The sequence below is a fragment of the Pseudoalteromonas rubra genome, from assembly GCF_005887095.1.
Classification (GTDB): domain Bacteria; phylum Pseudomonadota; class Gammaproteobacteria; order Enterobacterales; family Alteromonadaceae; genus Pseudoalteromonas; species Pseudoalteromonas rubra_E.
The window spans coordinates 1-57,671 of the sequence record NZ_PNCI01000071.1; the positions used below are offsets into that span (position 1 = coordinate 1).

46 protein-coding genes and 1 pseudogene (1 of these 47 running past the window's edge) are annotated in these 57,671 nt (G+C 45.8%); 16 read left to right on the forward strand and 31 right to left on the reverse strand.

Annotated features, from left to right (window positions below):
• Positions 1 to 796: 796 nt before the first annotated feature.
• The 6 genes from CWB99_RS21850 to CWB99_RS21875 all read right to left on the reverse strand — a co-directional run bounded on the left by CWB99_RS21850 (position 797) and on the right by CWB99_RS21875 (position 8,559).
• Entirely contained in the window at positions 797 to 1,192 is a 396-nt protein-coding gene (locus CWB99_RS21850; protein ID WP_138551458.1) for a hypothetical protein, read from the reverse strand.
• 631 nt (positions 1,193 to 1,823) lie between these two features.
• Positions 1,824 to 2,690 (reverse strand): hypothetical protein, encoded by an 867-nt coding sequence (locus CWB99_RS21855; protein WP_138551457.1) that lies wholly within the window; start codon positions 2,688 to 2,690, stop codon positions 1,824 to 1,826.
• A gap of 342 nt (positions 2,691 to 3,032) precedes the next feature.
• Complete coding sequence (locus CWB99_RS21860; protein WP_138551456.1) at positions 3,033 to 5,843, reverse strand: bifunctional aconitate hydratase 2/2-methylisocitrate dehydratase; 2,811 nt, start codon at positions 5,841 to 5,843, stop codon at positions 3,033 to 3,035.
• Between the two features lie 320 nt (positions 5,844 to 6,163).
• Entirely contained in the window at positions 6,164 to 7,219 is a 1,056-nt protein-coding gene (locus CWB99_RS21865; protein WP_138551455.1) for a succinylglutamate desuccinylase/aspartoacylase family protein, read from the reverse strand.
• Positions 7,206 to 8,111: a 30S ribosomal protein S6--L-glutamate ligase gene (gene rimK, locus CWB99_RS21870; protein ID WP_046006974.1), complete on the reverse strand. Its 906-nt coding sequence runs from the start codon at positions 8,109 to 8,111 to the stop codon at positions 7,206 to 7,208. Before rimK ends, CWB99_RS21865 begins: the two co-directional genes overlap by 14 nt.
• Before the next feature lies 1 nt (position 8,112).
• Positions 8,113 to 8,559 (reverse strand): ATP-dependent zinc protease family protein, encoded by a 447-nt coding sequence (locus tag CWB99_RS21875; RefSeq protein WP_125717643.1) that lies wholly within the window; start codon positions 8,557 to 8,559, stop codon positions 8,113 to 8,115.
• A gap of 343 nt (positions 8,560 to 8,902) precedes the next feature.
• Between CWB99_RS21875 and CWB99_RS21880 the strand changes: the two genes are divergently transcribed.
• Positions 8,903 to 11,422, forward strand: coding sequence for a TonB-dependent receptor plug domain-containing protein (locus CWB99_RS21880; RefSeq protein WP_432760838.1), 2,520 nt, complete (start codon positions 8,903 to 8,905; stop codon positions 11,420 to 11,422).
• A 48-nt stretch (positions 11,423 to 11,470) separates the two neighbouring features.
• Here CWB99_RS21880 and CWB99_RS21885 read toward each other — a convergent pair whose 3' ends face one another.
• From CWB99_RS21885 to CWB99_RS21895, 3 genes are all read right to left on the reverse strand, one after another.
• Entirely contained in the window at positions 11,471 to 12,823 is a 1,353-nt protein-coding gene (locus tag CWB99_RS21885; RefSeq protein ID WP_138551453.1) for a M24 family metallopeptidase, read from the reverse strand.
• A 243-nt stretch (positions 12,824 to 13,066) separates the two neighbouring features.
• Entirely contained in the window at positions 13,067 to 13,774 is a 708-nt protein-coding gene (locus CWB99_RS21890) for a hypothetical protein (RefSeq protein ID WP_138551452.1), read from the reverse strand.
• A gap of 668 nt (positions 13,775 to 14,442) precedes the next feature.
• The gene (locus CWB99_RS21895) at positions 14,443 to 15,444 is read right to left on the reverse strand and encodes an FHA domain-containing protein (protein WP_171045429.1); all 1,002 of its coding nucleotides are present in this window, start codon (positions 15,442 to 15,444) and stop codon (positions 14,443 to 14,445) included.
• A gap of 301 nt (positions 15,445 to 15,745) precedes the next feature.
• Between CWB99_RS21895 and CWB99_RS21900 the strand changes: the two genes are divergently transcribed.
• Positions 15,746 to 18,367, forward strand: a complete 2,622-nt coding sequence (locus CWB99_RS21900) for a serine/threonine-protein kinase (protein WP_138551450.1) — start codon at positions 15,746 to 15,748, stop codon at positions 18,365 to 18,367.
• Between the two features lie 25 nt (positions 18,368 to 18,392).
• Here CWB99_RS21900 and CWB99_RS21905 read toward each other — a convergent pair whose 3' ends face one another.
• Complete coding sequence (locus tag CWB99_RS21905; RefSeq protein WP_138551449.1) at positions 18,393 to 18,923, reverse strand: hypothetical protein; 531 nt, start codon at positions 18,921 to 18,923, stop codon at positions 18,393 to 18,395.
• A 209-nt stretch (positions 18,924 to 19,132) separates the two neighbouring features.
• Between CWB99_RS21905 and CWB99_RS21910 the strand changes: the two genes are divergently transcribed.
• Entirely contained in the window at positions 19,133 to 19,849 is a 717-nt protein-coding gene (locus CWB99_RS21910) for a glycosyl hydrolase family 18 protein (protein WP_138551448.1), read from the forward strand.
• Between the two features lie 37 nt (positions 19,850 to 19,886).
• Here CWB99_RS21910 and CWB99_RS21915 read toward each other — a convergent pair whose 3' ends face one another.
• The 6 genes from CWB99_RS21915 to CWB99_RS21940 all read right to left on the reverse strand — a co-directional run bounded on the left by CWB99_RS21915 (position 19,887) and on the right by CWB99_RS21940 (position 24,206).
• Complete coding sequence (locus CWB99_RS21915; protein ID WP_138551447.1) at positions 19,887 to 20,288, reverse strand: ACT domain-containing protein; 402 nt, start codon at positions 20,286 to 20,288, stop codon at positions 19,887 to 19,889.
• Between the two features lie 37 nt (positions 20,289 to 20,325).
• Positions 20,326 to 21,129: a tetratricopeptide repeat protein gene (locus CWB99_RS21920; protein WP_138551446.1), complete on the reverse strand. Its 804-nt coding sequence runs from the start codon at positions 21,127 to 21,129 to the stop codon at positions 20,326 to 20,328.
• Positions 21,122 to 22,159, reverse strand: coding sequence for an MlaD family protein (locus CWB99_RS21925; RefSeq protein WP_138551445.1), 1,038 nt, complete (start codon positions 22,157 to 22,159; stop codon positions 21,122 to 21,124). The genes CWB99_RS21920 and CWB99_RS21925 overlap by 8 nt, the downstream gene beginning before the upstream one ends.
• A complete protein-coding gene (locus CWB99_RS21930) occupies positions 22,131 to 22,829 on the reverse strand; it encodes an ATP-binding cassette domain-containing protein (protein WP_138551444.1) in 699 nt (232 codons plus the stop codon). The genes CWB99_RS21925 and CWB99_RS21930 overlap by 29 nt, the downstream gene beginning before the upstream one ends.
• Complete coding sequence (locus CWB99_RS21935; RefSeq protein ID WP_138543662.1) at positions 22,829 to 23,581, reverse strand: ABC transporter permease; 753 nt, start codon at positions 23,579 to 23,581, stop codon at positions 22,829 to 22,831. The genes CWB99_RS21930 and CWB99_RS21935 overlap by 1 nt, the downstream gene beginning before the upstream one ends.
• 163 nt (positions 23,582 to 23,744) lie before the next feature.
• The gene (locus CWB99_RS21940; protein ID WP_138551443.1) at positions 23,745 to 24,206 is read right to left on the reverse strand and encodes a GNAT family N-acetyltransferase; all 462 of its coding nucleotides are present in this window, start codon (positions 24,204 to 24,206) and stop codon (positions 23,745 to 23,747) included.
• 197 nt (positions 24,207 to 24,403) lie between these two features.
• Between CWB99_RS21940 and CWB99_RS21945 the strand changes: the two genes are divergently transcribed.
• Positions 24,404 to 25,747, forward strand: a complete 1,344-nt coding sequence (locus tag CWB99_RS21945) for a dicarboxylate/amino acid:cation symporter (protein ID WP_138551442.1) — start codon at positions 24,404 to 24,406, stop codon at positions 25,745 to 25,747.
• 107 nt (positions 25,748 to 25,854) lie between these two features.
• Here the strand turns inward: CWB99_RS21945 and CWB99_RS21950 are convergent, their stop codons facing one another.
• A complete protein-coding gene (locus CWB99_RS21950) occupies positions 25,855 to 26,025 on the reverse strand; it encodes a DUF6435 family protein (RefSeq protein ID WP_138551441.1) in 171 nt (56 codons plus the stop codon).
• 249 nt (positions 26,026 to 26,274) lie between these two features.
• Here CWB99_RS21950 and CWB99_RS21955 point away from each other — a divergent pair, with 249 nt between their 5' ends.
• Positions 26,275 to 27,534: a phosphatidylserine decarboxylase gene (locus CWB99_RS21955; RefSeq protein ID WP_138551440.1), complete on the forward strand. Its 1,260-nt coding sequence runs from the start codon at positions 26,275 to 26,277 to the stop codon at positions 27,532 to 27,534.
• Between the two features lie 140 nt (positions 27,535 to 27,674).
• Here the strand turns inward: CWB99_RS21955 and CWB99_RS21960 are convergent, their stop codons facing one another.
• Complete coding sequence (locus CWB99_RS21960; RefSeq protein ID WP_212748536.1) at positions 27,675 to 27,998, reverse strand: hypothetical protein; 324 nt, start codon at positions 27,996 to 27,998, stop codon at positions 27,675 to 27,677.
• On the opposite strand from CWB99_RS21960, the gene CWB99_RS21965 reads away from it, so the two are divergent.
• The 3 genes from CWB99_RS21965 to CWB99_RS21975 all read left to right on the forward strand — a co-directional run bounded on the left by CWB99_RS21965 (position 27,979) and on the right by CWB99_RS21975 (position 31,412).
• The gene (locus CWB99_RS21965) at positions 27,979 to 28,548 is read left to right on the forward strand and encodes a LysR substrate-binding domain-containing protein (RefSeq protein WP_249332051.1); all 570 of its coding nucleotides are present in this window, start codon (positions 27,979 to 27,981) and stop codon (positions 28,546 to 28,548) included. The genes CWB99_RS21960 and CWB99_RS21965 overlap by 20 nt on opposite strands.
• 275 nt (positions 28,549 to 28,823) lie before the next feature.
• Positions 28,824 to 30,107: a peroxidase, FMP-type gene (locus CWB99_RS21970; protein WP_138551439.1), complete on the forward strand. Its 1,284-nt coding sequence runs from the start codon at positions 28,824 to 28,826 to the stop codon at positions 30,105 to 30,107.
• Positions 30,108 to 30,665: 558 nt separating this feature from the next.
• Entirely contained in the window at positions 30,666 to 31,412 is a 747-nt protein-coding gene (locus CWB99_RS21975; RefSeq protein ID WP_138551438.1) for a hypothetical protein, read from the forward strand.
• Between the two features lie 93 nt (positions 31,413 to 31,505).
• Here the strand turns inward: CWB99_RS21975 and CWB99_RS21980 are convergent, their stop codons facing one another.
• The 3 genes from CWB99_RS21980 to CWB99_RS21990 form a co-directional block, all read right to left on the reverse strand.
• A complete protein-coding gene (locus CWB99_RS21980) occupies positions 31,506 to 32,615 on the reverse strand; it encodes a nuclear transport factor 2 family protein (RefSeq protein WP_138551437.1) in 1,110 nt (369 codons plus the stop codon).
• An 82-nt stretch (positions 32,616 to 32,697) separates the two neighbouring features.
• Positions 32,698 to 33,723, reverse strand: a complete 1,026-nt coding sequence (locus tag CWB99_RS21985; RefSeq protein WP_138551436.1) for a helix-turn-helix domain-containing protein — start codon at positions 33,721 to 33,723, stop codon at positions 32,698 to 32,700.
• Positions 33,724 to 33,826: 103 nt separating this feature from the next.
• Positions 33,827 to 34,201 (reverse strand): hypothetical protein, encoded by a 375-nt coding sequence (locus tag CWB99_RS21990; RefSeq protein ID WP_138551435.1) that lies wholly within the window; start codon positions 34,199 to 34,201, stop codon positions 33,827 to 33,829.
• Between the two features lie 74 nt (positions 34,202 to 34,275).
• Between CWB99_RS21990 and CWB99_RS21995 the strand changes: the two genes are divergently transcribed.
• Positions 34,276 to 35,088: an alpha/beta hydrolase gene (locus CWB99_RS21995; RefSeq protein WP_138551434.1), complete on the forward strand. Its 813-nt coding sequence runs from the start codon at positions 34,276 to 34,278 to the stop codon at positions 35,086 to 35,088.
• 216 nt (positions 35,089 to 35,304) lie between these two features.
• On the opposite strand, the gene CWB99_RS22000 is transcribed toward CWB99_RS21995, so the two are convergent.
• Both CWB99_RS22000 and CWB99_RS22005 read right to left on the reverse strand, forming a co-directional pair.
• Positions 35,305 to 36,612 carry an ATP-binding protein gene (locus tag CWB99_RS22000; RefSeq protein WP_138551433.1) on the reverse strand — a complete coding sequence of 436 codons (1,308 nt, stop codon included), beginning with the start codon at positions 36,610 to 36,612 and terminating at the stop codon, positions 35,305 to 35,307.
• A 36-nt stretch (positions 36,613 to 36,648) separates the two neighbouring features.
• On the reverse strand, positions 36,649 to 37,332 hold the full coding sequence (locus CWB99_RS22005) for a response regulator (protein WP_283235361.1): 684 nt from the start codon (positions 37,330 to 37,332) through the stop codon (positions 36,649 to 36,651).
• Positions 37,333 to 37,496: 164 nt separating this feature from the next.
• On the opposite strand from CWB99_RS22005, the gene CWB99_RS22010 reads away from it, so the two are divergent.
• The 3 genes from CWB99_RS22010 to CWB99_RS22020 all read left to right on the forward strand — a co-directional run bounded on the left by CWB99_RS22010 (position 37,497) and on the right by CWB99_RS22020 (position 40,869).
• Complete coding sequence (locus CWB99_RS22010; RefSeq protein ID WP_138551431.1) at positions 37,497 to 38,624, forward strand: alpha/beta hydrolase; 1,128 nt, start codon at positions 37,497 to 37,499, stop codon at positions 38,622 to 38,624.
• Positions 38,625 to 38,980: 356 nt separating this feature from the next.
• Positions 38,981 to 40,060 (forward strand): esterase-like activity of phytase family protein, encoded by a 1,080-nt coding sequence (locus CWB99_RS22015; protein ID WP_138551430.1) that lies wholly within the window; start codon positions 38,981 to 38,983, stop codon positions 40,058 to 40,060.
• 353 nt (positions 40,061 to 40,413) lie between these two features.
• The gene (locus CWB99_RS22020) at positions 40,414 to 40,869 is read left to right on the forward strand and encodes a hypothetical protein (protein WP_138551429.1); all 456 of its coding nucleotides are present in this window, start codon (positions 40,414 to 40,416) and stop codon (positions 40,867 to 40,869) included.
• A gap of 138 nt (positions 40,870 to 41,007) precedes the next feature.
• Here the strand turns inward: CWB99_RS22020 and CWB99_RS22025 are convergent, their stop codons facing one another.
• A complete protein-coding gene (locus CWB99_RS22025) occupies positions 41,008 to 43,512 on the reverse strand; it encodes a GH92 family glycosyl hydrolase (protein ID WP_138551428.1) in 2,505 nt (834 codons plus the stop codon).
• Between the two features lie 485 nt (positions 43,513 to 43,997).
• On the opposite strand from CWB99_RS22025, the gene CWB99_RS22030 reads away from it, so the two are divergent.
• Both CWB99_RS22030 and CWB99_RS22035 read left to right on the forward strand, forming a co-directional pair.
• Complete coding sequence (locus CWB99_RS22030; RefSeq protein WP_138551427.1) at positions 43,998 to 45,083, forward strand: 5-methyltetrahydropteroyltriglutamate--homocysteine methyltransferase; 1,086 nt, start codon at positions 43,998 to 44,000, stop codon at positions 45,081 to 45,083.
• A gap of 30 nt (positions 45,084 to 45,113) precedes the next feature.
• A complete protein-coding gene (locus CWB99_RS22035; RefSeq protein WP_138551426.1) occupies positions 45,114 to 46,100 on the forward strand; it encodes a GGDEF domain-containing protein in 987 nt (328 codons plus the stop codon).
• Positions 46,101 to 46,173: 73 nt separating this feature from the next.
• Here CWB99_RS22035 and CWB99_RS22040 read toward each other — a convergent pair whose 3' ends face one another.
• The 3 genes from CWB99_RS22040 to CWB99_RS24255 form a co-directional block, all read right to left on the reverse strand.
• Positions 46,174 to 46,461, reverse strand: coding sequence for a hypothetical protein (locus CWB99_RS22040; protein ID WP_138551425.1), 288 nt, complete (start codon positions 46,459 to 46,461; stop codon positions 46,174 to 46,176).
• Positions 46,462 to 47,426: 965 nt separating this feature from the next.
• Positions 47,427 to 48,191, reverse strand: a complete 765-nt coding sequence (locus CWB99_RS22045) for a hypothetical protein (RefSeq protein WP_138551424.1) — start codon at positions 48,189 to 48,191, stop codon at positions 47,427 to 47,429.
• Between the two features lie 611 nt (positions 48,192 to 48,802).
• Positions 48,803 to 48,964: a hypothetical protein gene (locus CWB99_RS24255; RefSeq protein ID WP_171045430.1), complete on the reverse strand. Its 162-nt coding sequence runs from the start codon at positions 48,962 to 48,964 to the stop codon at positions 48,803 to 48,805.
• 346 nt (positions 48,965 to 49,310) lie between these two features.
• On the opposite strand from CWB99_RS24255, the gene CWB99_RS22050 reads away from it, so the two are divergent.
• Positions 49,311 to 51,893, forward strand: coding sequence for a M1 family metallopeptidase (locus tag CWB99_RS22050; protein ID WP_138551423.1), 2,583 nt, complete (start codon positions 49,311 to 49,313; stop codon positions 51,891 to 51,893).
• 669 nt (positions 51,894 to 52,562) lie between these two features.
• On the opposite strand, the gene CWB99_RS22055 is transcribed toward CWB99_RS22050, so the two are convergent.
• Positions 52,563 to 53,072 (reverse strand): demethoxyubiquinone hydroxylase family protein, encoded by a 510-nt coding sequence (locus CWB99_RS22055; protein ID WP_138551422.1) that lies wholly within the window; start codon positions 53,070 to 53,072, stop codon positions 52,563 to 52,565.
• A 301-nt stretch (positions 53,073 to 53,373) separates the two neighbouring features.
• On the opposite strand from CWB99_RS22055, the pseudogene CWB99_RS22060 reads away from it, so the two are divergent.
• Positions 53,374 to 54,329: pseudogene (locus CWB99_RS22060) on the forward strand (IS110 family transposase).
• 22 nt (positions 54,330 to 54,351) lie between these two features.
• Here CWB99_RS22060 and CWB99_RS22065 read toward each other — a convergent pair.
• The 3 genes from CWB99_RS22065 to CWB99_RS22075 form a co-directional block, all read right to left on the reverse strand.
• On the reverse strand, positions 54,352 to 54,708 hold the full coding sequence (locus CWB99_RS22065) for a hypothetical protein (RefSeq protein ID WP_138551421.1): 357 nt from the start codon (positions 54,706 to 54,708) through the stop codon (positions 54,352 to 54,354).
• A gap of 1,017 nt (positions 54,709 to 55,725) precedes the next feature.
• A complete protein-coding gene (locus tag CWB99_RS22070) occupies positions 55,726 to 57,102 on the reverse strand; it encodes a sensor histidine kinase (RefSeq protein ID WP_138551420.1) in 1,377 nt (458 codons plus the stop codon).
• Positions 57,099 to 57,671, reverse strand: the 3' portion of a protein-coding gene (locus CWB99_RS22075; protein WP_138551419.1) for a response regulator. It continues 93 nt past the right edge of the window; only the last 573 of its 666 coding nucleotides appear in the window; its start codon lies beyond the right edge, outside the window; its stop codon occupies positions 57,099 to 57,101. Before CWB99_RS22075 ends, CWB99_RS22070 begins: the two co-directional genes overlap by 4 nt.

Genomic DNA, 57,671 nt, shown 5'->3' on the forward strand with positions numbered 1-57,671 from the left:
GGTTGGACTTGACCAGTACAATCATCGCTATCTTTATTGTGCCCGGGGGAACTCGCAAACACCGATTCAAAATTTAGAATGGGTGGCTCCTTTAATTTCCCAGATTGTGGGGCTGTCACCCAAAATACTAGAAAAATTGCTCACTGAGCGCTGATGTTGAATGGATGTCTCAGTTAATTCAATCAGCAGCACACTGAAGCGATGATCAAAGTGAAAGTGCTCAATAGAATGACTGGGCTAGGTATGCTTGAATATCAGGGAAACAGCTGAAATCACAGTGTTGCTTGAGCTATCAGGATTTGATCAACAAGGCCAAATCAGCCCCCAAATGAAGGACAGTTTTTGGTTGGGTGTCTGTGTTATTTCTCCATATGCGTCTGCGTATTTTTCAGAACAAATCAGGCTGGGTGTCCGTGCTATTCTCGGCCATCAAATTTATAGGGGAGTTACTCAAACCCAACAGACCCAACTGTAGGACAGTTTTTGATTGGGCGTCCGTGGCATTCCCTCCTCGATATTCATTTGCCAGGCAACCATATCGGGTCGCTATCTCGTTCGCTCTACTTCTCGCCAGTTATCTTCGCGCCCCTTGCACCTCTCAACCAGCAACACCGACATCAAGTACGCATTGCACGATCAGCTTAATAAAAACTGGCAGGCTGCCATTTCCAAAAGCAGACCCCAAATTTAGGACAGTTTTTGATTGGGTGTCCGCGCTTCTGTTTGCTAAATCAGACCCCAAAGGACCGTTTTTGATTGGGTGTCCGCGCTATTCGGCGCTATTCGATGTTATTACTCATTTTTCCTGATGTACTTGCTTGTTATGTGCAGTTGCTTCTCGCGCTCGCTGCGCTTTTATCTCTTCGAATCTGCAATAGTATGATTCAATTCCGCTACCACATTTCCCATTAAATGGTTTGCCATGTTCGATCAAAATTTTCCGCTCAACGACATCCAAAGGGTCAACGGTTTCATCTGACCAATTAGCAAAATCATTGATAACCATGGCAGAGGTCAATTCAATATTTTCAGGCCAGTCGCTATTTAATTTATCGATATAGTAATCAGCTCTACGTAACTCTTGCCGATCTAACAAGACATAAAATTTGTGTCGCCAATATTCTTCATTCTCAGCACATATTAATTTATATGTTTCTGTTTGAATTAGTTCTTTTAATGCTAAGTATCTCATTATATGTCTAGCTGATGTAAGCCAGTTTAATCTACTTGCTTTAGGTGCTTCTTCGGGTCTCCCCTCTGTTAATGTTTCAAACCCCCACGTAAGTGAGTTAACAGCTTGATTGAGGATCTCTTTATCCTTTGCAACTTTATCATCTTCTTCTTTTTTAAGTTTGAAGCTCGATAGTTTAAGTAAGCAAGGAAGATTGATACTAGTGTCAAACCTGAGAATATCGTTTTACAAGTTCCATATTGATATCGATAACTGAACTCCTTTTGGCACATAACAGATAATTAGACTCCTTCTTTTCTACTACACTTATTATTAGCCAGCTTTTATGGTTGGAGTCATAAAGTTATGAACAATATTACAGTGACCGATGTTGATTTAGCAAAAGATGTTTTTCAGATTTGCACATTGGCAAACAACCAAGTGCGTTCACATGCAGAAATGATCCCGAGAGAATTTACACCTTGGATTACTAATCAGTCACCTTCAACCGTCGTATTTGAGGCCTGTGTACTTTCCAATTGTTGAAAGTAGTTATCAAAAACCATACATTAGTCGTAAGCCCTTAGCTTGTTTCCCATATTGGGTAGAACTAGAAAAAGATAAAAAATGATAGGTGTCCGTGTTTTTTAATTTATACAGGAGGTAATACTTTAATTTGGTACATAAGTACATCATCCAACTCCCCTCTGATCCTATGCCAATCTTCTTTTGATGTGATATAACAAGTTAGAGAAAATTGTTGACCTACGTGCCTATTTTCCAATTTAAGCGAAATCTTTTTCGAGTTTTTCATTTCTTCACTTACACCACGCCACTCAATAGTATAATCTGATTCGTCAAAGCTAGGGTCTACCTCTATTTCTATGGAGAGAATGTCACTTGGCCTAAGGTAATAGTTAGAATCATTCGAGTGATCGATCAATATCTCTCCTGAAGTAGCTTTAGCTATATTTTCTCGGTAGTAAGTATTTCCAAAGGAGTCTATAACTTTTATTATTAGTGGAACATTAAATTCGACCTGCATATTTTCTACTCGATAGAACTCTTTGATAGAGTCGATAACATCATTTGTGTAACAGACAACCTGTTCAGCTTGTCTAGTACTGATGGGGTTTGCGTGAGCTAACCTATTTCTAGGATCTGTTAAGCGTTTTAAAAAAGTTCTGGTTACATTCCTTCCATCAGGAAAAGCATTTTTAAAAGGAGCATTGAAATGATTTTTAAAAAGTTCTGGATTACAAATTATATCTATTGCATCGTCCAATAAAATAGCGTCTATCTTTCTTGAATATCTAGTTGGCTCTTTTTTTAATCGCTCTTCAACAGAGTTAGAAATTTTTGTTTTTATTAATCGATTACCCTTTTCATCTTCATATGTAAAAATGTCTCCGTAAACAGGAGTCAACGTTAAATCAATAAGTCGTCTAAGCCAGTGTTCTAGAGCTTCAAGCTTTTCCTTACAGATATTTCTTATTTCAGAGTCTGAATACTGATGCATAATTTCCTAAATACTATAGTTTTATATTAGCGTGAATACCGGTTCAACCCAGTTCCTAAAACCGTACAAACCACAACTAAATTAATTTATTCATAATATGAACAATAACCTACCACTATTGTACTAGCTACTCAAGCCTAAAAGCTCTGTTAAAGGTTAAAACCGAGCCTTGTTCATAGCGGGACTTAAAAGTCGGACGAAACAAGAAACATGACCAGATAAACAACTACATTCACTTATACCTGTACAAGCGAACAATACTTAGAAACGGCTCCACCAATCTCCACCCAACAAAAAAGCGCGTTAAAAACGCGCTTTTTTTAGTCTTTTAATCTGTGAAGATTAAAGTACTTTAACTGGTACCGCTTGCTCTGAACCGAACTTAGTTGTCAGTTCTTCTTCAAGTGGGGTGAACGCAGTCAGGTCGATGCCTTCAACAGCGGCCTGGTACTCGTCCATAGTTGGGAAACGACCCAGAACAGTGGCAAGTACTACCAGTGGCGTAGAGCCAAGTAGTGATTCACCTTTCTTCTCGGCTGAATCCGCTACAACACGGCCCTGGAACAGGCGCGTAGAAGTTGCGATTACTGTGTCACCTGGTTCTGCTTTTTCCTGGTTACCCATACACAGGTTACATCCAGGGCGCTCTAGGTACAGGATGTTTTCGTACTTAGTACGTGCCGCTGTCTTCGGATTTTCATCGTCAAACTCAAAGCCTGCGTACTTAGCCAGTACTTCCCAGTCGCCTTCTGCTTTTAGCTCATCAACAATGTTGTATGTTGGTGGCGCTACAACCAATGGTGCTTTGAACTCGATTGAACCGTTTTGCTTCTCAAGGTTGCGTAGCATCTGTGCGATGATCTGCATGTCGCCTTTGTGCACCATACAAGAACCAACAAAGCCCAGGTCTACTGGCTTACCGTCGTAGAAAGACACAGGACGGATCACGTCGTGCGTGTAACGTCTTGATACGTCTTCGTTGTTTACGTCCGGGTCGGCAATCATTGGCTCAACGATTTCGTCCAGGTTCACCACAACTTCAGCGTAGTACTTAGCGTTGTCATCTGGTGCCAGTGCTGGTTGCTCACCAGACTTGATACCCGCGATACGCTCGTCCGCAAGGTCAATCAGACCCTGAAGCGTTTTCGCTTCGTTGTCCATGCCCTTGTTGATCATGATCTGGATACGGCTCTTAGCCAGCTCGATTGACTTGATCAGCGTTTCGTCGTTAGAGATACAGATTGACGCTTTCGCTTTCATCTCTGCAGTCCAGTCAGTGAAAGTGAACGCCTGGTCAGCCATCAGTGTACCAATGTGTACTTCGATGATACGGCCCTGGAATACGTTTTCACCGCCGAATTGCTTCAGCATTTGTGCCTGAGTAGCGTGTACCACATCACGGAAGTCCATGTGCTTCGCCATTGCGCCTTTGAAGGTTACCTTCACAGACTCTGGAATTGGCATCGCAGATTCACCGGTCGCCAGCGCCAGCGCCACAGTACCTGAGTCGGCACCGAATGCGACACCTTTAGACATACGCGTGTGCGAGTCACCACCGATGATGATTGCGCGGTCATCCACAGTAATGTCGTTCAGTACTTTGTGGATTACGTCGGTCATTGAGTGGTAAATGCCTTTCGGATCACGTGCTGTGATCAGACCGAACTTGTTCATGAACGCCATCAGCTTAGGAATGTTTGCCTGTGCTTTTGCATCCCAAACAGACGCAGTGTGACAGCCAGACTGATACGCACCGTCAACCAGCGGAGAAATCGTAGAAGCAGCCATAGCTTCCAGTTCCTGCGCAGTCATAGGACCAGTCGTATCCTGAGAACCAACGATGTTTACTTTAACACGTACGTTTGAACCTGCGTGCAGCGACGTCTCAGACGCAACACCGATTGCGTTACGGTTAAAGATTTTCTCAACCGCAGTCAGGCCCTGGCCTTCATGCGATACTTCTTTAGAAGGTGCATATACTTCTGGTGCTTCAACACCTAAAGTTTCAGCCGCAAACGTCTGTAGTTTCTTACCGAATACTACCGCGTAAGAACCACCCGCCTTCATGAACTCCACTTTTTGTGGTGTGAATGAAGATGATACGTCAACCAGCTCTTTGTCGCCGTTGTATAGTTTCTTCGCTTTGGTGTCGATAGTCAGCAGTGTGCCAGTCGCAACAGAGTATGCTTCTTCCAGTACCGGGTCGCCATTTGCATCGGTAACCACTTTGCCGTTTTCGTCGGTTTTCTTCACCCAGTTTTTCAGGTCAAGACCAATACCACCAGTTACATCAACAGTCGTCAGGAAGATAGGCGCGATACCATTAGTACCCGCTACAACCGGAGCAATGTTGATGAATGGAACATAAGGGCTTGCCTGGGTACCAGCCCAAAGTGCCACGTTGTTCACACCAGACATACGAGATGAACCTACACCCATAGTGCCTTTTTCAGCAATCAGCATCACTTTTGCATTTGGGTGCTTCTTCTGTAGCTCAACAATTTCTTGCTGTGCTTCAGGGGTGATCATGCATTTACCGTGTAGTTCACGGTCGGCACGTGAGTGTGCCTGGTTACCCGGAGAAAGCAGGTCAGTTGAAATATCACCTTCACCGGCAATATAAGTTACAACTTCAATTTTTTCGTCAATATCAGGCAGCTTAGTAAAGAATTCCGCGTTCGCGTAGCTTTCTAAGATGTCTTTTGCAACGGCATTGCCCGCTTTGAATGCATCTTCTAAACGTGACGTGTCTTCATCGTACAGGAAAACCTGGGTTTTCAATACGTCTGCAGCTTGCTTAGCAATGGCTTCGTCGTTGCCCAGCGCAAGGTCAAGTAGTACCGCGATAGAAGGACCGCCTTTCATGTGCGAAAGCAGCTCGAATGCAAAGTCAGCCGTGATTTCAGCTACAGTCTCTTCGCCCAGGATAATTTCTTTTAGGAATTGTGCTTTCACACCAGCAGCGCTGGTTGTGCCTGGAAGCGTGTTGTAGATGAAGAAGTTCAGTGAATCTTCACGGTGCTCATGCCCTGTGTCTTTGATTTGGGCAATAATTTCAGATAGCAAGTCAGCGCTATCGATTGGTTTTGGACTCAATCCAAGTTCCGTTTTACGGGTTTGGATTTCTTCCATGTACTCATTATACAAACTCATATAAACCTCGTCAGGCAGTAATACGTGTAGATAGAACCGACCCATTCTACCCTACTTTGCTCTTGCACGTAATCTTTTAACGAAAAAAGCCTGTTTTCGCTCAATTTTTACGCCAATTTAACCACATAGAGCAACATCAGGAAGGATGAAAATTCCGGTGTCACTTAGCGTCATGGGTAAGGCTTTAAACTCAGGTTGAAAGTGTTAACTTTTGAGATAAAAAAGATGAAAAATACAGCCAGCTAGGCAGCCTGCTTGCTCCAGGAAGTACAAGCAGCTGGCCGGGCGCAATGAAAGCGCCCGAGACCAGCTGCGATGGATCAGTTGTTGAGTTCAGTGTCGACCGGCTGCTCTTCTAAATCCAGCTCGTCGATAAACTCACCCAGCTGTTGCTCTACTATGGTGTTGGCATGAGCAAAGTAGGCAATATGAAACACCGCATCGCCTTCATTGACCAAAGGCAAGGACTGCTGACCGATAATAATGCCGCTGCGTGGTGCCTGGATAGCCACTTCATTGCCACCCAGCGGATTACTGATATAGCCCAGCACCTGCTCTTTATTAACCCGCTCTCCCAGACCCACCATAGCGCGGATTATGCCGTCAGTATGGGCGCGCACCCAGCTGGTGGAATCGGCAATCACCGGCTCTGGCACCTTTTTAGCACGCCGACCTTTGAGCACCTTCAGCCGTCTGAGTACGTTTTCAACGCCCTTTAATCCGGCGGCAATGCCCAATGGATCAAAGCGCAGCGCCTCTCCCGCTTCGTAGGTGATCACCGGGATCCCCAGGTTGCTGGCCTCGCTGCGTAAAGAGCCGTTGCGCAGGGTTGCGTCAATCACCACAGGTGTACCAAAGGCTTTGGCAATGTCAGCGGTTGCTTCGCACTTCAGATTGGCCCGGATCTGCGGCAAATTTGAGCGATGGATAGCACCTGTATGTAAATCAATAATATGAGTACATTTGCTGGCAACCCGTTTAAAGAACACATTGGCAACACGCGCTGCCAGTGAGCCCCGCTCTGAACCCGGAAAGCAGCGGTTCAGATCTCGCCTGTCGGGCAAATAGCGTGACTTATGAATAAAACCAAATACATTCACTACCGGCACAGCAATCAGAGTTCCCCGCAGCGCTTTTGGGTCAACTTTTGCTAAAAGCTGGCGCACTATCTCTACGCCGTTAAGCTCATCGCCATGAATGGCGGCGCAAACCATCACCACAGGGCCCGCCTCTGCGCCATTGACCACTTCAATGGGAATGGTTAATGGAGAATGGGTATAGAGCTTGGCCACCTCCAGCGACAGAGTTTTGCGCTCAGCCACCTCAATGGGTGTATTAAGTAGTGTAAATACCTGGTTTTTTTTAGCCTTTGCCACGCGTTGCGGTCCTCTTACTGGCTGCATTCTTTTCCATAAACTCAATGATCATACCGGCAATGTCCTTTCCGGTTGCTTTTTCTATGCCTTCAAGGCCCGGCGACGAGTTTACTTCCATCACCAGTGGCCCACGTTCTGAGCGCAGCAGGTCAACACCGGCAACATTCAGACCCATTGCTTTAGCCGCTGCAACAGCGGTTTTGCGCTCTTCCGGAGTAATGCGGATCAGGCTGGCACTGCCGCCGCGGTGCAGGTTAGAGCGAAACTCACCTTCCTGCGCCTGACGTTTCATGGCGGCTATCACCTTATCCCCAATCACAAAGCAGCGAATATCCGCGCCGCCGGCTTCTTTAATGTATTCCTGCACCATGATGTTGGCTTTCAGGCCCATAAAGGCTTCAATGACACTTTCTGCTGCTTTACGGGTTTCTGCCAGCACCACGCCAATACCCTGAGTGCCTTCGAGCAATTTGATAACCACAGGCGCACCGCCGACCATTTCAAGTAAGTCTTTTACATCATCAGGCTTATTGGCAAACCCGGTGATGGGCATACCAACACCTTTACGGGATAACAGCTGTAATGAGCGCAGCTTATCGCGCGAGCGGGTAATGGCCACCGACTCGTTTAACGGGTAAATGCCCATCATTTCAAACTGGCGTAACACGGCACAGCCATAAAACGTGACCGAAGCACCAATGCGCGGTACCACAGCGTCTACATCTATTACCTTTTCGCCTTTGAAATGAATCTCAGGCTCATTGGAGTTAATGTTCATGTAGCAGCGCAGCACATCCAGCACCACTGGCTCATGGCCGCGCTCCTTTGCCGCTTCTATCAAACGACGGGTCGAGTAAAGGTTTTTATTCCGGGATAGAATGGCGATTTTCATTTTAATTCCTTGCTTCAATTCTTTTTTTAGTCAAATACGAGGCTGCGGGGTCTACACAGATCCGCCCCTCCATGGCTGTACGCCCCAGTAACATTCTAAATTTCATGTTATCCCGGTTAGTCAGCGTGATTTCAATGGGCCAGCTCTCGGTGCCAATGTGCAATGTCGATTGGATCACATAGCGAGATTCCTGATGGCCACCCGAGTCTGTTACCGTGCGCACGTCCAGTACCGGCGCTTCACAGACCACTTCATAGTCGGTGTCTTTTTGTTTCGGATGCATCCAAAAACGCACCCAGGATGCGCCTTCTTTTTCAAACTCTTCTACTTTGAAGGCATGCAAACAAGAGGTTCGGGCGCCGGTATCAACCTTAGCTTTGATCCTGTTTATACCCAGCTCAGGCAAAGACAGCCATTCGCGCCATCCAACCTGTATTAAAGTCGACATTTTTGTGCTCCTTAAAAAAGCGCTTTATACCTTGCTCTTAAACAATAGACTAACAAAATTTATTTATCCAAAGCAGCAAAGCAATTGATTGAACAATAAAATTTTGATCCACAGTAACAAAGGTGTGGTGACTAAGCCAGCAAGCCTGACTCTGATTGATACTTTGTAATCTTTTGACGGTCATTTAATACAATGTTACTAAATAAACATAAAAATTTGAGCTGTTATAATTTATAACGAATTCGAATTTCCCATAGAATTATCCACCTTTAGTATTGCCATCCTTTTCGTGGGCCAGACAAAAAAAGCCCGTACAGAAATCAACATATAATCAGGAATGACCATGTTAAGACCGAGTACTCTGGCAGCCAGCATCAGCTTGGTGCTGGGCGCCGCAGCTTCGTTTCACACCAGCGCAGAACAAAGCCAGGCACCTAAGGCCAGTAACACCACAGAAGTGATTGAAATCACAGGTACCCGACGCAGCCTGCGCAGCGTTGCTGAAAGCACGGTACCGGTCGATGTTATCAGCCTGGATGAAATCACCAGCTCAGGCCAGCTTGAACTCAGCCAGGTTTTGACAACGCTGGTACCAAGCTTCAATTTCCCGAACTCGCAGCTGGCCGACGGCACCGATCACGCACGCCCGGCAGTGTTGCGCGGACTGGCGCCCGATCATACTTTAGTGCTTATCAATGGTAAGCGCCGTCACGCCAGTGCCCTGCTGAACCTGAATGGCACGGTTGGTCGTGGCTCCACAGCGGTTGACTTGAACACCATACCGACAGCGGCTATCAAGCGCATCGAAGTATTGCGTGATGGCGCTGCGGCGCAATACGGCTCAGACGCCATTGCCGGTGTGATCAACATTGTGCTGAACGATGCCGATGAAGGCGGCAACCTGTCGGTCACTTATGGTGAGTACGACACGCAAATGGCCGGCTCTGCACAACTGTTGCGTACCTATGAAGATGCCGAGGGTAACCTGGCGTTTGACAAAGGCGCAGATCGCGAACTCAATGATGGCGGCACCACGACTGTTAGCGGCAATATCGGCTTTGAGCTTGGCGACAAAGGCTTTATCAACGTGGCTGCTGAGCTGCGTAACAAGCAACCGACCAACCGCTCAGGCATCGATGAGCGCGAGCAATATGCCCGTGATGAAAACGGCAAGCTGGATCCTCGCGAGTTTACCGCAGAGCGTTATAATCACAGATTTGGTAAAGCCGACATCGAAGACTTTGCGCTGTTTTACAACGCAGGCTACGCACTGGCGTCAGACTTAGATTTGTATTCATTCGGTAGCTTCTCAAGCCGCGACGGCAACTCAGGCGGTTTCTTCCGTCGTCCTCAGGATGGCCGTAATATCCCACAAGTTTACCCGGATGGCTTTTTACCGCAAATAGACACCGAAGTGCGCGACTACAGCTTTGCTGTGGGTGCCAAAGGGGATGCCGGTGACTGGCAGTACGATGTCAGCACAAATTATGGCCTGAACGACTTTGGCTTTGGCGTATCGAACAGCCTGAATACCTCTATGGGTGCAAGCAGCCCCACTGAGTTCGACAACGGCGCACTGGTTTATAGCCAGTTGCTGGTCAATGCAGAAGCCAAAACAGAACTGGACTTAGGCTTGTACGACAGCGTGTTTGTCACCCTGGGCAGTGAATACCGTCGCGAAACCTATGAGATCAAAGCCGGTGAATTAGCTTCTTACCAGACCGTTCTGAATGCTAACGGACAACCGGTTGCAGCAGGTGGCGCACAGGTTCTGGCCGGATTTTCACCAGAAAGTGCCGTGAATGAGTCGCGCCATAATATCGCGTTGTTTGCTGAGTTTGATACTTACCTGACCACCGACTGGAACCTGGTATTGGCGGCCCGCTATGAAGATTACAGCGATTTTGGTTCAACTTTGACCGGTAAGCTTGCTACCCGTTATGTAGTGAACGACCTGCTGTCGCTGCGTGGTGCGCTTAGCACAGGCTTCCGCGCGCCTTCACTGGCCCAGACTTCATATAAGTCAATTGCCACCGTATTTGAAGACGGCGTACCGAATGAAGTTGGCCTGTATCCGGTTGATACCCCTGCGGCTGCGGCGCTGGGTGCCAAGCCACTGGAAGCCGAAGAGTCTGTTAACCTGACAGCCGGATTTATTTATACACAAGACGCTTTCAGCCTGACACTGGATGCATACCGCATAGATATTGACGACCGCATTGTGATGTCTGAAAACCTCAGCGGCGACGCGGTTGAACAGATCCTGCAACAGGCAGGCGAATTTAATGTACAGCGTGTACGTTACTTTACCAATGCGATTGACTCACGCACCCAGGGTGTAGACATTGTTGCAACCTATCGCTTTGATTTGGCAGACTATGGCGACCTAAACCTCAGTGCTGCCCTGAACCTCAATGATACCGAAGTGACGAATGTCAAAGCCAACCCGGCCGAGCTGGCTGCGCTTGGCGAAAGCTACCAGTACTTTGCTCGTCGTGAAATTGAACGCTTTGATTCGGGTACACCGGATAACAAATGGAACCTGGTGGCAAACTGGCAACGTGAGCAGTGGCAGGTTATGGTTAAAGCAACCCGCTACGGTGAAGTAACCGATCCTTCCAGCACGGTAGAAAAAGACGAAGTACTGGCAGCCAAATGGATCACCGATCTGGAAGTGGCTTACAAGGTGAACGAGCAATGGCGCATTGCCCTTGGTGCAAACAACCTGTTTGATCAATATCCTCAGGATACCGTCAGCAACATTGGTTTCAGCAACTTTAACCAGATCTTCCCTTACTCAGCGTTCTCTGCTTACAGCACAGATGGCCGCTTTGTGTACGGTAAGGTGTCGTTTAACTTCTAAGCGAATAATAAAGCCCGCAAATGCGGGCTTTTTCAACTCATTAAAGTTCTACCTTATTACATGCCATTGTGTCTGACGGCCCGCTAAGTACCAGACCTGCTTGCCATCAAATACCGCATCTTGTTCCAGCTTGATTTGGATCCACTGGTTGTCCCACTCCGGTAGCTGCGTTTTTATGTTTCCTTCAATGGCATAAACCGTGTTTGGATGCAGTTTCCAGTCTCCCTGTACCGGTGTCGGCCCCTGATTGTCCCACATGCCAATGGTTGGGCCAGGCGCATGACCAACAAAGCCGAGCGGATGGGTATAAGTACTGCTGACAATCCCTGCTGCTTTACTTTGTTTAATGGTATTGGCCAGGATCTCATTGCCCGTTAACCCTGATTTGAAGTTACTGGTTAAGATATCCTGCCAGCGATTGCCAATGGCCATAGCCTGCTTCAAGCCTGCCGGTACATCGGTTTCATGTAGCTTTAGAACGTAGCCCATTTCCTGTGTGTCCGTGCACTGATTCAGATAACAAATACCTACATCGGTGTGGATAATGTCTCCGGGTAAAATAGTGCGATTGTATTCGCCGATAAAGACATCGTCTTTACTGGTTTTGTCGCCCTGACGTTGAATATTCACATACGGCTGGAACCAGGGTCTGAGCTGTAATTCTTCAAAGCGTTCACGTAAGTACCATTCAACGTCTTTGGTGGTGGTCACGCCAGGTGTGATCACCTTATTGGAGAATGCTTCTGCAATCACGCGTCGCGCCAGAGTTACAGCCTGCGGGTAAACATTAAGTTCTTTTTGGCTGCGCGTTTCCAGCCAACGGATCACCAGTTTCTCGGCACTCACCAGGCGCTCCTGATACTTGCCCGGCAATACATTCAAAAGTTGCTTGTGTAAACCAACACTGAGGCCATCGGCCAGTGCCCAGTCTTCGCTCACATTAATCCCAATACGCTTAGGATCGCGCTCGGCAATCACCTCAGCCAGACGCTGCCACTGCTGCGCCTTAGTGCCCCCTTCCCATACTGTCGGGTACAACTCGCCAATGGGGTAACGGCTCACACTAAAGCGCTCAACGCTGCCATCCGCTTGTTTTGAAAACACCAGTAAAGTGGTACGACGCGCTGCAAACGTGGGCTGCGGCACCAGAGTATAAAACAGCTTATCTTCGCCATATTCGCGGTTGATGACCAGCCACATATCCAGGTCCGCCTCACGCATCAGCTCCGGAAGTAAGTTATCTAACCGGTCTGTAACCATGTCATTGATGGGTTGCACGCGCTCCCGGAATGACAACACATCTGGCAACGCTGATATTTGACGGCCTTGTGCATATTCCTCAGCCAAAGAGGGAGTGCTTATCGTACACAAGCTCAAAAATAATCCAAAAATTCTCTGCATAATTGTCCTGCTTGTTATTCATGTTGTTGTAAGCCGCAGCCGGTTCAACCCGGCAACGGGCAAAGCTTTTTAAGTAAGCGGTTTTCAATCTTATTGCAGAGTTTGGGGGTCAGCAAACGATTCGGATGAATTACACAAGAGGTGGTCCGGCACTATGGCTGATATAGTGCCGGAGGAAAAGGGTTAGAAGAGCACAAGCCTGATCGCCTGTTAGACGATTAGCTGCTCTCCTACACTCTTAAATTACTTTGTTTCGCTTAATATTTGCAAATTATCAGTAACACTTTTGGCCATCGGGATCAGGAAAATTTGTGCCTCTTTGAGGCGCTTGGTTGGTACACCAAGAATGTATTGATCACCAAATGTGTACATAACATCCGACTCATAACGGCTTGTCTGACGCCAGAAAAGGTCGCCTTTCTCGTTATAACCATCAATTTGCAGGATAATTTCTGGTCTTAGTTCAATAAAGTTAGCGTTGAACTCTTGTGCACCAACCGTCAGGTCCGAGCGCTCGGTATAATAGATGGTCACAAACAAATTGAGGTAAGCGCCATCAACGAGCGGGTAGTCATATTCAACACTCACCAGCTCGTTATTGTCACCATACTGCATGCTCACGTCAGACTCTGTCACAGGATTCAGCGGCAGCTCTGCACGCTGGCGAATACCATCCACTAAGGTGCTCTCAAAGGTATGTAACTGCTCTGTTAGTTCATTTCTCTGAGCCGGGTCAAATACATCCAGTATTTCCTGAACGCCTTTAATCGCTTTGGTCAACTGAGCATAATCACCGGACAGATTTTGCTCCGGATCTCTGATGGGCGCAAATTCTACCTGTAAGGTGCGTATATTGATTTTGCCCTGATAGTCATGTGTTAACGGTTTGCTGGCGCAGCCCGCAACCAAAATCACGAAACCCAGTAAAAAGGCATGTGCTAATGCTTTCATATTACTCTCTGTATTTTTTGGCACCCAATTGCGGGCGCTTTAGCATGTTCGGCACCTCATCAATCAGAGGTCGCCTGCGTTTTTTCAAGATCTTGTTCGAACCTGAAAAACCCATTTTGAGCAATAATAACCTAATAGCAACAAGCAACACTAGCGTCTCATTTAATAACCTTAAGGGTAATGTATTCCGGAAACAGTAAACTATGAGTCATCAATTAGTTGACCTGCGTAGCTTGGACTAAAGGGAAACGATAGAACAAGTACCGAGTGAAATTGATATTATTGCCTCCGGGCAACAAAAATATCTCCGTAATCACTGTGCTCAACATGCATATATACCCTGCGATTGTCACCCATATGAATGATGATGTAGATATGGTGCTCTTTTTCCCCATTCTCTTGATGAAAGGTGTTTACGAGGAGTGAATTTTCACATGTCCAGGTCCCGGTTCTGCTCTCAACTTCACCGCCTCCCTCATACACCAGCTTGGTTGAAAAAGTGTTGTCAGCCTTGTACTGTGAATCCCAATAATAGCCATCTTCATCAATGACATCTTAGGAGGACTGCTTAGTCCACACGTGCTTGTTGCTCACATAAAAACAACAAAGCCCGCTTAAACGCGGGCCATGTGTCGTCACTCACAAAGCTGACTACTTTTTAGCTGTGTTTAACTGACCAGTAACTCATCATGCTGATTAAAAAGCGTTGAAGCCTCTAGTTGCTGCCCTTTCACGATGCTGAAATGTCTGCCACCAAAACGCACCCGGCCTCGCTTACGTTCAATAAGCGACTCTGCCATTGACTTGTCTTTCATTCTGTCGACAAACTGTTTTCGGGCGCGATGAATCTGGATATTAATGTGGCTCTCGGTCAGCCCCAAATCACGGGACAATTGTTTCACCGAGACCCAGCCTTGTGATGCATCATCGACCTGATGCTGCATATCTTTTATTTTATATCTGGCCAATAGTGCGGTCAGGTAATGGTGTGTCCGGGTTTCAAAATCGACTTTTTCCTGAGCCTGTTTTACCTGTAACTCAGCATATTCCTCATCCTGGCTCAATGTAAAATGGTATTCCAGATCGCCGGGATCTGTATCTGTGACTTCTGCTGTGCACTCCTGTTGACTTGCCCGCGTCTGGATCAGACTCCATACCTGCTGCGCAAAACGCAGTTGCTCACCATCAGTAATACTCACCGGGTGTTCGGAACCAACTTCCTCATAACACCAGGTTTGTTCAGCATTGTTAAAATACACTATCAGCTCAGGGTCTGATTCACTTGGCAACAGGTGGTAGTTTTCCAGCTGAATAACCGGCATTTGTCCGTCTACAAGCTCATCGTGGCTATAAGGCACCAATAAATCCTCGGGTGGCGCCAGATCCGTTACACTGAAGCTATGACTGCTTGAATCTGAAAAGCGAATTTCATCATTCACATTTAGAGCAACATCCTGGTTATAGGGAACTCGTGCGTCATTTAGCCAGGTGCCGTTACGACTCAAATCTCGTAAATACCAGTACCCTTGTTGCCATTCAATAACGGCATGAATACGGGAAATAGCCAGTTCGTCAAAGCAACTGTCCACTGAATGCTTTAGTCGCCCAAATCGGTGAAAGGACTTTAAATACAAATATTTAGATTGCTGTTTATGTTTTAACGTGGCCATGTTCGCTCCTCGATAACTGTTCCGGGCTACCGCCATAGCATATCAATCGACCGGCCCGGAAAACTGTTCCTCAATAAGCATATCACTGTTTCGCGAAAACACCGATTTCACCACATTACACCAAAATATTGCCATATTTAAAACAATCTCATCCGACCTACTCACCTGATAGACTGGCATTTGATTTGCTTAACCGTTACTATTGCTATTCGGTACATGTCGTTCTTTTTGCACGTCATTTTTCCGGCGATACATATGCCCTCCAGGCATTGCCACTCGTAAGGTACAAGATAAAAAGAAAATGGATAAATCGCAGCCATCAACTAACTCAGAGCAGCCCAAAGGGGAATCCTTCATTTCTCAGCAGGCGGGTTTGCCCGAACACTATCATGTTATAAAAGTGTTAGGCGAAGGCGGAATGGGCGAAGTTCTGTTGGCGCAAGATATCCGGCTTAACCGTAAAGTGGCAATAAAGCGCCTCAAAACACAGGCTGCGGGCACCGACGTCTCTCTCTCAGTCGCTGAGGCACAAATTCTTGCCAGGTTAAACCACACACACATAGTTCAGCTTTACGACATAATAACAACCTCAGAGCAGGTTTTTCTGGTCATGGAATATGTCGATGGCACCACGTTGTTTTATCACCAAAAAACTCAGATACTGAGCCTGGAGCAAAAGCTAACCTTGCTGACTCAGATTGCAAATGGTATTGCAGCTGCTCATCAGTGTGGCGTAATACATTGTGACCTAAAGCCCGCCAATATCTTGCTGGATAAGGATCAGCAGATAAAAATTACCGACTTCGGTATTGCCCGCATCACACACGCCCCCCAAGCTGTAACTCACGCTGACACAACACAAAGCCACGCCAGTATGACCGCCACTTCGCCCGAACAGCTCAAAGGCGAAGCACTTTCACCGCAGTCGGACCTATTTGCTTTTGGTGTTCTTGCTTATGAATTGATAAGCACCCGTCACCCTTTTGGTAAAACTCAGTTGCGTGAGCGTATATTACAAGGTAAGCATGACGATGCCGCGGAGATCTTGCCGGCTCTACCTGAACCACTGATTCACCTGTTAAACCAGCTGCTGTCGGTTGACCCTGAAAAACGTCCGACCAATGCCAGACAAGTGGCCAAACGACTTGAGCAAATTCTGATAGCAATCACACAAAACGCTATCATGGAACAAGAAACCGTGCCTTTTGAGCCTGATGTGCCAGCACCAGTTGTTCCTCAGCCACCTCAAACACAGCCAAAGAAGCGCGCTAAATTCCTCGCTATAATTGCTTGTTCCCTGGTGTTTGTAACCGTATTAGTCGCCTGGCTGTTTAGCCAGCCCCCGCAAGAAAAGAGATATGTGCTGGTACTTAAGCCTCAACTCACCCTGACAAAACAGCTCAGTGACGAGCGGACAAAAAGTACCCTTGCCAGCGTCGATCACGCGCTGCGCCAGCTCATCATTGACGGAAAGCATACTGAATTAATTGCGCACCGCCCGGAGGCGGAACACTCTTTGCTCCAGCTGGCAACAACGACAGGGGCAACAGACATAATCAGCACTGAGCTTACCTGCAGTGAACATAGCTGTGAAACAGTCGTAAAACGGCTGGGAGGCGAGAAGTGGACCGTTCAGCAGCAGATCAGCTGGCCAATGGCACTCACCAGTGAAATAGAAAACTTTTATTCCACCCAAGCACAGGCTGTCAAACTGTTTCCTGATCTAACGCCTAACAGCTTGCCTCTCGAAACCGTCAGACAGCAAGATTACCTGAGCTATCTGCAAATTTACCAGGATGTATCTAACCTGGGTGCTTATAACCAGAGTAATCTGGACAAGTTACGGCAGGTGCTGACGAATTCCCCCTACCTGTTTGCGGCCTATGGATTATATAGCGACATAAGCTTAACGGTATACGATCAGACCAAAAGAGAAGAACTACTAACACAACTGCGTGCTACTTTGCGAAATGCACCCGCACGTTACAAGCAAAAAGCCATTTTTAACAAAGAGATGATGCTACTTGCCCTGACCAGCAATGATGAGGCCTTGTTCGAAACGCACCTTGCGCTCGCCCGGGCACGACATTTTAGTGTTTACGACATCGAAGTGATCCTGTCAAAACGGGCCAAGCAGCAAGGCGATCTTAAAGCGGCAATTTCACACCTTCATGAGGCTATGGCACTCAGAAAAAATACGTCTATCATGTTCAACCTTGCAAATACCTACTATCAGAATGGTCAATTTGAGCAGGCATGGCATTATCTTGATGAAGTACTCAGATTGGACCCAGATGACTACTTAGCCAATCAGTTGCTCGCAGACATTCACCTTACTGAGGGTAGAGTTTCAGCGGCAATTGAGCGCTACAAGAAAGTGATCTCGGTAGATGCTCAACCTTTCGACATCAACGCACTGGTACTGTCTTATATGCTTGACGGACAATTCTCAGAAGCATTGTCCGCCGCTAAACCTCTCACGCAAATCGAGAACAATTCTTTGTTTTTACTCAATCTGGCTGACATTGAAAAGCTCAACGGCAACATGGAAAAAGCGGCGTATTTTTATGAGCAGGTAATAGAGAAAAACAAAGCATCTGATGATTTTTATGACCTACTTGATGTTGCTCAGGCTCATGCCCAACTCAGTAACCATGAACAGGCCGTGACAGTACTCAACCAGGCCATAAAACAGTCTCCCGACAATCGCGAGTACGCATTTACAGCAGCCCTTGTATACACTCAGGTGGGCGAGCTTACTTCCGCAATGGTGAACGTAAAATCAGCATTGGAACTTGGCTACGGTGCAGTCTGGTTTAATTTGCCGTGGTTTGAAGCGCTTTGCCAGCGAGATGAATTTAAGCAGATTGTATCAAGCTATCACAAAGCAACGCTTTGTCAGAAGCGTCAACCTAAAAGCTGACGCTCTGTCACCACACAACTGATGATTATGCTGGCTTATCGCGTCGCACGCCAAGACGTGGGTCTTGAGAATAGAAAATTTCGTTAAGCGCACCTGCTGAATTGTTTAGTCTGACAGCAACAAACCTGAAGTCGATTTCATCAAATTTGCCTGCTGCGGATGCCACGCCACTCAGTACATTATTGATAGTCAAAACCAGTGTCTTACCTTGATTCTGAATATCGGTGGTCAGTTTATAATCCTGCGCATCCTGCTCACACGATAGAGAAATACCACTTTGCCAGAAGCGCCAGTCACTATCTGCACAATCTTCCATCTCTACAATGAACACCGCCTGCTGCTTCGAGATCAAAGCACGACGCGCATTCTCTGAAATACCCGGTATGTCGCCCAGATTAAACACCACATCAAGCTGAGTACCTTGGGGAACCGGTTTATATTCGCCACTTTCGCTATCGTAATACTGCAACCCCCAATCTTCAGTAGTCGTTGTCGGGCTGAGTCGAAATAAATAGCTGTCGCTGTTTAGGTCAAAGCTTAAAATTTCATTTTGCATTTTAGTCACTCCTTATTGGTTTTTGCGCTCAACAAGCTTACGCTGAGTTTTTTAAAAACACCAATAAAATCCGATAATTATTAATGCATATAACACAACAAAGTAAACTTCCCCGTTCAACACGCTACATGTAATGTCGGTGTAATGGTTACCAGCAGCAAATCCCTTCATAGTATCAGGCAGTAAAGTTGAATGACTAAGTTGTGACAATGGCTTTTGAACATAAAAAATGCTCAGGTGTATCTGAAAAAGCAATCTATATTACGGGTGTTCAGGTCAGGCCTGACGGTTTGGACGGGGCCAAACTTATTGCTATAGGTGGTGAAAAAGCCTTTCAGGCGCATCTGGATACCACACGGAAAAATTACCCTGCAACAAAGCTGTTACTAAGCCTGTCGCCCGACGATAACGGCCTGCGCTATCTGAGTCAGGACATCAATGGTCGTCAGATATTTTGCCAAAGTGTGGTTGAATTTTTGCAACAATATCAATTGGACGGACTAAATCTGGATGCCGCGTTTTATCATGCCCAACTAGAGACGCAAGCAATCAGTGGGAGTGCCCATTTTCAGAATATTGCCGTCATCTCACCGCATGATTTTGATGCACTCTTCCTGGGTTTGAAATACCAATTTGATCAAGCCGCTGTACTTAACGGGCAAACCTATTTGCTCACACAGATCTCTAACAGTACAGCACCTTTACTAAATCATAGTTATCCGGGCGAACTGGCACCGAGCAGTGACATGGCTGGAGAGATGCTTGCTGCAACCGAAACTTCACCAGACCCAACCCGCCTGAGCAAGGAAGAAGCTGCATCCTTGAGTGGTGGCAGTGCCACAACCAACCTGCGCGGTGTCGTCAGGTATCATGACATACCACTTACCAGCGCGCAGGAACGTGATTACTTCAGGTACAGCCGCTAATTATAAGGTGGATAATTACCTGTGTCCTTGTAGGTTGTCAGCTTGACGCCGCGAGTTCGACCAACGCATTCAGAGCAGCCTGCGCATGTTCGGTTTTAACAAAGAGATGATCATGATAAAAAGCAGCGACCACATTGGCACTGATCCCGTGTTCGGTCAGGCACTGCGCCACAGCTGCAGTCAGCCCTACCGCATCCAGACTGGAGTGCACGCTTAAAGTTAACTGTCGAAAAGGCCCTTCAAACTCAAGCCCATAGGACAGTGCTGTGGCTTTTTCGACTATCAGGGTTAGTCCTTCTTGCTCCCTAAATGTTGCCAACGGATGAAGGGGTGCATACTCTTCAAGACTACCTGGTACACTACAAAAGACAAATTCTTCTGGGTTTAGAACCGGCTCCATCGTTTTAAGAAGCGCCGTCAAATTAACAATGCCTGACATTATTTTATTTCCTTTATTATTTGCTTAGCGAAAGGTACTAGTTCACAGAACCACGCAATTGCGTAAATCGCGCCTTATAATACAGAGCTCTGTCTATATCACCAGCGTCATTATAATATTTTGCGGCAATGTCGAAACACTCTATCAGTCGATTGGTTAACTCTAGTGAAGCAAAGTGCTTTATTGCAATATCAAGCGCAGCAGGCACCTTGTCCCGCGTTGTGGCGATACGCCAAACCAGATTGTGATAAATGACAAAAGACAGCACCTCTATGTTGTTCAGCGCTTTGTCGGCTTTGAGCTTGAACAGTGTCTGGATGTCTTTTTCAGCCTGTAACCAGTCAAGTCTGGATGGTGCATATTGCCAGCCGACCCAGCGATAATAAATGCGCCTTTGCGCATCGTCGGCGAACCGGGTTTGTAATTGTTCTACCAATGCCAGCGCCTGAGCTTGCTGCCCTCTGGCAAATGCCAGCTTACTGCGCATAAAATCAATTGCCGGTTTCAGCTCTGTATGCTCATTTTTATCAAACATCACCGCCTCAGCAATTTTATCTTCGGCTTGTGTTGTGTGTCCCTGGCTAATGTATACCGCAGCTTGCTTGAGCCGGGCCAACCCCATTTGTTGTGGATCATGCCTTCTGCTGGCATAGCGAAACGCATTATCGTAATAACGCAATGCCAGCTGATAATTCCCCTGCTGACGCTGACTGTCTCCTTGCGCCAGCCAGGCCGCCGCTTGGCGTTTGAATCGGGTGACCTGATAATCTCGCTCTGGTGCCGAAGAACATCCTGACAGCCAGAGCATGCAGATCAGAAATAGCCATACCACTTTAATCATGCATTTCTATCTCCCCATTTTTTACCGGGGTACTGATCCCGTCCCTGAACACCGGATGATTATTCAATGCCTCCAGAGTTTTTTCCATCTGTTCAAGCACCTGCTGCACACTATGAACAGTCAGCGCAAACTGTTCACGTTCACCGTGAACATCTTTAAGCATTTGCTGCATTACTGTCAGGTTGGCATTGAGGTTGTGAAGCACTAGGGGTAGCTGACTGTCGGTGATCTCTTTAACAAGCTCGGTGGGCTGACTATAAGTTGTTAACGTGCTTTGTGCCTGCGTTAGCATGCCATCTGTCTTCACCAGCGTTTGGTTTAACTGAGCGAGTAATTGTGGCATTTGGGCAAGCCATACCTGGCTTTGTTTTAGTGTTTTCTCAGCCTCGGGCAACAACTCACTTTCACGCAACTCTTCGCTGACAATCATGATATGGTCACTGATTTTGGCAACCCTATCGAGCGCTCTGAACAAAGAGCCGGCTTCCGGGTTATCCTCTTTTTGCAGGTTCTGTAACAGCTCCTGAATACTGGCCAAAATAGATTCCACATCGTCTTTAGAGCGAGACACGTAACCTGCTGTCAGATACTGCTGGCCCAGTGCACTGTTAATATGGGGTACCAGTGCCCCGGCAGGCAGAGCCACAAAGGGGCCGACTTTATCGGGCTCAGGTAAAATCAGGTCTAATGTCGTGACTTCATCAAAAATGGGGTGTTGCTCACCGGTCAGCAGTGCATACTTGACCACCTTAGTGCTGTATTCCTGAAATACCCAAAACTCCACGTCAATTTCGTTGCTTTGCAAATTTAGCCGGTAATCAACTATGCGGCCTATTTCCATGCCTTTGAAGTATATCGCTGGCAAGGCACTCAGTCCCCGGGCATTATCCAACACTGTTTTGTAGTAAACCTTGTCTGCAAAGGTGTGGTTATTCACTAAGATCATGGTACAAAATGCTGCCAACAACAGCACGCCGGTAAGGCTAAATGCAATCACTATCCTATTGGCATTTTTGGGCTTGTGCTGCATGCGCTCCCCCTGACGCTAATTCTTCCGGTAACCCAAGCTGAAGCTGCTGGTCCGCTAAGCTCACAATCAATTCCTGGCGATTAGAGCAGAGAATTAGGGTTGTTCCTTTTTCCTTAAGGTGCTTAAGTAAGGCCAGTTCATGACGGCACCAGTGTCTGTCGACCTGCGCCATAGGAGCGTCCCAGATCAACGCCTTTGGCTCCATAAGCAAGGCTCTCGCTAACCCAGCCAGAGACGCCAGCCCTGAGGAGAGTCGATCGGTGCGTTGATCCAGATACTGAGTCAGACCAAACTCTTCACAGATCCCGTGCACCTTTTGCAGCTTTTCATCGTGACTCAAACGACTATGGTGGCGATTCAATGGCAGTAGCAGGTTTTCTTCCAGAGTCAGATTAGATATCAATGCTGAGACCTGAAAAATAACCCCCAGGTCACGACGAAAACGCGCATATTGCAGCGCAGTCATTGCTGGCATTGCTATGTCATCAATCAATACAGTCCCTTGCTGAGGCCGGGTAATGTCACAAATGATACTGAATAACAGCGACTTGCCACTACCTGAGCGACCAGTGATCAGCAAGCATTGCCCGCTTTCAACAGTGATGCTGATATTGGCCAGTATGGGTTGTTCAGCCAGGCTGTGACTAATATTCCTAAGTTCTATTTTCATCACCAGTCACTCATCAGTGCAAAGTACAACAAAGTGAACAATACATGGATAATACACAGGGCAATTAATCCACGGCCAACGGCTTTTATGTTTCGTTGCGGCACTTCAGTGATCGCACTTTTGACGGTCAGGCCGTGATAGCTGGCTATCAGGCTAATCATCAACCCCGAGAACGCGACTTTGGCCAGCATAATCACCATATCCAGCCAGTGCAGTTGTGCCATCAGCTTAACAAAGAAAGTGCTCACTGGGATCGAGGCAAACGCGTTACTCACCAGGTAGCCGCCAAAAATGCCGCAGGCAACAAAGTAGCTCATCAACAAGATCAAAGATGCAACCATGCCCAACACCCGGGGCGCAACCAGATATGAAATTGGTGACACCCCCATTGCTATCAGTGCGTCTATTTCCTTACGCACCACCATGTTCCCCAGTTCTGTAGTAATTGCCGTGCCCGAACGAGCCAACACCACAAAACACACAATAAAAGGACCGAGATCTCTCACAATTGTTGATATTAAAATGGCGTAGATCCATTTGACCTGCCCGATAGAAGACAGCAAAGGATAGCCCTGGACAATGATCAATGCCCCGATTAACAAAGCAATCAACATGACCAGCCCAAGGGCTTCAACTCCGGTGAAGCGGATCTGTCGTAATAAGATTTCCAGGCTAATAGAACGGTGGCGGTGAAAGACTAGAAAGTCTGAAACCACATAAGCCGAAAAAGGCAAAAATCCATAATTAATCATTACTGCTCCCTATTGTATTGGTACAACAGACACAGCATGCTCTGGCCCTAATTGATTCAGTTAACTTTAAGCGTAGCAGTAATTTGATGTATTACAGTGAACAAAAAGTGATTACTTAGTGAACTGTGGTTGATGTTGATAATTGGCAGGCAAACTGGGTAACTCAGAGGGGTTTTTCCATCGTATAATTAATCAAAGTGACACCCTGTCTTGCAATTTCGTTGCGTTTTACCATTAAAAAGCCACGCGCTGCAAAAAAGCGACGTGCAGGTTTAGAGGCTTCGACATACAGACGCGTCAGCCCTCGCGTTTTAGCCTGCGCTTCTAACTTACGGTAGAGCGCGCTTGCAATGCCCTGCCCCTGAAACTCAGGGTGCGTATAAGCGCAGTCAATATGCCCATCGTCATCCAGCTCGATAAAACCTGCAATACGTCCGTTTAGCACGGCGACCCAGGGACGCTTTTCAGCCAACCGTTGTGACCAAAATGCATAGTCTGGCGGTGTTGGTGCCCATACGGCTTTTTGCTCCCGGGTACTATGCTCCTCGGCAATGGCGTGTACTGCACTGTGAAATAAGTCTGCAATTTCTCTGGCCCAGCTATCTTGATACCGCTTAATATCCATACAATACTCCGTACTAAAAGCGCCAGTGTACCTCAGGTTTGCACATGATTTAACAGTGATAACAGACCAAACCAGACGCCAGTCATTGCCTGCACTAACCGGGTGAATTCTTCTCGTTTGATGCGGGTCAATGTAACATCAAATGGCTATGCTAGGATAATCACTCTAATCGTGCTCATCTAGTCAGGGATATTGTTATGACAGACATTCACACTCCAGATGCACCAGCCAACCTGCTACAAAAAAAGCGGCTCTGGCTGCAAATAGTGGTTGCGTTGATACTTGGCATCACCATAGGTTTACTACTTTCTCCGCAGGGCATGGCGCTGGTCAGCCAATCGGCAGCAATGGACATTGCTCAATGGGTAGCGCTACCCGGGCGGGTGTTTCTCGCCCTGATCCAAATGGTTGTTATCCCGTTGGTACTTTCCTCGATCATTCTTGGTATCGCAGGTAATAAAGATACCGCGTTTTTAAAAAAAGTTGGGGTCCGCATCTTACCTTACTTTGTTACAACCACTTTCGTCGCGGTCATTCTGGGCCTCGCTGTGGTCTACCTCATTGAACCGGGTAACTATGTCGATAGCGCTCTGTTTAGCGCAATTGCCGATCAGCCTGCACAACTCGTGGCGACCCAAGTAACGCAGACCTCGCTGGCAGATAAAGTGGCGGCCATTATCCCTGCGAATCCAACTCAGTCCACACTGGACAAAGACATGTTCGCCATCGTCATTTATGCCAGCTTTATTGGTATGGCGTTGACGACATTGGCCGCGCAGCGCAAGGCACTGATGATAGATTTTATGGACGGGATCCAGTCTGTTTCATTACAAATTGTGAACTGGGCCATGTTACTGGCTCCCCTTGCAGTGTTTGGTCTGCTGTGTGATATAACGATCCGCATTGGCGTAGATGCGTTAATTGGCGTATCTGCTTATGTCGCCACAGTGTTATTGGGGCTCGCCGGGTTATTACTCATTTATACCCTGGTCGCTTCGTTTGTTGCCAAAGTACACCCCATGGCCTTTTTAAAAGCCATCCGTAGCGCGCAATTGCTCGCATTCTCAACCTCCAGTTCTGCTGCCGTTATGCCATTGTCAATGCGTACAGCCCAGGAGCAACTGGGTGTAAAAAAACCGATAGTGCAATTTATCATACCACTTGGTGCCACCATCAACATGGATGGAACGGCACTTTACCAGGTGGTTGCGGCAATTTTCCTCACTCAGGTGTTCGGTGTGGATTTATCGGTGAATCAGGTGATATTGCTAATTCTCACCACGGTGGGCGCATCCATAGGCTCGCCCAGCACACCTGGGGTCGGCATCGTGATCCTGGCATCTGTACTTGCGACATTTGGCATACCAGCAACTGGCATTGCGCTTATCCTGGGTGTCGACCGTATTCTGGATATGTGCCGTACGGTGATCAACGTTAGTGGTGATCTGACTGCCTGTGTGGTGATGAACCGCTGGTTGAGAAATGAAACATCTTTGGTTGAACGGGTGCAAATAGGCGACGATAAGGTTGTAACCAGTTAAGGTTCAGGGCGCGAGGCTCAAATTATTGCTTATGCGCCCATATTCTCTGCAAGTGAGGTACACATGCTTTGTCTTTACTTGTGACAAGTGCCTCACTTATCAACACATTACTTTCCTTGTAAACTTTCAATCTCCTGCCAGATTGATTCTGCCTCTGCAGTGAGCATCGCATAACCACGAATATCACCATTACGCTGTGCATGCATGGCTTGCTCTAGTTTGGCATCGTAGGCCTTACGCAGCTTTTTGACCGGATCACGTTTTAAGAACTGAAACATTGTTAGATTTTCCTAATGGCAAATTTAACCTGTTAAACGAGCCTCAAACCTCTGCGGATCATCGCATAGTCGGAACTATACCTGCTCAAAGTATTAATAAGCGCCGATAAAGGCCCACTTTTGTACACTGTAATCTGCTGTAATTGCCCTCATGAATGGCATGACCTATAAAGTTCCAGATAATACCGATTCGGACGATCACAACGGCCAACCCCTGATCACCATTCGCGAACCAAAAGGACCAATATCATGACTGAAATTTCGACCATGCCTTTACCAGCGCCTATAAATTGGGACGAAAAAAGTTCGGAAGCAGAACTACATATACTGGGCCTGGATGGCGTGTTTTTAGAAAATCAGCTCAATTTGCTGTGGTATCTCGAGGCTCTGGCAGAGGTATGTTCTGAGGTAAACCTTGCCAGACGCAAAGACATCGCAACTTTTTGGCAGCCCTATTTATACAGAGAGCCCGGATTTACCCTGCAAAATTTCTTTTCTCAATGGTTAACTTATACCCCAACACCGGACAACCCGGGTTTATACATCGAATACTGGGACTATCTGGTCAATACCGAGTCCGGTTTAAAGCTGGCTAATGACGGCTATTTCAGAGGCTGGTTTCGGCAGTTTCTGAACTTTCATGGTGACTGGATAAACAGCACATCCTCAACAGACACATTAAGTGCCTGGATGACATATACAGGCACAGAAGAGCACCCGTTTAATATTGCTCATTATGAGCGCCCGGATCCACATAGCCCACAAGGGGGGTTTCAGTCTTTTAATCAGTTTTTTTTACGTAACCTCAAGCCCGGACAGCGGCCTTTGTGCAACTGTGCAAGTGACAGTGGTGTCGTGATCTCTCCCTGTGACGGTGGCGTGTTTTTTTTAGAGCGCGGCAGCAATGAGCACAACGATAGCCTGGCAAGCAATCGCTACTTGCTACCGGGTAAATCGGGAGATCATTTTAATCTGATTGAAGCTATCCCCGGTTATGGCCGCTGCTTTGTCGGTGGTCCTCTACTTGACATTCTGCTCTGGTTTACCGATTACCACCATTTCCATGCCCCCGTATCCGGCACCGTCATAGAACAGGGTTTGTATGAGGGCTCTTATAATTATGACTTTGACAATTTTAACCCGAGACACCCCTATGATCCGCTGCCACCAAAAAACAGCGACAAAGTTGGTTGGTACCAGAAACTGGGTAAGCATCAGCGTTATGTCTGGGTGATTAAAACACCTGATCTGGGGTTAGTCGCCATGGTTGCGATTGGCTTTTGGGGTGTGGGCAGCATAGTCAACGCCATTAAAACCGGTGAAGACATTGAAAAAGGCCAGTTTATGGGCCACTTTGGCTATGGCGGCTCTTCTATCGTGCTGGCATTTGAGCCAGGCAGGAACTATCAATTTAAAGTAGGCGATCAGCCTGTGCGAGGACCGAATGAACCAACCCTAATGAAGGTAAGAGAATGCCTGGGTCGCGCTGTGCCGCCACTTGAGTGGTAATGGCCAGGGATCAAGATAGATACAAACCCGGGGACTGGATTTGCCTGTTAAGGTAAAACCAACAGTCCCCGACATCCATGCAACAGGTATTGTACTCCACTGGTGTCCTTGCGAGGGAGAGGCTCGCAATAGATGCAGTATTAACCTTGCTTGACCTCTAACATTGCGTCCATACCATAAGCGCCGTAGATATGTTGCATCGCCTTTTCTCTGGCTTCATTGACGGCTTCAATCACTGGATTCAGACCGGTGCCGTCTACCGTTGTTCTGAACGGACGTGCAGAAACTTGCGTCTGCAATAACTGTAATACAGCATCAGCAACCATTTGCGGGCTGGGTGCATTTTCAGCATCGTGACCCTGTTCTGTACCCGCCCACATTTGTTCTGGTGCATCAGCATGTTCACCATAACTTTCAGTTACAGCTTTATCACTGGATCCGGTTTTGATCCCACATCTAAGCAAAGTGGCCCCCAATATTCAGGTGGTATTTGCCAAGCTCGATAAACGGGGTTATGCAAGCCAAATTGAAAGTGGTGAGGTTGATTTTTCAATCAGTGTTATCGAGTCTAGCCACCCTGCTCTGATGGTCACCACCTTGTATAAAGACGACTATGTGTCCGTAGTAAGGCAAGATCACCCTTGTCTGGGTTCTGTACTCGACCTGGCCAGTTACTGCCGCTATCCGCATATTCTGGCGGGCACTGGTAAAGATATTCGGGGAACCGTGGACGACGCGCTGGACAAACTGGGACATACCCGCAAAGTTCAATATAAAGTGGCTAACTTCTCAAGTGCCCCATACATTGTCGAAACCAGTGATGCCATATTCACAGCACCACGCAAATTCATTGAGGCAGTGAGTGCCAAGTTCAACATTGCAGTGTTTGAGCCGCCGCTGTCAGTCCCGCCGTTTTCGATGAAAATGTACTGGGATATTCGCAACAAAGACGATCAGGCAAGTCGGTGGTTCAGACAGGAAATCATCTCCGTCGCGCGTCAAACACGCTCCTAGACGATGCAAGTATTTGCTCAGCTAAAAAGGTGCTAATCCGATTAATTTTATAGGCAAATACCTGGCTTGAAGCCAATATTCCCGTAATAGCTTGTAATGGTTTAGTGGGTATATTTGGTCCATTATTTTTGCATACCGTTATCACTCGCACTCCCCCGGCTCATACAGCAGGGAGTATGCGCGTGACCTTTGAATTAACCCGTCGAAATGACATCGACATATCACTCCCATCAGAGCCTGTTGTTAATGTTCGGCGCAAAAATAAGGACTGTGCAATGACTAGCAAGACCCAACAATCATCCGTTCGCCCCTACCCCGAACTGAAAGGCAACGAACCCACGGTACCCCAGTTCGGAATACTCGATAAACTTCATGGCACCTGGGTTAACTGGAAAGGCGGCCCTAAAGGCTTGCACACTACGCCTATGCCCTCTCCCGGTACTTCATCAGAAACCGTATTTGGGGTTTTTCATTTCAAATCGCAGCAATACCGGGAGCAGCTAACCTTTTCAAAGGTAAACGCACCGGTTCGCAACCGTGCAGGCTCTAATGAACAATTTAATGGCCCGGTCAAATACGAAACAGCCATCATAGATAACAACAACGATCTGCAACATTTTGAGAACGGCATGTACTTATGGTTGGGCGATAACACTATGCCATGGGAAGAAAATGGTCAGTATCAAAACCCGCGTACTATGTTCTCTCGCCCTTCAACCGCTGCAACCGTTGATGAAGACGGCGGCGTTCCGGTCATTGGCCCTGGCGAACAAGGTCCTCAATTTGTTCCACCTCACTCCATTTCTCGCTCAGGAGTGATCCCCCACGGCACCACCATTCACCTGACAGGCAACGTCACCCATTTTGATCAGAACCAGAAACCCAAGCCACCTGAAAGACCTGAAATAGCAAAGCTTTGGGAGCAACCCTACCTGTCTATCTCTCCGACTATGGGTATAGATCCCGAACGCGACCTGATCCCGGGCAGTCTGAAAAAGCCAGACTGGACGACCAAACCACGGGACGAGCAAATAGACTACCTTGGCCAACCTGAGGCGCATCAGGGGGTAAACAGTGCCCGCGCCTATTTCCTGAATATCTTTAACTACAATAAATATGGTGCCAAGTTCCCCTATACAGTTCAGCCAAATCTGTTGCTTTCAGAGTTCAATGAGGGATTAAACTTCAAAAGCTATGATCTGATCGAATTAGACAGCCAGCATGATACTGGGGTACAGGGTGCAACGGTCAATAATGTCATGATTGAGCGCTACTGTCGTGTGGTTCGCATGCGCCATCGCATGTGGCTGGAGCGCATCGAACTGGAAAATGGAAAAGAGATAGATCAGTTGCAGTACGAGCAAATCGTGGATTTTGAGTTTATGTTTGGTGCCAGTGGTGAAACCACTCAGTGGCCGCATATTCAGGTCAACACATTGCGACGTTTGGAAGATATCCCTGACGAGGATCAATATGAAGCTATCAAGCTGCCAGAAGAAGATGAACCCGTTGCCAAACCCAAAGCCCGGGTACATTGCATGAACCATAAAGCGAAATAAAGCAACCAGACTGAGTGCAACTTCTGTCAGAGCAAAAGCTTGCAGTAGTCGCACTTATCTAATCATGGTCGCTTTTTGGTGTCTCTCAAACATAATGCAGGCAGCACAATCTGCGATAAATGCTGATGTCCTGCCTCTCACAACAGAGGTTTTTTGCAAAAACGCGGGTATCAAGTCGCCGGCGCTGTGTTTTTCGAGACTTATTTGCTGATGCCGATCCAGTTGAAAAAATCCCTAGATGCGTTATCAATGCATCGCTGTTTCTTTTCTTCCCAGTCTTGGTTAATTATTTGCCTGGAGCGTTCAACAAGTGCTTTAGTTTTCATACCTATCATCTTACCGGGTTGAGCAGGGTAAGGTCCGTTACCCTTTTGGCACTTCCCCTCCCCACAATCAAGATTATTGGATGAGCACAACGAAAAATAATAAGCAAAAAGAACTAAATTGGCACACATACTGCTTATCCATGTCGGCTGTTCAACCTGACAGCACTAAACCAAGTCTGTGGTTTTCAACACAAACGCAGACAATTCATTTTTTCCTAAGGAGTAGAGTAAAATGAAACAACTTTTAATTTCCAGCGCCCTGTTGGTTTGTGGTACTTTTTGTTTTTCTTCTCATGCCAGCAATTTAGACCCTCAGCTTCAGGCTAAGCTGGACGAAGCTTACTATCTTTACGATTCCGGGCACTACCAGGAAGCACTGGACAATGTTCACTGGTTGGTCGCAAAAGGCGTGGCGCTCGATCACGATTTTTATGGCTACCGGCTGGGTATCGTTTTTCCACTTTGGCGTAACCTGGCGCAGGATTTTGAGCCAGCTCGCATCAGTTTTAATCAGCTACTTGAGTCCAGTGTCGAAGACGCCGTTAACTCGCCACAGAACTGTTCAGCTTTTGACGATGCTCGCTCGCTGCTGAGGCTTCAGCATCGAGTTACCGATATCATCTCTGTGCTGGAGGAAAAAGAAGCGACATATCCTCAGGTGTGGTCTCGTTGCTGGGATGATACGGCCACACTTGACGCTGTGGAGTTGACGTCTAAGCCGCTAATTGATGCCTATGTTGGCGATTTATCTGATCACTTTGCTGCACACTATATCCCTAGAATTGAGCAATATTACAGCCAATGTTCAAAAGATGAGGATTATCGCGAGGCATGTCAGGAAGGAGTAAAAGAACACCTAAATGCAGTCTCATATGCATTTCGACACGCGGCCATGACCCATTACGGCCTGAATGAGGCGGGTCAGGTCGGGACACTGACCCTTGCACTTCTATTGAAGTGGCAAGAACAAGGCAACTAAACCCGCTCTTCTTTCCTATAAGAGGCAATTAATTGCCTCTTTTTACAAGCATTTTTCGGGCTGTCAGATTTATCCTACTCTTGCATCGCCAACTCATCGCTTTTCTAACACCTCGATCATCGCCTCAGCCACTGCCACCGAGGATAAGTAGTTCTGTCCGGTGATCAGTCGTCCATCTATTTCTACAAAGGGTTTGTTGCGCTCACCATGGCGAAAATCTCCACCTCGCGCTTCAATACGCTCGCCAATCATAAATGGAAATTCTTTCAGGTACTCAGCCCCGGCACGTTCAAAAGATTCGGGGTAGCCACTGACACGTCTGTTGGCGACCAGATATTCTCCGTTGCTCAATTTCAGATTGACAATACCGGCTGTACCATGACAGACCGAAGAAACAATGCCGTTATTCTGCTCATAAACCGTCATCGCAATAGCCTGAACTTCGGGATGTTCTGCAACCTCATACATAGCATTGCTGCCACCAAGGTAATGGACCGCTTGATATTCAGAGGCATTCACTTCCTCTGGTGCAAAGCTGTTGCCTATCGCGTACATAAATTCGGGATCGTAAAGATACTGCTTATGAATTGGAATTGACGTATTCACATAAGCCAGGCTTAACGCTCCACCTCGGGTACTCATAAAATCTACTTCATACCCGGCTTTGATGAATGTGTCGTAGGCATAGACAAGCTCAGAAAAACTGGTCCCGGCTGGTAAGTCACTGTCACCATGAAAGCTGGCACTGGATGCAATGAAGAGAATTTTTTTATTTTTATACTGAGCACTTTGGTCCGTTGCTGTCTTACTCACAATCTGCCATTTCCCTGCAATCTGTTTAAGCAAGACATGATCTATATATGCCTGGTAAGGAGGTGCTACCGTAATTTTCAGCCGAGCCATGGCGATATCACCATCGATTTTCACAGAGAGTATCTTGCCCCGACGGTTGCGATTGTTCAGCGGCTTAAACCAGCTACTGTATTGCGCCATCGATACCGTCCAGAAGGGTTTGGTGTCATGAGATAACAGTAGCTGAGCCTGCGGATGAAAGGCATTTTTGATTTGGGCAGGCTGCCCCGTTTCAGTTCCCTTTAAATAGTCATTTAAAGCACGTAAAACGCCAGCCTCATCATCAGCCAGACTACTGCCACAAAATAGCAGGCATAGCAAGATTAGCAGGTGTCTTAAAAGAGTTTTCATGGTGTTTCTCCGGTTAACTTGATGTCACCTCACCATAAAACATAACCTTAAAAAACAAGCTCCTGAATTATAATCTAAGTGTTCAGAATGATAATTTGACAGACTTTGCACGAAACTGATTGGGAGTTTGACCACATTGCTTTTTAAACGCCGTATAAAATGTCGAGCTGGCGTTAAAGCCACACTGTTCAGCAACCTGCTCAACTGTCATGTTCTGCTCCTGTATTAACAGTTTCTGAGCGTGCTTTACTCGATAGCCATTAAGATATTGATTGAAGTTACAACCGTGTTGTTGATTCAAATGTTGAGACAATTTTGTATGGCTAACACCCAAACGTTTGGCTAACCTGGGTAAGGACATAGAAGGGTCCGTGAATAGCTGCTGCTCATTCATCAAGCTCTCTAGCATCGCGGAAATTTCCGCACTCTGTTGTGGTGAAATAACCTGTGCCGCGTATTTTTCTTTGCCTCTGCTCTGCCCAGAAAAAACCACAATGCTGAGATACAACACCATAGAGAATGACAAAGCGCCCACAATGTAAGACGTATAGGCTGAGGTAAAATAGGCAAACCAGATAAGTGCGCCGCCACTAAGCGCGATAAAAGGCAAGTCGCGCCATACAGGGAGGTCCGGATGCGATTTTAACTCGGCCAGTTTGTGCCGGTACACCCAAGCCGACACCAAAAGGTAACCAAGCCAGACATAACTTGAGCCGCGATACACCCAGGTTTGCCACAATTCAGGATAACTTTGATACGGGTATATCACGCAAACGAGGGCAACCAAAACAAGCCACAATGCAAAATGCCCGCGCAGTAGCCAGCGAGCTTTGTTTGGGTAAAGGCTACGAAAACAAAACGAAAAAAGGCTCGGTCCAATCAAACAGCAGGCACTCAGCCCCAGCTGCAAAAAGTCTTTGCTCAGCCCGGGACTAAAGTAAAACGCAACCGATTTGCCAATCCGAATACTCAGCATAATCAACAGCAAAGACAGCCAGGGAGCTGCGGCAATTTCCCTGCGTTTATGATAAACCCAGGCAGCCAGTAAAACGCCATTAAATGCCCCAAGTGAGGCGAAGAAAAACAGAAAGTAGCGCGAAAATTCCATTACGATATTGTTTTAATCACAGACCCCTGCACTATCGCATATCAACATGGCTGAGCCAAGCGCGAGAGGGCCTCAGCGTACCCGATATCGTCAGGCTCATCACTCACCCCCCCTTGTTCTCTTCCTGCTCTATCACCTGGATGGTTCTTTCTACAAACCTTTTATAAGCTGTGTCTGGTAAAAACGGAACCTTGCCTTGCACATTAAATCTGGCGACAATTTTCTTACTCTCATTCTCTGCCATAATTTTCTCAACACTGTAGCCTTTTTTTCTGAACACACGTACGGTCTCCACCCACAGGAGCGTATTGGCTCTGAATTCACGCAGTGACGCTTTATTTGACACAGCGCCATGCCCGGGAATGATCACACTCTTCTCGTCCCCGATTTGCAAAATGATCTCGATGGCATCTTTAAAGCCCTGCACCCCACCCGCATAAAAGGTGGGATGCCAGCTGGTATCAAACACATCCGACAAAAATCGTGTTACTATGATTAAGCATAAATTAGAGTTAACATCTAGCTTCTATTTGACCAAAGGAATGAAGCCTGATGAACAGCGTACTCTTGTTTTTAATTTGCGTACTGAGCTGCTCGCTCGCCTATGCAAAAAGTGAGGTTCACTCTGCACCATTAGAGTTTGCCCACACTCTGACATTTAACTCTCAGATACTGAAACAGAATCGCTCAGTAAACGTCTATTTACCAGCAGAATATCAAAAAAATACACAACAAACCTACCCGGTTATTTATCTGCTGGACGGTTCAAAAGATGAAGACTTTATTCACATTGCCGGATTGGTACAATTTGCCAACTTTCCCTGGCTAAACTTTCTTCCACCCAGCATTGTTGTGGGTATTAGTAACCAAGACAGAAAACGGGATTTCACCACCCAAAGTAACAATGCTCTGGATAAACGTGACCTGCCGACCCACGGTGGCGCTAAATCATTTATTGCATTTCTGGAGAATGAACTCCGACCAATGATAGATAAGCGTTACCGCACCAACCAATCAGATACCCTTATCGGTCAATCGTTGGGGGGCTTACTCGCCAGTGAAATTCTGTTTCATCACACGTCACTGTTTGATCACTATGTCATTGTCAGTCCCAGCTTGTGGTGGAACAACGAGTCTTTACTCGCCAGTAAATTCGCCCCCACTAGTCTGCCAAAGTCTGTTTACATTGCGGTAGGTAAAGAAGGTGACGTAATGGAACGTGTTGCGAAACAGCTACACGATAAAATAGCCACTCAACTTAAGGGCAAAAGCCAGTTACATTTTCGTTATTTTGAAGAACTGGATCACGGAGATACCCTACACCTGGCGGTGTACGACGCATTTAAACAAGTTGAGTATAAATAGATGAAACACAGGCCCATGTTCATTGAAATAATGCGGCAAACGAATATTGATGCGACTAATTCTATTTTGGCTCACTCAACTGGTATGCGGCATAAGTGTCTGGCCAAGTTTATAATAATCAGTTGTAAAGACAACGACCAAAACACCATTAAAAACCCCATATGAAGCAAGGAAACGCATAAAGAAGCGTGAAAGGGGTCGCCTCACGCGCAGTGCTCATTTGTCCGAATTTTCAGCGCTTGCGGGTAGCGCTAATATGAACATTGCACCGTTGAGTATCTCGCTGGTACCCACCTCTATCGTGCCAAAATGCTGGTCACATATTTTTCTGACTATTGATAACCCCAGTCCATGTCCGCTTTGCGCTTTGTTTCTTGCTTTATCGGCGACATAAAAGGGCTCAAAAATATGGGCCTGATGCGTGAGCGCAACACCAGGGCCATCATCATGTACTGTGATATATACTAATTGCGCCTGCGCATAACATACCAAACGCACTTCGTTATCAGCATATTTAAAAGCATTGCGTACGAGGTTGTCGAGCGCCCGCATGAGTAATCGTTTGTCAGCCACAACAATAAGGCTGCCAGGGGTAATTTGGATTGTCAGGTTCACAGCGCACGGCTTATCTTTTTGCCACCGTTTTTTACCGTCATTTAATAATGCAGCCAATTCAATGGGTTCCGGCGACAGTGCACCATGATCGCTTTCCATTCTGGTATAATGCAGTAACTCGTCGACCATCTGCTCCATTTCCTCCGAGTCTTCAATGATGCTGTCAACCGTCGCCGCTTGTGATTCATCCAGTTTCGTTTCCTGCAATAGTTCAGCCTGCCACTGGACCCGAAATATCGGTGTACGAAGCTCATGAGCAATCGCATTAGTCAGTGCTCGATTGCTTTCAATTAACTGTGCAATGCGGTCAGCCATGTCGTTAAATGACTGATTGAGCGAGCCTAACCTGTTGGAACTGGATAACTCTGCCCTGCACGACAAATCTCCCCGGGCAAAGCGTCGTGTTGTATTTTCCAACAGTCTGACACGACGTAAAATCAACCAAATATTCACCAGATTAAAGAGAACGAAACTGCCAAGCATAAAGATCCATGCCAGGTCCTCTTCCAAATCAATTTTCTGCCTGACAAGACTACTGTGGTCAGGCACATAACTGAATATGGCTGTATTTCCAGCCAGACGAAACCACAACGTACGGTCTTCATCAAAATAAATATACTGCGATGAATTCTCATTGAAGAACTCAGAGACAATTGCGGGTGGTCTCTCATGTGACTGTAAAAGCAAATGAGACTGCTGTGCATACTGCTTCATTGCTGCCAATGCAGACGCGCCCCCCTGATGATCGGCGATATTCTGTAGCAGCTGTTGATGTGCCAGCGCCTCGTCATCTTCCAGTACAAACTCATAGTCTACTGCCAGTTCGTAAACAAGAATTTCATAAGCAACCAGTGCCCCGATAAAGCAGGCAAACAGGATGGCCAGTGATTCTACAAAGATGCGTTTCATTATTTCCCTGCTTGTCTCGGGTTAATCAGATATTTACTACGACCACGCAGTACTGGCAAACAAGTAGCCTTTGCCTCTTATAGTCAGGATCCGCTTTGATGCCTCCTGACTGTCATTGAGCAGCTTGCGTAAGCGCACGACTTTATTGTCTACCGTCCGATCGATGCCATCATACTCAATACCACGTAGTGCTCTGGTCAGCTCATCCCTTGACATCACTTGGTCTGGATGACTGGCTAAAATCCACAGTAGATCAAATTCGCTGTCGGTTAGTTGAATAACCTCGCCGTCCAGTTCGCAACGCTTGTACTTATTTTCAAGCCTGAGCAATCCCAGCTGCATAATCTCCGGGTCCGCCTCCATTTCGTGGCATGGTCGGCGAAGCAAGGAACGAACACGTGCAAGCAGTACTCTTGGTTTAATTGGTTTCATCACATAGTCATCAGCGCCAATCTCCAAACCAGCAACATGGTCAAAGTCATCATTACTTGCTGTCAGGATTAAAATCTTACCCCGAAACTGATTACGGCTTTGTCTGCATATTGTCAGCCCGTCGGTGACAGGCAACATTAAGTCGAGTAGTACTATGTCCGGTTGTGTATCACACATAGTGCTGACTGCATGGCTGCCGTCTTCTAAAGTCGTGACGTCAAACCCCTGATTGATAAAATATTCACTAAGTAGTCTTCGAAGTTTCTCGTCATCTTCGATGATTAACATATGTTGCCGGGTCATGGTCACCAATTTTTATATTCTACTAATGGCAATAGTATACCCGCGCTTTGTCAGAGCCCGAAATACATTCCTGTACATCTTGATGACTGAAGCCGCCTTCACACTCGGTTACCATGCACTCAACAAAACTTTTGCGTGGAGATATCACTATGAAAACCTTTAAACTATTGCTCGTTGCAGCCTGTGTAGCCTCTGTATCAGGGTGTAATTCGGGTTCATCAAAATCGACCGGTCAAAAGACTACACCAACCAAATCTGTCACACCTACAAAAGTAGAACGACCAGCAGCAGATCATACCTTTTCAAATACTGAGCTGGAGGCTCTGCTCACTGAACGTAACCAGATACTGACTTCTGTTAAAATGAGCTTCGAAGGTAAGTCTTACAATCAGGTTCAGTACGCTGAAGAGTTAGATGAAGGACAATGGGTGATCAAGCTTCAGAGTTCAGATGCTAGTACAGTAGACTTGTGGTTAAGTAATGCTGACGACGGTGACTGTTTGATTTACCGGCCATCTGTCATTACGGATATTTTTAAATGTGGCGAATCTACTCGTACAAGCTCTGATGACAGCACGGTGATTCAATCGACAACTCAAAACAGAAAATCTAACATTCAAGTCGAATTCCAGACTGACGCACTCAAACACATAAGCAGCATTGGTAACACCGAGCTGACAGCTAGCAATAAAGACAACAAAGTCACAATCAACACCACTTTTGCATTCAACGAGTTCTTTCGTGAAATACTTAACAATGATGGCAGTAAAGAGCGTATTAACGCAACACTCGGCGTGACAACATACTTGCAAATGAAAGACATTACGAGCCGCTTTGAAGGTTCCGAAATGATCCTGTCATTTTCAACCCACATTGGCGGCAGTGCAGACGACGACATTAATATGTATACAGGGCTGCTTATCAAAGATAATAAAATGGCAACCCATGTAACCCGAACAGGTTCCGTTTTTTCAGGTGGCACCGACCTTTTTGCGGCGGGTAATCCGCGTATTTTACAAAAAGCGAGTGACACAATAGCAATCGAAAGCAACAAACAAATTGGCGTACACAGTTGGGGAAACGGTGAAAAAACGGCTTTAGACATTCCCTTTACTGATGTAAGTCACCGTAAGCAAGCGACCTATTTTAACAAGGTGCTGGGCCAGCAGGGTATCGACTTTTATATTTTTACTCTCAAGTCAGCGCCATTTAACGGCGGGCACTGGATAACCCAGGCTGATTCTGACAAATATAACTTTATTACCGTTATTGAGTAAGCCTCAAGTAAATACCCTATCACTTGCTTGATTCATCGAGTACCTGTGCCATGTGAGTATCATTACTCTTATGGCACACAACTGGCCTGACAAAGGTATGCAACTACCGTTTTAGTTACCATCTATGTCTGAGTTGCAAAGTCATGTGCTTTACAAAATCCCCCATCAGCGCCGCTTCATGCTGTGTAAAAGCACACAGTAAAGCTTCAACACTCTCAGAGCTAACTTACATACACAATTTGGCCGGCAGATGAGCAGAACAATCACACCTTCCTACTTTTTTATCCCTTTTGTGATGCAAAGTTCATATTAGCCGCGTATATTGCTTGGTTCTGTTTTTTTGTAGTAATGACATTATGCGCAGTTATGTATTTCTGGCCATGCTGGCCCCAGCTTTTGCTCACTCAGCTGATATGCAGCTCAAGTATCTCGACGAGGCGATTGTTCCTGCCGATTTGCAGATCGATGGCGATAAGGTCGGTGGCTTATCCAGCATTGAGTACACCAACGGCAAATATTTGCTGATAGCAGATGACTCTAAAAAACCGCGGTATTTTCAGGCAAATATCGGTATTAGCGGCAAGAAGATTGAGCAGGTTCAATTCGAAAAGTCTTTACCTCTGGTAGATAAAAAAAACCATTCAGGGGTTGTTGATCCTGAAAGTTTACGCGTTGCTCCTGGCAGCGGCGATATTATCTGGACCAGCGAAGGAAGTGTAAAATACAAACACGCCCCCGCAATTTTTATGCAAACACGGCAAGGTCAGGTAAATTTCGAGCTGCCCACAATGTTCGATATAACCAAAAGTTCCGGGCCAAGGCACAACGCGGTATTTGAAGGCCTAACGGTTGCACATTCAGGTCAGGGAATATGGGTGTCTGCAGAAGGTGCATTGAAACAAGACGGTGAAGAATCCAGCATTGAGCAAGGCAGCATGGTTCGTATCTCCTACTTTGATTTTGCCTCGAAAAAAATGCAAAAGCAGTTTGCTTATTATCTTGAGCCCATGGTCAACCGCCCCGAAGCAAAACCCGATGCATTTCGCACCACGGGTTTGGTTGAGATATTACAGGTTAATGAGCACCAGTTTTTAACAATGGAACGTTCATATACTTCAGGCATAGCGGACGGTGGCAATGATGTCAGCATCTACCTTATAGATATAAAAGGCATAACTGACACAAGCCGAATGACATCATTAAAAAACCAACCTTTGCGCCCTGCCAGCAAGACTTTGTTGCTGGATATGGCCACCATTAAACATCAACTGCACTCCAAACACATTGATAACCTTGAAGGCATGACCTTTGGGCCAGTGCTAGACAATGGCAACCGAAGCTTACTCATGGTATCTGATGATAATTTTAACGTGCATGGGAAGCAGCTAAGTCAGATTTTATTATTTGAGGTTGATACCGCACAACCGCTACGCTAAGTCCATTAGGTGAGCGTCGTGTTATTTGGCGAGCCTTGATCGAACTTTATACACACCAGTGCTGAGCGCTACGGCAGATACGATAAATGAATTTGGCCTGAGCTCAGCTTCACTGGCTGATGTACGGCTCCTATCTGAAGAAAGAAAATGTGACTCAGCCCAAAAAGCTAAGCATAGTCTGACGGCTGGGTTGCTCAAACGTCATGAAACACTGAATCTGGCCATTCGGTTTGCAGCTTAGATCACTTTGCAGTCGCTTCTCAGGGTGTACCCATAGGCTTGACTTACCCCTACTTTTGTGTAACTTATATGTGAACCATGTAAATAAACAAAACACATAAAAGGAAATTGTTATGAAAGCTTATCTATTACTCGCCGCTATGGGTCTGGGTGTCACAAGTCTGTCAAGCCAGGCCGCGACCGTAGAATGTGTTATTAGCGGAACACCAACGCCTCAGGAATGGAGCAGCCCGGTATGTGCCAGTCCCACTACCTCAACGGCTTCTTCCGTTGTTTTTCGACTCAATACCAGTAAACCCGTGGCCGAAGTAAGCTGGACTTACCAGAGCCAGCATAGCGGCCGTTGGGATTGCAGAAATGGGCAATATTGCCGCTTTAGTAACTACTCTTCATCGCCCAGTGGCAGTGCAGAAGCTTGCGCAACCAGAGTCTTATATAAGGACGGAACATGGGAAAACCTGAACAGCTGTGCTTATGGTTCTTACTGGCATGGCTCAGGCCCAATCTTGAAGCCATTCAACGTCGATGTACCTGAAGCGGCTTTTTCATCCGAGCAATTAATCGACTAATACTCTGAATAACAACATTGTTATAAATATTGATTTTAAAAACAAAAAGCCCCGCAGCTAACTGCGGGGCTTTTTTAACACTATATTACACATCCTGAAAGGATTAGCCTTGCGTCGCTATTCCCTTCCATTGCGTCCTTATCGAATAGAAGGCGCATAACTTGGTGGTCTGTTGTCAGGTGCCTGTCCAAATGCTTTGTTTGGCGTATCACTCAAAGTAAAGTCCAGTGTCACAGGCGTGTTGATATAGGACTCATCAATCCAGCTATTCAACGTCGCTTTTCCGTTTACTTTCAAAGTATCAATGTAAATATGCTCGCCCGAAGCCTGCGGAGCATTCAATGTTAAATTGCCTATTTTCGCCTTTTTAAACTGTGGGCTAGACAATACCAGATCCGCACGGCCCGGATATTTAGGATATAACCCCAGGCTGCTGAATACGTACCAGGAAGACATCTGGCCCAGATCATCCTGCCCGGGAATACCATCAGGTGTATCCAACCATAGATCCTTCATTGTTTGACGCACAGTCTGCTGTGTTTTGTATGCCTCGCCAGTATGCAGATACATCCAGGGAGACAAAATCGATGGTTGGTTAGATACATCGGAGAACTCAGCTGAATCGCGATACAGGACCCAGGTACCGTCAGGCTTGCGGAAGTGACTATCAAGCCGCTGGCTCATCGCCTGTTCACCGCCCAAGACTTTCGCAAGCCCTGCACCATCATGCGGGATCATCCACAGGTATTGAGCCGGACTGCCCTCTACAAACAAGTGGCCCGAGAAAGGATCAAAGTCTCCTTTCCAGCTACCGTCTTTATTGCGCCCCTGAATATAGCCCAGTGACTCAGTTGCAGCCGGGTTGTAAATATTGCGCCAAAATCCTGCTTCGTTTGCAAAACGAGACGCATCCTGGTGCTTACCCAGACGTGCAGCTAATTGCGACAAAGAAAAGTAGCTAGATGCTTGCTCTAGCGTTTCCGAAGCGCCTTCCCAGCTGTTTGATTGATCCGATATATAGCCCAACTGTTGCCACTGATCTAGAGAAGGCTTTTGACCACGACAAAATACCGGGCAGCCAACATCAGACAAGTCAAACTCAGTCGGCTCAGTCGCGGCTTTGTATAACGAGTCATATGCGCCGGCGACATCAAAATCATTCGCACCAAATGCCACAAAATTGGCAATCGCGATGGTTGATGGATCGCCGCTCATCACCCCCGTTGGTCCGGCGTTGTGGGTCCAGCGATCCCATACACCGTTAAACTGATTTGCCTGATTAAATAGCGACTGAGCGATATCACTGCCACGCTTTTTGTCTAACAAAGTCACTAGCTGTAATTGAGAGCGATAGACGTCCCACCCTGAAAAATTGGCGTATTGCTGAGCCTGGTTCCCCTGGACGGAGTGCACCTGCTGATCAAACCCCATGTACTGGCCGTTTACGTCTGAAAAAACATTGGGATGATATAAACTGTGATACAAGGCCGTGTAAAATACGCTCAGCTTGCTGGTGTCGTCAGACTCAACTCTCACTTTGGAAAGCTCCTCTTCCCAAGCGTTTTGCGCATTTTGACGCACTTGAGCAAAACTCTGTTCTGACTGCTCTTTTTGCAGGTTTTCTCGTGCATTGTCCAGGCTCACGTATGAAATGCCGACACGCATCTGTACCGTTTCTCCCGAGTTTATATCGAGATCGACCCAGACCCCCGACCCTTTTCCTATATCTGGCCAGCCATTGTCACCGTACCCCATTCCTCCTTGTGAGGAACTCTGCCCAGCAAAAACCTCCGCGTCTTTCCACGCGCCAGAGCCTGAAATAGGTTTATCCAGCTTGGCAACAAAGTGCAGGGTGTAATAATCTCTGCGATTATACTCCCCCAAATAACCACAAAAGTTGCCAGAAGTGACATACCCGGTAATTTCGCCTTTACTGGCGTTAACCTTTACATAAGCATCGCCACTACCGAGCTGAGAGTAAGCCGTTCTGAATAGCAGTTTGGCGTTGTCAGCCTGCTTAAATGTGAAATTCGCGATACCTGTACGGGTTGTCGCTGCAAGCTCTACGTTCACCCCATTATCCAGCCCAACCTGATAGTAACCTGGCGTCGCCGTTTCATTTTCATGACTAAAGCCAGCACTATAGTACGCGTTAATCGGATCAGTCGCGGGAGAAAAAGTCATATCTTTGGTGAAAGGCATAACGGGAATATCGCCGGATGCACCCAGACACCCGGTACCAGATAAACGGGTAAACGAGAACCCTTTTACACGACTTGCCTGATAGTTATAGCCACCGGGAGAAACGGGCACACGCTTCTTTTCTTCCAGAATTTTTTTCGAGATCCCTTCCGACTCCGCCAACAAATCTTCCGTATAGGCATGCTCAGGGCCAAAGTTAAACATACCGAATGGGACCAAAGCGCCTGGAGAGACATTGCCGGCCTGTCTGTGATTAAACGGGCCCTTAGTTCCTATCAAAGGATCGACATATGACACAACATCGGACACGTAATTTGATTGCATGTTTATGCTCTGTTTTGCATTTTTGTTTGCTGCATTGGGCGCTTGACCACACGCCACCAGAACAGCCGACGCGAGAGCTGCCAGGGCCAGATGCCTGACCGGTTTATTTTGATTCATAACTGATTCCCACTAAAATGGATCGTTCCAATTTCTTGTTTTTAGTATTGCTCACATGGCGGATACACTGCCACCATTTTAGGTATTTGTACAAATTTAATGCGCTGGTTTGAAGGTTATTAGCGATAACCCGCACTTTGCAAGCAACCTAGTTAGAATAGAAAAATACATTTTGAATATGTGCCCCACTTTCAATGCATAAGATTTGATGACCTGTGAACTGCATATTGAGAGCGTATTTCTGATTTGGATCACAACACCCTAACATTACCAGCTTACTCAGAAGCCTAACTTTAAAATGCATCTCAGCTATTTATTAACTCACTTTCCTTGCAATTACAGTGCCCTTAAATTCATATCGACCTATACTCAGTTAAGTGCTTATCATTTAGCCAATATTAACACGCGATAAGCACGAGCCTTAACGACGCGCGTTCGATCAGTTTGTATAACTGAAAACTAACAACACAATAAGGTAGATTACTATGTCAGGGATCCGCATTCCTAGTGAACAAATAGGCTCTATTCCCAGAAACCCGTGCCTAATAGACGCCTATAAAAACTACAAACTTGGAAACATTAGCTACGCGCACCTTAACGACATTGCAGAGCGAGAAACGTACCAGGTGATCCGTGAATTAGAAAGTCTGGGCTGTGAGGTAGTGAGTGATGGCGAGCAACGAAAATTTGATGGCTTCGCGCATTATTGCCTGCATAACTCTCTCAGCTATTCAGATCAGGGCTTATTGGTGGATTTTAATGACGGTCACACCCGAGTGTTTGCACCACACCTTAAGGTAGCACCATTTCGCTATGAGCACACCGCTGACGAATTTCTTGCTTTTGCGCTCAAACATGCAAATGTCCCTGTCAAACAAGCTGTTATCTCTCCTTCAATGCTGAGCTTAGTGTATCCACCTCAGGGAATTGACGGTTACGATCATGAGCGGTTTGTTACCGACCTAGTCAACGAGCACGTCGGCGAAGTAAGGCGTTGCCTTGACCTGGGTGCACATAAGGTGCAGCTCGACTTCACCGAGGCACGACTTTCGTTAAAGCTAGATCCGTCTGGCCAGACGCTCAAGTCTTTTGTCGAGCTTATCAACAAATGCCTGTCTCACTTTAGTGACGAAGAAAGGCAACGTATCGGTATCCATACCTGCCCTGGTGCCGACATTGACTCAACACACAGTGCCGACATCGACTATAAATATCTATTACCGACTCTGTTTGAAATTAATGCTGGTAATTTTTACGTCGCACTCAGAGGTGAAACAAACCCCAAAAAAACGCTTAAGCTCATTAGTCGTATCCTTAAGCCCTTCCAGCGCGTTTTTATCGGCGTGATCAACCCAAATAGTACTGAGCTAGAAAGCCCAGAATCGGTCAGAGACTTGGTATTACTGGCCACTGAGTTTATTCCCATTTCGCAGCTTGGTACCTGCGACGATTGTGGCTTTTCGCCATTTGCAGATGACAGCTCCACCACCAGAGAGTTAGTCTACAATAAAATTAGGTCCCGCCTTGTTGGGACAAAGCTGGCCGAAGATCAGCTCAATGTAATTACTTAGCAATCACCTGGCTTAATCGATGGTTCGGATATGAGCTCAGTACCACCACCCTCATCGGATGATGAAGAACGCATCTCCAGACTGGAAGATGAATTATTGGCGTTGGAATTAGAAAACAACCGTCTGCAACAAATTCTGCGCGACAGCGAATACGACAAAAAAGCGCTGGTCGATATTCAAAAGATCGCAAACGTAGGCACTTGGCGTCTGAACCACTTAACTTATCACGTAAAGCTGAGTGAAAAACTCAGCACCATGTTAGACATACCCATTAGAAAAAGCATGCCGTGGAGTGCGTTTATCACTGCATTAGACCCACATAACGAACTGGGACTGAAACAGTCATTACAGGATGTGTTTATGGGCGGCAGTGCAATGAATTTTGAACACACTATCACTCGCTTAGACGGCTCGCTTATTCATGTACGTCACCACTGTGAAACACACCTAAATGGCATTGGTCAACCTCTGGATTCAATTGGCCTAGTGCAGGACATCACACAGGATAAAGAAAGAGCTGCACAGTTAGAGATGCTGTCAAATAAAGATGATCTTACCTGCCTGTACAACAGAAGAAAAATGAATCAGGCACTCACTGAAGAGGCCGCCATCTGTATGGATAACGGCCTTCCTCTTAGCGGCATCCTGCTGGATTTAGACAACTTTAAACAAGTCAATGATCGGTTTGGCCACCATGTTGGAGACGAAGTGCTGGTACGTGTATCTGAGGCAATTCAAAACAGCCTGAGATTAAGTGATATCGCATCTCGCTGGGGCGGAGAAGAATTTCTTATTCTGTGTCCTAATACAGCCCTTGATGACGCAGAGGTGGTTGCCGAGCGAATTCGTCAGGCAATCGAGCACATTCAGTTATCTTGTGAGCACTCAATTACAGCAAGTTTTGGCGTAGGTAGTTTGCACAGCGCTCAGGATCTGCCAGAGATGCTAAAGCGCATCGATATGGCACTCTATGAGGCCAAAAAAGCAGGCCGCAATTGTGTGCGAGTGATATGTTGAATCGCTGAGCAAGCGAGTGTCATTCCCTTACACCAAGACGCCCCTGGCCCTATTTTGGCGCAAACTGATGATGTCAAAAGAGTTGGTCATACAACATAACAGTGCCCATTATTACATAGACAATTACGAAAATGATAATGCCCAGTCGATAAGGCACAAAGTAAATAATGGCCTCTTTTTTATTCGATGTATTGAACAGGCTGTCAAAAAAGCAATGGTATATCACCATGCCTAAGCAACATACCGTAAAAGACAGATAAACAAATGCGACTGGAAAAAAGCCAGCTCCCTTTGCAGTCATTAGGCTAAATACCAAAACGGCAAAATTAGTCCAACCCATAACCCGAACTAGTGCTAACATGCTACTTCCTTAATTACTCACTCCTAAAGCCACTTATTACCGCCCAATATACATATTTGGAAAAGTCTATATAGTTTAGTTGTGATCATTATGGTTACTCATAGTATCAGCACTTACATCAGGTGATCTCGATTACTCAAAAAAACGGCTTTAAATTATTACACAAATTAGGTAGGGTGAAGCCAAGCACTGATTTTTATTAAGCACATGTTAACGCGTGAGCTGTGATCAGAGCTCTATCTATAGATTACCAATAATGTATACAGAATAAGGAAATATAAAATGAAAGTACAACTGAAAAAGAAAAAGCTAAAAACACTGAATAAAAGCAATCAACTTGCAAACTAGGCAACGCCGCAAGTTGCAGGTGGTGCAGAAGTCTCTATTTACCCAAAATGCATGCCAACAAACCCAGCTATTTGCTGGACAGATGGCACCTGGCACGGTTGTGTTCCTAGATAATAATCACCGATTATCAATAACGCTTAGGTTTTTAGCCTAATCACCTGCGCCTTTGGGAGTAAGCTTTCATTGCCCTTTAAAGGTGCAGTTTTGAATGTACACTGCTAATTATCGATAGCCCAAACATGAATACAACGCAAGTGAATAGAGTTTATTCTTCCTCCTAAAAAATAAAGGTGCTCCAATAATTTTGTATAAAAAAGTTAGCTTAATAAAACACACTATAAAGAAAGTAGAATGATTAAAGCTATCGTGAAAGTAGACGGTAACTTTCTCAGAAAAGAAATACACTGCAAAATATAAAACACATAAAACACATAAAACTGTAGCCTTGCTGATCACGAGTGCGGCTTTATGCTCTTCATTTTCAGGCTCCATTCATCCCCTACACTTACTTGAACACATTTACAGAATACCACTTACCAGCCAATGTGAAATGTGAATATTTTACAAGGCAATATGGACACACCAGCGAAGCCGAGTCGACTGTTACGAATCCGACTTTAAGGCTTTACTAGGGCTTGTAAATCCGAGATAGTCGTTAAGTTTTCAGTATCACTGAATTTAGGAGTAAAAACACTTTTACCATCTTTGTCAGAGTAGCTCCCCCAAATACATACAAGCCATCCATCTAGTGACTCTTCTGCATCTACAGGTATAGGGTGTGGTTTGTTATCCCATTTACCTTTTAGATATAAACTTGATTTCTTGCCATTTTTCCCTTTGTATTCATGGAAAACTCTGTATTTAATAGCCTCATCATTTAATACCATCCCTTCTAGCTTCCATGGTCCTCCGATGACCATATGATCGCCTGGATTTATTTGAACTCTTGTATCCTCATTGCTTGAGATTTCAATTATTTTTTCTTTCCCAAGCTGTTTAGGACCAAGCTTGGTCCCAAAACCGAGAAAAAATAAAGGCCTAACGGCATAACTTTCAATAATTGCATGCGTATCTTTAACTATAGCTCGGCATTCCTTTGTGCTCTTTATACCTGTTTCACCCATACCCTTCCAAAGAGTTGCTACTTTAGGAATTGTGTAGATATGGGCTCGTCCATTTTTTGTCTCAAAGGTCATTAAAGATTCATCGTTGTCAATAAAGTATTCGAAGGTAGTCCCCGTTTCTTCTTTGGTTCTTGAATAAGTCACTTCAAACTTTGAAAACTGTGACCACATAGAAGTGTAATTACAACTATTAATTCCAGAGCAGTCCTCTGCTAAAACAATAGTTGGTAATAGCAGTAAAGTCAGTAAATATTTCATGAGCCCCCTAAAGTCCTAACACTATTATCTGAGCCCCCGTTTAGAGGCAAATAATAGTTTGGCTAAAACAAGTGAATAATGAGCAAAAATCAAAATTTATTTGCCCTGTTTGAGTGGTTTTTTATAAGCACATACACCAGTGTAGTGATACGCTAGTTCATTGTTTCCTAATACCTGAAAAGTTACCGTACTTATCCGTTTTGTATTTATCGGCTTTTGCATATGAATGTGGAGACTGTTCAGAGAAGTCTCGGGTTGATAGATTTTCAACCACCACATTTTCTAAGGGCTTGCCATTTAAAGTAACAACTCCCTCTATGGACGGAAAATAATGTAAGGTTGAATAAGTACAACTACTTAAAAATAGTAAAAAGATAAATGAAAGGCATGATTGTTTCACTGAATCTCCCTTTGCATATAGCGCCCCTATCTGAGTCTCCAGATATTCATAATTAAAAACAATGTGATGGATACGTACAGCATTGTTTGATCTAATTTATTTCGCCAAAAACCAAAGCGATAACAACACCATGCGTAATATCACTATCCTACACGATATGCTCAGAAAAAACTGCCCCCAAACTCATGCCCGGCGTATTGACTCATTAACGCTAGCAACCAAAGCTTTGCTCGACAGCAAGCAACTTTCCCTTACTGAGCTTAGCCGAAATAGGAAGGACTCTGTCACTGCAAAGCACCACATTAAGCGTATAGGCTGACAGCTTGGCAAAACCTCTATGCATCATGATCGGCTTGCTGTTTACCGCTTCCATGCGCGCCTGATTTGTGGCGCCAAAGCAATACCTATCTTGCTGGTCGACACTGAGCCGAGGTGCGCGAATAACTGCGGCTGATGACTTTGCGTGCTTCCGTTAGCATCCAAGGACGCTCAATATGTGCACTCAAATTAAATATTTTGAAAAGCTCTGTTACAGAATAATTATGTCTTCGCCATATCTCCCGCTTACAGCAAGCGAAAAAACCAATACAAAACAACAAGATAAAAAGAAAGCAAACGCTTGGCATGTGGCTCTACTTTAAATCTTCAGAAAATTTGACTTTTAACTTCGTTCAGCTTGTGTAGATAATTGGGTATAATAAAAATAAAAAGGACAATTTATGTTTAAGCGCACTCTTTTATCTACTGCTATTTTTCTTTCTCTTACTGCTTCAGCCAATATGAGTGAAGACTACCGATTGGCCAAGGTTGCCAAACCAATACAACAACATGTGAGTTTAGATGTAGACCCCGCTAAAGAGCGTTTTTCAGGGCAAACCGTCATTGATATTCAAGTTGTCGAAGATACTCAATTTATTGAATTAAATGGGCTCGATTACGCCATTGAATTTGCCAAACTACTCGGCGACAAGCAATGTGATCTAAAAGATACGATGTTGAAGACTGGCAAAGTTAAACTCGCTTGCGACACACTGATCCCAAAAGGGGAATACAGCCTAAAAATTGCATTCGATGCACCTTATAATCGCCAAAGCGTTGGTCTTTATAAGTCAATAGATAGAGGCGTACCCTACCTCTTTACACAATTCCAAATGAGTGACGCAAGACGTGCTTTCCCCGTATTTGATGAGCCTGAATTTAAGATCCCTTTTCAGCTCACCATTACCGCTCCTTCTTCACAAAAAGTTTATGCTAATACCCCTGTGATTAAGACCAGTTCAAATGATGGGAAAACAACACACTACTTTGATAAAACTCCTCCCCTGTCATCTTATTTAGTTGCGCTGGCTGTAGGACCTTTTGAGGAAATACCCGTTGAAAAAATGTCGGTTCCGGGCAATATTGTGACGCCACACGGAAAAATTGGCATTGCTGACTCTGCGGTTAAAGAAACGCCCAAAATCCTTCAAGCACTAGAGCAGTACTTTGACATTCCTTATGCGTATAAAAAGCTAGATCAAGTCGCTTTACCAGAATTTCCTTATGGTGCAATGGAAAACGCAGGGTTAATCACCTACCGCGAAGAAATTCTACTTGTTGATCCCATTACACAATCTCGCGATGAGTTCGATACACATTTATACGTTATTGCACATGAACTAGCGCACCAATGGTACGGTAACCTGGTGACCTTGAAATGGTGGAATGACATGTGGCTGAATGAAGCATTCGCAACTTGGATTGGTGGGAAAATGGTCACTAAATTGTACCCTGAGCTAGAACGTGATTTACGGCTTCCGCAACATAATGCCATGCTCAGAGATGCCATGGTCACCACAAAGCCTATTCGTAAGCCTATAAACAACTCAGATGATATTATGGATGGGCTAGGTCTTGCTTACTCTAAAGGCAGTGCCGTACTCACTATGGTTGAAGAATGGATAGGCCATGAAGTCTTCCAGCAAGGCATGCGCAATTACGTAAAAAAATATGCCTATAAAAATGCAGAAGCAAAAAATTTATGGTCTGAACTTGAGGCTGTCTCTAAAAAGGATGTCCCGGGTGTCTTAGACTCTTTTGTCTCTCAATCTTCCTTTCCTTTAATCGATTTTACTCAATCTGGCAAAACTATCACTCTGAGTCAGACTCGATTTTTACCTACAGGTCAACAAGCTAAAGAGCAGCTTTGGAAAGTTCCGGTCTCTATCAAGTATGGTGACAATAACGGGAATGTAGCCACCAAAAAACTGCTGTTAACTAAGCAAACTCAATCGGTTACACTCGATTTTGAACCTACCTGGGTGTACCCCAATGACAATGCAATTGGCTACTACTTATGGTCCATGCCAGAAACACAGTATCAAGCTGTATTGACACATGCAGATAAAGCATTGAATACACGTGAGAAGCTTTCTTTGATAGAAACAACCAAGCAACTTATGGATGCAGATAAAATTAATGCCTTTACCCTACTTGCTTCTCTCAACACATTCACTAATGATGACCATCCGAAAGTTGCCGCTAATGCGTTGAAAGAGATTGTAAATAATATGCACACCTTCGAGACAGAGAAAAATCAATCTCTGTGGCGGTCTTTAATTTCTCAAAAAGTATCTGATGCAATCGAGCGATATGGCTTTGAAAAACAAGTTGGGGAGTCCGACACTGTTTCCGAGTTAAGAGCAATAGTATTCAAATTGGCTGCTTTTGAAGTACAAGATACTAACATCATCGCTGAAGCACAAAAGCAAACAGCTCAGTTCTTCAAAGATCCCAGCAAAGTAGATCCTTTTTTAATAGACACTTACCTTGAAGTTGCGGCTTACTATGGCGATCAGGCACTACTCGACCAATTTAAATCAAAGATTGAACAAACAGCCACTCCCAGTGTTCGTGTAAAATTACTATCGGCCCTAGGTTACTTTAATCAACAGGATCTTCAGTCTCAAGTACAAAGCTACTTGTTAACTGATAAATTAACGGCGTCGGATACACCTACGGTACTGCTAGGATTAGCTTATCGCCCAGAGCGAAAAGCAAAGATGAACCAGTGGATTTTTGAAAACTTTGAGCAAGTTGCAAAACGTGTTCCGCCTTTTGTGGTTTCATACCTTCCCTATATTTCAATGCCAAAATGCCACGAGAAAAGCTTAAAAGATATTAAGTCATTCTATGAAGCAAAAGTAGAATCATTCCCAGGGTTGGGCAAAAGCTTACCCGCAGCAGAACTCAGATTAAACACTTGCTTATCTTTACAAAAAAGAGAGCTTGCCTCAGCTGAACGTTTCTTGAAACAACTATAAACATCATTTTGAGTAATAGGGAGTCCCCCTGTTACTCACTTTTGATTACAATCCCGCCTAGTTTTATTGAATCGCAACAACGTACATTTACAACGACCCGCCCTTTGCCAAAGGTTTTTAGAACCAGAGCTCTTGCTCCAACGCTCAAACTTATCACGGTTACTTTCCCATGGCTTGTCTAAAACTTTACATTTGTCAGTAAGTGAAAAACCATGTTGTAACTCCCCCATATACTGCGATCCCACCATCCTACACGATATGCTCAAAAAAACGGCCCATAAATTCATGCCCGGCATCTTAATTCCTTAATGCTGGTAACTGAAACTTTGCTCAATAGCAGTCAACTCTCTCTTACAGAACTCGGTCGAAATATGAAGGGCCCTGTTGTTGCAAACACAACATTAAACGTATGGACCGACTGCTAGGTAACACCGCTATGCTTAACATTCGGCTTGCTATTTACCGCTTTCATGTACGCCAGAATAGATCGACTAGGCTCAATCCCAAATTTGTGTACCTTACTGATCAGCTTCTCTTGGCTGTTTTAGATGGCTGTACTCGCAACTCTGTTCAACGCATCAACAAAGAGAGTCCAACACAAAGCAGCCGGAGTATTGGGCGTCCAGCCAGTATTTATTACCGGTGAGCTTTCATTGTTTCTTTGCATGTTTATAGCTTAGTACTCAGCCAAATTGCAAACTCGGTGGATTGTCGAACCACCCAGAATATAGGTTTATAAACAAATGACTTAGAACCATGAGTTTGACCAAAGTCTTGATGTTCTTCTTCATCAGCTTTAATGCTCATGACCGCATCATAAGCCTCTGTGTCATGCTGAGATAAAAAGTCCAATTGCCAATCCAAATGATGCAATACAGTCGATTCAATTGAATCAGTGCACACCCAAATCGCTTTTCTACCTGCCAAAGCCGTTAAAACCCCCAGAGTTATGCCACCAAACGCCCAGAAATACAAGGCGTAACAGTGCCTTATATTTCGGCTTTTAAGGATGCGATCAAAGGTATTAAAATGCTTCTTTTCATGGCCCAGCATTTCTTCAAGTTTAGGAACAATATCCTTGTATAAATAGCGAGCAACAAACAGCTGGGAGCGATATATATTAATTGCCCCAAATTCACCTGCATGGTCCACTCTAAGAATTCGCTCAACTTCGATCATATTATTGTACTGGTAACGACATATTACACCCGCGTATTAGGCGCAAGCTCGCGAGCGCCCCAATTGATGTGCTTGTATGGATAATAGACCCATCAAATTTATTAGTTTTACCGATTTAGGGTAAAGTGAGACCCAGGCTTTAGCTGCAACTAAAGCCTTCTCTTACAGTAGTTCGATTGAATGTTGGCTCCTCTATTGAGAGACCGGTAACAAGAATGAACGCTGTAAAAGGCTCCATGCACCACACTCGAATGGTCTACTGGGCCTCGAGCCCACATTTTGCAAACATGAGTTAGCTTATATGAATACGAAAACAAATCAAAGCATCAACATTGGTGTCGATACCGCCAAGTTTCAGCTCGATATTTATATACGACCTTTAGATATTCACTTCACTGTCAAAAATGACGAGCAAGGGATCCGTGATGCGATTCAAAATATAAAGCCGTACAAGCCTAAACGTATCGTTATTGAGGCCACAGGCAGGCTCGAGATGCCATTCACTCTTGCATGCTCCAAAGCAAGTTTACCGTTCGTTATTGCCAACCCCATTCATGTGAAACGCTTCGCCGGTGCAATCGGCCAACGAGCCAAAACCGATAAACTAGACGCCAAGCTGATTGCACACTACGGCGCAACAATCAAGCCGCCTCTATCTAAGCTAAAGCCCGAATCTATGCGGCTTATGAGCGATTTGGTCGCAAGAAGAAACCAACTGCTTGTCATGCAAACCATGGAAAAAAACAGGCTACATATTTTGCCCAAAGAGCTGGCGATGACAATAAAACCGATCCTAACCGCCTTCAAAAATCAGATCCAAAAAATTGAAAATAAAATCATCAAACTGATCGAATCATGCCCTGAGTATCAGGCAAAGAACTCTCTATTACAAAGTATGAAAGGGATCGGGAAAATCGCCGCAGCCTCTATCATCAGTAACTTGCCTGAACTCGGTTACATGACCAACAAACAAGCCTCTGCACTGGTTGGTGTCGCGCCAGTTAATCGCGAAAGCGGCCGTTTCAAAGGGATGCGAAAAATACAAGGTGGCCGCCACCAGGTTAGGACTGTTTTATATATGGCTATGATGTCAGCCATCCAATCCAACCCTGTTTTCAAGGCGCAATATCAAAAGCTGGTCACATCAGGAAAACCGAAAAAGTGGCCTTAATTGCCTGTGTTAGAAAGATGGTCGTTACCTTGAACTCGATCCTCAGAGACAGAACAATCTGGGAAGCGCCAATTGCTGAAATTTAGTTATTGACGCCATAGTCTCTTGTTATGTTGCAGCTAACTCTAATAGAGCTAACTTAGCTGCTTTTGATAAAGTAAGCCACTGCTTTGTTTGGATAAAATCAGTGATATAGGGAATATCTCGCCCCATTTCAGACCATACGGCTTCAAATGTTACGTCAAATTTTTGGAGGATTTCCAATTCTTTATTTGAAAAGATATCCTGATACCAATCACGATCATTTACATCTTGGTAGCATGATTCCCAAGACCAGAATAATTCTGCTGAGACTTGAGCTATTGGAACTTTATTTTGATAATCCAATTGCTCAGTTTTCGACGAGATTAGATCCAATGTATCAAAAGTTTCTTTTCGATAATTTTCACGAAGTTGATGAACCATCGACATTTCCATATGCAACATATACAGCTTATTAGTGTGAATACCGGTTAGATCCAGTTCCTAAAACCGTACAGATCCACAGCTAAATTATTTTATTCATAATAAGAAAAATAACCTACCACTATTGTACTAGTCACTCAAGCCAAAATGCCTTTGTTGAAACCGAGCCTTGTTCATAGCGAGACTTGGGGTCTCGTTATGTAAAACTACTAACCTTATGAATCTATTAAACTTAAATCGGTATTTCACTTAAACGAGACCTTCAAGCGCAGAGAAAACGAGAAATTTGACATGGAAACTGACTACATTTGCTTATACCTGTATAAATAATCAGCATTTAAGGTTGGAGTGATTTATAACTTTTGAAAGAATCATCTAGTCAAATTTATCCAGGCTCGCACGCATTCGGAATAACAACGTTGTTTGGCAGTGACGGGGTTGTTTTATGATGGCTGGGTTATTTTTCAAGTGCGTCTGAGATGACAGAGTTGATTGTGCGAAGCGTCTGTAACGTGACACTGCAGAGTGGTTTTTGAATAGATCCCGGCTCGCAAGCGTCCGGGATGACGGAGTTGTTAGTAGGTAATGTTGGTGAGGAGCGCCTGAAACCTGACACTGCTGCGCGGTGTTTGAGTAGATCCCGGCTCGCACGCGTCCGGGATGACGGAGTTGTTTGGAAGTGGCGGCGTTGTTTGTGAGGTGCGCCTGGAACCTGTCACTGCTGCGCGGTGTTTAAGTAGATCCCGGCTCGCAAGCGTCCGGGATGACGGAGTTGTTTATGAGGTGCGTCTGGAATCTCGCATTGCTGTGCGGTGTTTGAGTAGATCCCGGCTCGCAAGCGTCCGGGATGACGGAGTTGTTTGGCAGTGACGGCGTTGTTTATGAGGTGCGCCTGGAACCTGTCACTGCTGCGCGGTGTTTAAGTAGATCCCGGCTCGCAAGCGTCCGGGATGACGGAGTCGTTTGTATAGCGAGGTGACTGAGCAGAAAACCGCCCTGTTACAATTCAGATTCATCTCACAACCGTTCGGGTTGAGCCTCACGCTCCCCGAACACTACTTTAAAGCTTGCGCCGCCTTGCTCGTTTTTGCAGGTAACCGTGAGTTTGGCGTCGTGAAAGTCGACAACTTCTTTGACGATAGACAGGCCCAGTCCACTGCCGCTCAGGGTGGATTGTTCCTGCCTCCAGAAGCGTTCAAACAGGCGGTCGTAGAATTGCGACTGGATCCCGGGGCCGTTGTCGCTCACTTCCAACTCAGTGGCACTCACTCTGACCTGAATTTTGGCATTGTCTTGTGAGTGTTTCAGAGCGTTTTCGACCAGGTTTTTAATCATAATGTGCACGGCGGCTTTGTCTGCGAGGATCTGAGCTGTGCCTGGTTCCGTATCCAGGCTTAACTCCTTATCAAACTGTACTGCCAGCGGTGCCAGCATCATGCAAACTTCCTGTGCCAGCGCTGACAGGCTTACCGGTACCTTGTTGTACACCACAAAGTTTTGCGCGCGAGAGAGATCTAAGAGTTGTTGCACCACCCGACTCATATAGGCGACATCGTTGACGATTTCTTCGCGGATCTGGGGGGCAATATCGGCCAGCTGAACGCGGGTATTAAGCACGGCCAGTGGGGTTTTAAGCTCATGGGCGGCGTTGGCCACAAAGCGCTTTTGTTCATCAAAGCCTCCCTCTACCCGCTCCATGGCCTGGTTCAGTGAATCCACAATCGGCTGAATCTCATATGGCAACCCTTCGTTACTGAGCCTGAAGCTAAGCTGTTCCGGTTTGATCTGCTTTAACTGGCCAGCTACGGTTTTAACGGGCCGCACCACAGAGCGCACCGATAAGTACCCCACCACCATAAACACCCCAAATGCGGCAAAAATGGTGATGGCCGTCACCCGGTTTAGTGCCGGGATCACAGCTTCGTTTGCCAATTCTGTGATCAGGTCATTGCGTGCCATGTCCAGCAACAGTGCCTGTCCGTCCAGCGTGAGTTCGGTACGAAAACGATCAACGCCATCAAGATGCGAATACCCAAGCGCAATGGTGTCGGTCAGCGCTGCCAGTGCTTCAGAGCCCTGCTCACTGTTTACAGACTGGAGCAATACCTGACCATCCTCGGCGCGCAGAACACGAAACGCAAAGTTATTGTACAGGGCGTCATAGCCCCACTTTTCAATCACATTATCAGGGGTATACACAAGTTGCTGTTGCTCAAAATGCAGTGCATCCCCTACGTCCTCAATCATGCCTTTCATACTGACTTCGAGCGCCAGATTGGCATAGTTCATCGAAAACAGGTGCAAGATCACACCTATTCCGGTGAACACCACCGAGCCTATCAGAATAAAATGCAGGTAAATCTTGCGGGCGAGCGAGTTTTTTATGATTTTCATGCCAGTATATATCCTATGCCACGGAGCGTTTTAATGGTGACGCCCGCCTCAGTACCATCAAGCTTTTTGCGAATTCGGTGTACCGCCACCTGCAAAGCGTTGTCGGTTACTTCAAACCCCATGGCGTAAATGGCGTCGTACAATGCATCTTTGCCCACGGTTAAGCCTACATGGCGCAGCAGATATTCCAAAATGGCCACTTCTGTCTTACCCATTGAAAGGTTCTCGCTGCCTACCGTTACGCGACGAGATTTCGGGTCAAGCGCCAGGTTACCATGAGACAATAAAGTGCCAGTGTACTGACTTGGACGACGAAGCAAAGCGCGCAGCCGCGCCAGTAGCTCGCCGATATCAAACGGCTTGTTGATATAGTCATCTGCACCCAGATCCAAGCCGGCAATGCGATCATCCACACTGCCCCGCGCAGTTAAGATAAGCACCGGAACCGGGTTGTCGGCCCCCCGTAAAGCAGCAATCACATCAAGTCCGTCTTTGTCGGGCAACCCGAGATCCAGAATAATGGCGTCGTAGTGCCATAATGCCATTTGATCGCGTAATGCGCCCGCACT

Coding starts and splice junctions, on each gene's coding strand:
- CWB99_RS21895 (WP_171045429.1), bottom strand. CDS start 15,444: ATGGCCACGTTAAAACATAAACAGCAATCTAAATATTTGTATTTAAAG.
- CWB99_RS21980 (WP_138551437.1), bottom strand. CDS start 32,615: ATGAAAACTCTTTTAAGACACCTGCTAATCTTGCTATGCCTGCTATTT.
- CWB99_RS22050 (WP_138551423.1), top strand. CDS start 49,311: ATGTTTAAGCGCACTCTTTTATCTACTGCTATTTTTCTTTCTCTTACT.
- CWB99_RS22040 (WP_138551425.1), bottom strand. CDS start 46,461: ATGTTAGCACTAGTTCGGGTTATGGGTTGGACTAATTTTGCCGTTTTG.
- CWB99_RS21935 (WP_138543662.1), bottom strand. CDS start 23,581: ATGATTAATTATGGATTTTTGCCTTTTTCGGCTTATGTGGTTTCAGAC.
- CWB99_RS22035 (WP_138551426.1), top strand. CDS start 45,114: ATGAGCTCAGTACCACCACCCTCATCGGATGATGAAGAACGCATCTCC.
- CWB99_RS21920 (WP_138551446.1), bottom strand. CDS start 21,129: ATGATTAAAGTGGTATGGCTATTTCTGATCTGCATGCTCTGGCTGTCA.
- CWB99_RS24255 (WP_171045430.1), bottom strand. CDS start 48,964: ATGGAAGCGGTAAACAGCAAGCCGATCATGATGCATAGAGGTTTTGCC.
- CWB99_RS21905 (WP_138551449.1), bottom strand. CDS start 18,923: ATGCAAAATGAAATTTTAAGCTTTGACCTAAACAGCGACAGCTATTTA.
- CWB99_RS22025 (WP_138551428.1), bottom strand. CDS start 43,512: ATGAATCAAAATAAACCGGTCAGGCATCTGGCCCTGGCAGCTCTCGCG.
- CWB99_RS22065 (WP_138551421.1), bottom strand. CDS start 54,708: ATGGTTCATCAACTTCGTGAAAATTATCGAAAAGAAACTTTTGATACA.
- CWB99_RS21910 (WP_138551448.1), top strand. CDS start 19,133: ATGGCTTTTGAACATAAAAAATGCTCAGGTGTATCTGAAAAAGCAATC.
- CWB99_RS21995 (WP_138551434.1), top strand. CDS start 34,276: ATGAACAGCGTACTCTTGTTTTTAATTTGCGTACTGAGCTGCTCGCTC.
- CWB99_RS21930 (WP_138551444.1), bottom strand. CDS start 22,829: ATGAAAATAGAACTTAGGAATATTAGTCACAGCCTGGCTGAACAACCC.
- CWB99_RS22000 (WP_138551433.1), bottom strand. CDS start 36,612: ATGAAACGCATCTTTGTAGAATCACTGGCCATCCTGTTTGCCTGCTTT.
- CWB99_RS21890 (WP_138551452.1), bottom strand. CDS start 13,774: ATGAAAGCATTAGCACATGCCTTTTTACTGGGTTTCGTGATTTTGGTT.
- CWB99_RS21855 (WP_138551457.1), bottom strand. CDS start 2,690: ATGCATCAGTATTCAGACTCTGAAATAAGAAATATCTGTAAGGAAAAG.
- rimK (WP_046006974.1), bottom strand. CDS start 8,111: ATGAAAATCGCCATTCTATCCCGGAATAAAAACCTTTACTCGACCCGT.
- CWB99_RS21880 (WP_432760838.1), top strand. CDS start 8,903: ATGTTAAGACCGAGTACTCTGGCAGCCAGCATCAGCTTGGTGCTGGGC.
- CWB99_RS21985 (WP_138551436.1), bottom strand. CDS start 33,723: ATGGAATTTTCGCGCTACTTTCTGTTTTTCTTCGCCTCACTTGGGGCA.
- CWB99_RS22070 (WP_138551420.1), bottom strand. CDS start 57,102: ATGAAAATCATAAAAAACTCGCTCGCCCGCAAGATTTACCTGCATTTT.
- CWB99_RS21885 (WP_138551453.1), bottom strand. CDS start 12,823: ATGCAGAGAATTTTTGGATTATTTTTGAGCTTGTGTACGATAAGCACT.
- CWB99_RS21945 (WP_138551442.1), top strand. CDS start 24,404: ATGACAGACATTCACACTCCAGATGCACCAGCCAACCTGCTACAAAAA.
- CWB99_RS21975 (WP_138551438.1), top strand. CDS start 30,666: ATGAAACAACTTTTAATTTCCAGCGCCCTGTTGGTTTGTGGTACTTTT.
- CWB99_RS21950 (WP_138551441.1), bottom strand. CDS start 26,025: ATGTTTCAGTTCTTAAAACGTGATCCGGTCAAAAAGCTGCGTAAGGCC.
- CWB99_RS21875 (WP_125717643.1), bottom strand. CDS start 8,559: ATGTCGACTTTAATACAGGTTGGATGGCGCGAATGGCTGTCTTTGCCT.
- CWB99_RS22005 (WP_283235361.1), bottom strand. CDS start 37,332: ATGTTAATCATCGAAGATGACGAGAAACTTCGAAGACTACTTAGTGAA.
- CWB99_RS22045 (WP_138551424.1), bottom strand. CDS start 48,191: ATGAAATATTTACTGACTTTACTGCTATTACCAACTATTGTTTTAGCA.
- CWB99_RS22020 (WP_138551429.1), top strand. CDS start 40,414: ATGAAAGCTTATCTATTACTCGCCGCTATGGGTCTGGGTGTCACAAGT.
- CWB99_RS21970 (WP_138551439.1), top strand. CDS start 28,824: ATGACTAGCAAGACCCAACAATCATCCGTTCGCCCCTACCCCGAACTG.
- CWB99_RS21955 (WP_138551440.1), top strand. CDS start 26,275: ATGACTGAAATTTCGACCATGCCTTTACCAGCGCCTATAAATTGGGAC.
- CWB99_RS21850 (WP_138551458.1), bottom strand. CDS start 1,192: ATGAGATACTTAGCATTAAAAGAACTAATTCAAACAGAAACATATAAA.
- CWB99_RS22015 (WP_138551430.1), top strand. CDS start 38,981: ATGCGCAGTTATGTATTTCTGGCCATGCTGGCCCCAGCTTTTGCTCAC.
- CWB99_RS21940 (WP_138551443.1), bottom strand. CDS start 24,206: ATGGATATTAAGCGGTATCAAGATAGCTGGGCCAGAGAAATTGCAGAC.
- CWB99_RS22055 (WP_138551422.1), bottom strand. CDS start 53,072: ATGATCGAAGTTGAGCGAATTCTTAGAGTGGACCATGCAGGTGAATTT.
- CWB99_RS21860 (WP_138551456.1), bottom strand. CDS start 5,843: ATGAGTTTGTATAATGAGTACATGGAAGAAATCCAAACCCGTAAAACG.
- CWB99_RS21925 (WP_138551445.1), bottom strand. CDS start 22,159: ATGCAGCACAAGCCCAAAAATGCCAATAGGATAGTGATTGCATTTAGC.
- CWB99_RS21915 (WP_138551447.1), bottom strand. CDS start 20,288: ATGTCAGGCATTGTTAATTTGACGGCGCTTCTTAAAACGATGGAGCCG.
- CWB99_RS21900 (WP_138551450.1), top strand. CDS start 15,746: ATGGATAAATCGCAGCCATCAACTAACTCAGAGCAGCCCAAAGGGGAA.
- CWB99_RS22010 (WP_138551431.1), top strand. CDS start 37,497: ATGAAAACCTTTAAACTATTGCTCGTTGCAGCCTGTGTAGCCTCTGTA.
- CWB99_RS22030 (WP_138551427.1), top strand. CDS start 43,998: ATGTCAGGGATCCGCATTCCTAGTGAACAAATAGGCTCTATTCCCAGA.